Below are 57,671 nucleotides of genomic sequence, written 5' to 3' on the forward strand. Positions count from 1 at the left end.
AACACAAAAAGACTCTTAATTTCGTGAGTTGTTAATGTCGATGTTGGCTCATCTAAAATAAGAATCTCAGCTTCCCTTATTAATCCCCTCAATATTTCTACTAATTGTTGCTGGGCAATGGATAACGATAATCCTAAATCCTGAAGTTGAATGTTCCAGCCTAAGTCTTCTAGCAACTTATTAATTTTATTTCGAAGTTCTTTCTTTTTCGCTTTCATTCCGATACAAATATTCTCTTCAATTGTCATATGCGGAAAGATGAGTGGCTCTTGTGGTATTAAATATATGCCATGTTGATGTGCTTCTGCTGTGTTTGAAAACTGTTGTATTTCCCCTTTCACATACATCTTGCCAGCATCGTATGAATACAAACCCGTTAATATTTTCATTAATGTTGATTTCCCGGCACCATTTCCTCCGACTAAAGCGTATACATCTCCACGCTCTAATTGTAAATTGACTTCTTTTAATACGAGTTGACCTAAAAAAGATTTACTCATTTTTGTAACTTCTAATAAGGGCACGTTCTCCACATGTTGTCACCTGCCTTTATGCAGAACATTTTTTGAGAAAATGATTTTTTGTTCTACTTGTTTTGTAGCATTGTATATTTATTTTTTCATATCTAGAACACTTTTTTCACTGGACTATTTTATCGCTTCAACTGGAATAAACAAAATAACGAACACATATGTTTAAGCAGTGGTCAATTGTTGAAAGGGATGAAGAGTATGTCACAGCTCAACTTTGAAGACAATTTGTTAACAAAAGTAGCTTGGTACTATTATAAAGATCAATTAACCCAGCAAGAAATTGCTTCACTTCTTCACATTTCAAGAAATAAAGTCGTTCGGTTGTTAGATAAAGCACGGACGGAAGGTGTCGTCACATTTCACGTAAAAGGTACTGGTTTGCACTGTTTAAGCATCGAACGTGACCTTATGAAAAAATTCCATCTAAAAGATGCTTTCGTTATTCCAACGCCAACTGAGGATTATGCATTTTCACTCGGAAAAGCTGCCGCACAATATTTAGAAACTCATCTGCAACAAGGGGAGTTACTTGGGATTGGCTGGGGAAAGACGATAAGTAAAATGCTAGAAAACATTCATTTTGATAGCTCTATGAATCTTTCAATCGTTACTCTTACAGGAGGCGTAAATCACTATATTCCAAGAAACCAAAGCTATTTAAACTACATGCAAGGCGATCTTCATATTATTCCTACCCCTTTTCTTACATCTACAAACGAAATGACGCAAATTATTCTATCTGAACCGAGCGTGAAAGATATGCTTCACGTCGCTTCACTCGCTCATACAGCAGTAGTTGGCATTGGAAGCTTATCTCAAGACGCCACAATTGTGAAAGAAGAAAAATTAACACTACGTGAAATGACTTATATACGTAGTCAAAACGGGGCCGGAGATATTTTAGGGCAATTTTATAATACTAACGGAAAACAATTAGAACTTCCTCATCATAATCGTCTTATCGGCACACCACTCTCTGTTCTTCAAAATATGAAACATGTCGTTGGTGTAGCTGGCGGTACGGAAAAGATAGATGCAATTTACGGCGCCTTAAAAGGAAAGTTCATTCATACATTAATTACGGATGAAGAAACTGCCCTCTCCTTATTAAGAAAGGAAGGTGACTCTTAATGTCTACTCTATTAGCTTACGACGCTGGTACAGGGAGCATTCGAGCAGTTCTTTTTGATTTAAACGGTAATCAACTTGCTGTTAGTCAAAAAGAGTGGGTTCATAAATCAGATAGTCGCTACCCTGGTTCTATGAATTTTGATGTAACAGAAAACTGGCAGCTCGTTCAAGAATGCACGAAGGATGTTCTTCAAAAAAGTAATACGTCCCCCTCTTCTATTAAAGGTATTAGTGCAACGAGTATGCGTGAAGGCTTTGTTTTATACGATAAAAACGGGCAAGAAATATGGGCTTGTGCAAATGTTGATGGCCGCGCATCAGCGGAAGTTAGTGAGCTAAAACAAATTCGTTCCGAAATTGAAGAAGATTTATATAAAAAATCCGGTCAAACTTTTTCGTTAGGTGCTTTACCTCGCTTACTTTGGATTAAAAAACATGAACCAGACGTGTACAAAAACATTCATTCCTTTACGATGTTAAACGATTGGATTTTATATAAGTTGTGTGGCACGCTGCAAATTGATTCTTCAAATGGATGTACGTCCGGTATATTCGATTTACAAAATAGAGCTTGGGATAACTGGGTTGCTGAGCAATGCGGTCTTACTCTAGCCTTTTCTCCAAAAGTAAATGAAGCTGGGACAGTTATCGGGAATATCACAAAACGAAGTGCTGAATTAACAGGATTACATGAAGGAACACCAGTCGTTGCTGGCGGCGGAGATGCACAAATGGCATCTCTTGGAACTGGAGTTGTAAAGCCTGAACAAACATTTATATGCGGGGGCAGTTTTTGGCAACAAGAAGTAAATATAACAAAACCAGAAACTGATCCAACTGCGGCGATTCGTGTAAATTGCCACGTCATTCCTAACCTATGGCAATACGAAACAATCGCTTTCTTCCCTGGCCTTGTCATGAGATGGTTTCGAGATGCTTTTTGCCAAGAAGAAAAAAGGCTCGCTGAAAAACTTGGCGTAGATACTTATGAATTACTAGAAGAACAAGCAAAAGAAGTACCTGTAGGTTCACATGGCATAATCCCCACTTTTTCAAATGTAATGAATTATATTTCTTGGCGACATGCTGCACCATCCTTTTTAAATTTAAGTTTAGATGCTGAAAAATGCGGTAAGAAAGAAATGTTCCGCGCAATTGAAGAGAATGCCGCCTTCGTTACACTCGGCAACTTGAAATTAATAGAAGCCCTCACAGGTAATTTCCCTTCTGAAGTAACCTTTGCTGGCGGCGCTGCTAAAGGTAAACTTTGGCCACAAATACTAGCAGATGTCCTCGGAATCCCTGTTAAAGTACCCGTTGTAAAAGAAGCCGCTGCTTTAGGTACGGCAATTGCCGCTGGAGTTGGCGTAGGCATTTTTGAATCGATGGAAGAAACTGCCGAACAATTTGTACAGTGGGAAAACACATTTAAGCCAAACGCTGAAAATCATGAGCTTTATAAAGGATTCTATGAAACATGGAAAACAGTGTATGCTAGCCAACTTTCTTTAGCTGATAAAGGCCTCACATCACATATGTGGATTGCCCCAGGTGCGCTGTAACACATTACATAAAGGAGTGATTTCTATGCTTAAAGTGAATGAGGATGATTTCACCTATCGCTTCGGTGATAACGGGCCTAAATATTTAATACAAGGTCCAAATATCGATCTTGGCCTAGTCGTTATTCAGCCTGGGCAAGAGTTTCAAAATCACTATCATACAACTTGCGAAGAAGTCTTCTATGCGTTAGAAGGCGAAATAGATTTCTATGTGAATAACGAGAGAGTTCCGATCAAACAAGGTGATGTCTTGCAAGTTCGACCTCATGAATCTCATTATCTTATTAACCATTCCGATAAGCCTTTTAAAGCTGTTTTTATAAAGTCACCACATTTACCAAATAAAGATACTGTACAAACTGAAAATCCAACATTAACGAAGGAGTGATTCCTAATGACTTGGGGATTTAAAAATCGATTAAATACAATTTTACCTGACGGCAGAGCAGTTATGTTAGCGATAGATCACGGCTACTTTTTAGGACCGATTCACGGACTTGAACAACCGTTAGAAACAGTTAAAAACTTGCTTCTATATACAGACTCCCTCTTTTTAACACGAGGTGTACTCAGCTCCTGTATACCTGAAAACTGCAGCACGCCGATGGTTATGCGTGTATCAGGCGGAGCAACTGTAGTCGGTAAAGATTTAGCGAATGAAACAATTGTTACACCTGTGAAAGAAGCCGTAAAACAAAATGCAATTGGCGTCGGCGTTTCTGTTTTCGTTGGATCAGACTATGAAACACAAACCGTTTCAAATCTCGCAAACGTAGTCTCTGAAGCTCACGATTATGGCCTGCCAGTACTCGGTATTACCGCCGTCGCAAAAGAACTGCAAAAACGAGAAGCACGGTTCCTAGCACTCGCTTCCCGCGTATGTGTTGAAATGGGAGCTGACATTATTAAAACATATTACTGCGAAGGATTCGAAAAAATTACGAGCACATGCCCTGCCCCAGTCGTAATCGCGGGCGGCCCAAAACTAGATTCAATCGAAGACGCATTAAACATTACGTACAATGCGCTGCAAGAAGGCGCAATCGGAGTAGACATGGGCCGAAACATATGGCAGTCCGAACATCCAGCTGCGATGATTCAAGCGATACATGGTATTGTGAAGAATAGATTGAATGTGAAAGAAGCGCTCCAATTATATGAAGATGTAAAAAATTAAAATAAACAACAGACTTTTACACTTAAATATATACAAAATCAATATTTACTATAAGGAAAAGCCCATATGTTAGATTACTAAGTAACCTAACATATGGGCTTTCTTTTACATTTTTCATTGTTCCGAATTTAGTCAAGCCTCTACAGATCACGTACGTTCCAAACAATCTCACCGCGCTCACCCCACGTACTGTGATGCCGCTTAAATCCTATCTTTTCTAATACCCGGAAGGACGCAACATTCCAAGCGCCTACAGTCGACCAAAGTCTTTGGCGCCCCGTAGCAATCGCAGCCTCTAGCACAGCTGTTGCTGCCTCTGTCGCATAACCCTTGCGATGAGCACTGCGGAACAACTCGTATGCAATCTCCGGCTCTTCAAGCGTGGAACGACCGATAATTAAGCCACAGTATCCGATGAAATCTCCTTCGTCTCGCCTACGAATAGTGAGAAGAGAAATACCATTTTCAGCTGCTTTCTTGCGCATCTCAATAAGATAGCTACGAACAGAGTCAATGGTTGGCATGTCCACACCACGTTCGCCAATTAATTTTCTCAGCCATACTGCATCGGATTCCTCCCACATATTCAGGTCGAGTCGTTCCGTTTTCAGCTGGAATGCCATAGCTTTATATGAAATTGTCATAGTGAGAACCTCCTATTTATATCACTGTGCTACTCATAATAGTTTCGCACCTCATCACATCAGAAACACTGTTGATTCTCTAAATTTTCTAGCAACAGCACACAAGAAATTAGAGTTCTTTTATGCATAAGCACTTCCCCTAAAAAATAGACCTTTTTATACAACTTTATTTTAAACATACAATATTTGCTTTAAGATGAATACCCTCTAGTTTATTAACAGTTTGTTTTTCACTTATCATACAAATAAAATGATCAAGCCCCTTTCCAAACTGGATAGGGGCTATATTTACATCTTCAAACAACTACTCTTGATGAGCACCATTAAGCTTTGAAACTTTCTTACCATCTCTATAATCAAGGCAAGAAACTTCAATTAATAATCCATTAAATATTGTAAAATAAAAACCATAACTACTACCTCTCATTGTATAAGGTTCCTTGTCTATTTCAATGCCTCCAGCTACTAAACGATTATATGCTTGATCAACTTCACTTGAAGTTTCCACTAAAAAACCAATATGAAAAGCTTCAGGATATGTAACGTCCTTTTTCCCCTTGAACGCTTTTGGATCACTTAACACCAGTATAAATCCATTCTCATCACTCATCACTACAAGCGCCTTTCCCTTTTGCTCCAAAAATTGAAAATCAAAAAATGTTTCAAAGAAATGTCTAGCTTCTGATAAATCATCAACACATAGATTCAAATGATTCAACCTCATTCACCCATCTCCTTTTAAACAGGGGTTATACAGAAGTATATTGACCCATATTGATAACACTTGAATGTTTAAGGGAAGGTATTCAAGTGTTCATTTTTTAATATTCTAATACTTTCTTCTATCGTCTAGAACGTTTTTTTAATGCAACATTTGGAATACAGTAAATGAAATTATATGAACGATTCGACACGGAATCTCGATTTACCGATAAAGATTGACAATCGTAGTAATCTACTTATTCTACTTAATTCTTTGTGCAATTGGGTGATCACCTTTTAGTTGCAGCAGGTCCCATAAATTCCCGTATAAATCCTTAAACACTGCAACAATTCCATATGATTGCTCTTTCGGTTCTCTCACAAATTCTATTCCTCTTGAAATCATTTCATTATAATCTCTCCAAAAATCGTCAGTATTTAAGAAAAGAAAAACTCTACCGCCTGATTGGTTACCAATAAAAGGATCTTGTTCAGGTTTAGATGCCCTAGCTAGTAATATTGTGGTACCGACTGAACCTGGAGGGGATACCACTACCCAACGTTTGTTTTCTTCTGGCTGATAAATATCTTCAACTAATGTGAAATTTAGTTTCCTTGTATAAAACTCTATTGCCTCATCATAGTCTTTTACTACTAATGCAATATGAACTATCGATTGAACCATTACTGTCCCTCCTAATCTTACTCACTAATCGAGTTTATATTATAACATTTCTAATTTTAACCTGTCCGTTAATTCTTCTTACATCACATACGAATCATTCTCTTTATTCAATGTTAATAACCATCTATCAGTAAACAGATAGATGGTTATATATTTGAAAAATTATAATTAAACAAATGTATTATTACGACTGTTGATAAGCCGATTTCGATGATTTCACATAATAAACCCCATGTTCAACGTTAATGATATGATCTGGCTTCGGCTTACCACGGCCCGCTCTATGTCCAGCTAAGTGCTCTTCACTCGTTTCCCAGTTTTTCCATGCTTCTTCAGATTCCCAGCGAATCATAACTACAACTTCTTCATCTCCGCGTCTCACTTTTTTCACGAGAACACTTAAGTCGATGAAGCCTTCAAATTTTTCAATAATGCCTTCTCCTGTAAAACGCTCTACAACTATATTAGATGTACCTTCTTTTACTGTAAATGTTTTAGTTTCGATAAACATATAATCCCACTCCCTTTTTATAATACGAATACTAGTATTCTTCCATTATAATTGATTATGATAATTATTTTCAATTATAAAATTTTAAATTTTTAGAATTATGCAGAATTCTCCGCAATCGACTCATCCAAAAATTTAAAATATGGAAGCAATATCCCTATTAAAGAAGTAACACATATAATCGAACCTATGATAAAGTATAATATTCTCACTCCCCACATTTCACTCAGTATTCCCCCAAGAAACACACCTAATGGCATTGCCGATCGTATGAAAAATAATCGCACTGAAAATACTTTTCCTATCATATTATTTGGGACTGTTTGTTGGCATATCGTCGTGTTATGAACATTGAAAAATGCAATACATATACCGGCAATTACTTCGATTACAATCGCAATAATAATACTATTATTTAAACCTAGTGAAATGTAAGTAAGGCCCCCTACGAATAATCCTCCAAGCATTAGTAGGCGACGGCTTCTATACTTCACTTTCCCAACTAACATGGAACCAACTACATAGCCAAGCGGGAAACCTGCCATGAAGTAACCGTACTCAGCATATCCTGCTGAAAGTTCGTCTTTTATATAAGGAAGATTCGTAACCATCGTTACTCCTACTCCGAATTGAACGAAAGTAAGAAATACCCCGAGCCAAACGATAACTGGTTTTGTGAAAAAGTATGTAAACCCGTGAAGAAACTCTTCTAGCCACGTTTTTCGAAGTTCTTGCTTTATCCTCTTTTCTCTAACGAAAAGTAATAATCCTCCACTTATAAATAGACAAATACACAAAAAAAATAGTGTAAGCCTCATTCCAATTAAATGAATGACGATACCACCTAATACTGGCGCAAGAAACATCATAAGACGAGTCATCCCATCTATATACGCATTTGCATCTTGAAGCTGTTCTTTACTTACAATGCTCGGTGTAATCGCTTGACTGGCGGGTGTATAAAGCGGCGTAATGAGCCCTACTATAATTTGAACAACGTAAACATGCCATACTTCTACACTGTTAGTAACAAGCATTACTAAAGGCAGTAAGAAAACAGAGGCCCGCATCCACTGCGAAAAAATCATAATCCACTTTCGGCTCCATTTATCAATAAATGGACCACTTATTAGTTGTAGTATGAGTGACGGGATAAAATATAATAGCCACATGCTGCTTAATGCTGTTTTCGATCCGGTTAATTCATAAACGAGAATTGAATTACATAACGTCCCGAAAGCCCCGCCTAATTCTGAAATTGCACTGCCAATCCACATAAAAAAAATGAACGATTTTTCAACACATTTTCCAATATAACTCACCAACTTTTCTATTAAATTCCTCCCTTTATGTACATTCTCGTTGTATATTATCTATTCAAAAATGCATCTAATTCTTTCGCTAAAGACTGCACTGCTTTCTTTCTCAACACATATTTTCCGTCTTGAATATCAACTAACTTTGCTGAACGTAAAAGTTTCAAATGATGATGTACTGTCGATTTTCCTAGTTGTAATCTTTCCGTTATTTCTTGCAGCGTACGCTCTTTTTCAAATAATAGTTTTACAATACGGAGCCTTGCCTCGTCCCCTAGCGCCTTATGTTTATGAACTAAAAAATAACTCGGCTCATACGGATCTTCCGGATGTATACTTTCATTTGCGACCGGATAATGAAACACTTTCGTATCGTCAATATCAGCTTCTATGTTCCACGGTCTGTACGTAATTTGCGGAATAAGGAGTACGTGATGCACACTTGGCTCTGGCATATATATAACTCCACCTGTTGCCCACTCGACAAACTCTTCTGGTTTCATCTTTTTATTCATTTCATTTTTCGCTTCATAATCTCGCTTTAATATAGAGAGCAGTTGCTCCTCTTCTTTCTTAATAACACCCTCATACCATCCTGTCATAACGGCGATTAAATGGCCCTTTAGTTCTTGTACATCGACATCACATATAAAGCCAATATACGTAGAGAAAAACTGATGATCATGTGCCAGTTCCTTTAGTTCGTGTATTGCAGATGCTTCTCCGCTAGCTGCTAAACGTCTTTTTTCCTGATGGATGTCTCCTAAAAACGGTAAACATATATACTTTAAATCTTCTTCTGAAAGTGAATCGGTATTTGCAATAAACTGTGATAGATCCTGAAAATCTCCCTCATACAATAACTGAAGCAATGCTTTCCATGTATTATTTTCTTCTACAAACTGTAAATGCTCTCTCATCTCTACCGATAATGATTTTCTAATTTCTTCCCATTCGCTTTGAGATTTTTCAAGCGTGTCGATTAACCTCTTATGCGTAATTGCCGCAATGCCAAGTGCGCATTCGAAAAGTATCGAATACTTCATTTGAACGTTGTACGTTTCCCTCTTTCTACTCGTTACGTGAAAGACTTCCATTTTATCCCCTCCTTATTTGCCATGTATTGAATTCTATATACACCGAATTATACCTTCTAACTTTTTAGAATTATAAAACTTTCTGAAACTTTATATTGCTACAAGTTTTTAAATTTAAGCTGCAGTTAATTTTCTTGTTCAACTATGAGGCAGGTTTCTTGAAGAGAAAGGAGAATTTATTACATTTAAAAAAATGATTTAGAAAGCATAAGTTTATTTCTACAATTACTACAACGACGCCATATTGTTCTTTTAGAAACTTCCAAACATCAATCAGATGATAAGTAGGTCCGTTTCTACCTACTTTCTCTAACACTTATTGTTGGTCTATCTCATAGTTAAGGAGGCTATACGAATGGGTAAAAAAGAAATATTACAAAATGGAGTCAAGCAGGTTTTTTACGAAGAAGAATGGTACCCACCGATATCAGAAGCGTTAAAGAATCTTACCGCTGCCCAAGCATGTTGGCACCCAGAAGGAAAGGCCAGTAATACGATTTGGGAAAATGCAAACCATTTACTAATCTTTAAAGAGCGCTTACTTTCCCGCTTACATCAAGATGACACATTTGTTGCTCCACAAAATAATGATGACACGTTTGTCCAAGATGGACCTAATGATGATGAAGCGTGGCAACAAACAGTGAAGCGAACGCTTCAAGTACATGATGCCTTGCAATCTTCATTAACATCCCTTCAAGAAGCAGAACTGGATCAACCAAGTCCGTCTCTACCAGTTTGGCAACAATATCTGAATATCCTTTTGCACGATGCTTATCATACAGGACAAATTATACAACTTCGTAAACTCCAAGGTTCATGGCCATCGCATCGTTCATATTTATAAACAATGATTAAAGATGATAGACCAGCATATGATTCTATATTTAGCAGAATAAGTACAAAAAAAGGCAAATGAGATTCTAACTCTCATTTACCTTTTTTGCATGTTGGAGAAACGTCCTACATAGATAAAATAAAACTTTAATCAGTGGGATTTTGTCCATCCCCCACTGATTATCAACCAAAACCAATCGGACATTTCTGGGCCATTATCTCCGACCTCACTTCCTCGCATTCGCCGAGTTTTAAGGTAGGAGTCTTACCGCCCATTAATACGGGATAAAAAATTCATTCACACTTATTAATTCATCTGTGCATCGTTCAATAGCCCAATTATTTCACTCAACATTTCTTCTGTAAAAGCACCTGCGCTAAAGTTCACTAATGCTCGTAATGGCATATAGCTCAGCATAGCATCCATCATTTCAGAGGCATCACTATCCCATCTAGCAGAAATAGTCGCATTAAATCCTAGTTATCTATCTTCCCTTTTCAAAAAAGAAGTAGGAATTTCCTTAGGCGAATATATTCAGCGTGCTAAGATAGATGAGTCAAAAAGCTTAATGACCTATACAAAACATTCTATATCAGAAATCTCCACACTATTAAATTTCCATGACCAAAGTCATTTTACAAAGGTCTTTAAAAAACATACTGGTATTTCACCTAAACAATTTAAAAATGGATACAGTTATTAGTTTAGAAAATTTCATCATACTTCCAATAATTGTTGTCCTTCGTTCTACCAATAGATTTATTTTGTTGCTTTACATTATTAATACATATCCTTTATAAAGCGAAAAAACATTAATTTTTAGTACATAAATTGAAATAGATTAACCCCAAACATAATTTACATTCTTCATAACTTCTGATCATAATCCAAATTTGGAAGAATAGAGGCTTTTTTATATACAAATAATAAGCCTCAAGGAGCTGTTGACATGCATTTCATATTAAATATGTTAGGGATTTTCGTTGTAATATTAATCGTTTTCCTATGTTCGCCTAATAAAAGAAAAATAAAATGGAGACCAATCGTTATTCTAATAATATTGGAGCTTTTTATTACGTGGTTTATGTTAGGAACCAAATTGGGCAGTATTATCATTAATAAAATCGCATCATTTTTCAGTTGGCTACTATCATGTGCGAATGAAGGTATTCGATTTGCATTTCCTTCAGCTATGGAAAATCAAACAGTTGATTTCTTCTTTAGCGCATTACTTCCTATCATTTTTGTTATCACTTTTTTTGATATCCTTTCTTATTTTGGAGTCTTAACTTGGATTATTGATAAAGTAGGTGCAATTATTTCAAAGATTTCTCGTTTACCAAAGTTAGAAAGCTTCTTTTCCATTCAAATGATGTTTTTAGGAAATACGGAAGCACTTGCAGTTGTTCGTGATCAATTATCTGTGTTAAAAGAAAATCGTTTGTTGACTTTTGGAATTATGAGTATGAGTAGCGTCAGCGGATCCATTCTTGGTGCTTATCTATCAATGGTTCCAGCAACATATATTTTCAGCGCTATTCCTTTAAACTGTATTAACGCATTAATTTTAGCCAATGTTTTAAATCCTATTGAAGTTACTAAAGAAGAAGATGTTATTTATAAACCTTCAAAAAATGAAAAAAAAGATTTCTTTTCTACTATTTCTAACAGTATGTTAGTCGGAATGAATATGGTTATCGTTATTTTAGCTATGGTAATTGGATATGTAGCTTTAACAGCATGTTTAAATGGTATTTTGAGCTTTTTTGTAGCAGGTTTAACAATTCAAAAAATCTTCTCGATTATCTTTAGTCCCTTTGCTTTTTTACTCGGTTTAACAGGCAGTGATGCTATGTATGTAGCTGAATTAATGGGGATAAAAATAACAACGAATGAATTTGTTGCAATGATGGATTTAAAATCAAACCTAAAGTCTTTACAACCACATACAATTGCAGTTGCCACAACATTTCTAGCTTCTTTTGCAAACTTTAGTACAGTAGGTATGATTTATGGAACTTACAATTCATTATTTGGCGGGGAAAAATCATCCATAATCGGTAAGAATGTTTGGAAGCTTCTTGTTAGCGGAATGGCTGTTTCCTTATTAAGTGCTATGCTTGTGGGGCTTTTTGTGTGGTAAATGAATATTGACTTCTTTTTAATTACAAAAGACACCCGAATTAAACGGGGTGTCTTTTGTAATTATTTCACTTGTTTTTTTATAATTCTTATCTTCGAATCTGTCCATTTCCACGAATCACATATTTTGTGGAAGTCAGTGCAGGTAGCCCCATTGGTCCCCTTACGTGTAGCTTTTGTGTACTGATGCCAATTTCTGCGCCGAATCCGAATTCAGATCCATCTGTAAAACGAGTCGATGCATTATGGTAGAGTGCTGCGGCATCAACAGATGTGAAAAACTTACTGACGTTTTCCTCGTTCTCTGTAATAATCGCTTCGGAATGCATGGATCCATACGTATTTATGTGATGAATCGCTTCTTCCGCTGAGGAAACCACTTTAACCGCCAGTGTAAGAGATAAAAACTCTGTTTCCCAGTCTTCTTCTGAAGCTAATGCAATAGAAGAATCAATTGCCAATGCTTTATTATCACCACGTAGCTCCACGCCTCTTTCTTTCAAGGAAGAAAATAGCTCGCTACCAAATTGCTGCGCCCAATTCTCATGAAGTATAATCGTTTCAATTGCATTACATACAGATGGACGCTGCGTTTTTGCGTTTATAATAATATCAAATGCCATTTGTTTATCCGCTGTTTCATCAATGAAAATATGACAATTTCCCGCACCTGTTTCAAGTACTGGAACAGATGCTTCTCTCACTACAGTATCTATTAACTGCTTGCCGCCTCTTGGGATAAGAACATCCAAGTACTCATTCAATGTAAACAACTGCTTTGCACTATCGCGCGTTGTATCTTCTATGAGCTGTACGCTTTCTGGAGACAAGCTTGTTTGTTTGAGCGCCCGGTGAATAACGCTAACGATGGCTTTGTTAGAATGAATAGCAGAAGAACTACCACGTAGTATTACTGCGTTTCCTGTTTTTAAGCAAATTGTAGCAGCATCCACTGTCACATTCGGCCTTGCCTCGTAAATCATTCCGACAACACCAAGTGGTACACGCATCTCCTGAATAGATAATCCATTTGGTCGTTCCCATGCACTTACACATTCTCCAACAGGATCACGTAAATCAATTAGTTGCTTAATACCTTCAGTCATATCAATGATACGCTGTTCATTCAGCATAAGACGATCAAGAAGAGAATCAGAAAATCCTTTTGCCTTACCTTCTTCGATGTCCTGTTTGTTTTCCTCTAAAATATAAGCTGTTTCTACTATCAGCTGATCAGCAATCGCAGCAAGTGCTTCGTTTTTTTGATTTGTAGATTTAAGCACAAGTTCTCTAGCGATTTTTTTCGCTTTTTGTCCCTTTGCTAACACTTCATTCATTTTCATTTCCTCCTTTTATAAAGTTAATACGTAAAAATTCGAAACCCGTTTATCTCCACCAACTAAGTGTTTCCCGCCTATGGAATTAAAGAATTTGAGCAGTGGACTCTGCCCTCTCTATTCTTAAAATGAAACCCAATGATCTCTATGGATGACTTCATAGCTATGCCTTTCCCCTCTTGCTTGAATATCTTGGCTCTGCATACCTTTTAAATCCCTTAGTTCCTCTGCACTGTATCTGCATTGTCCTTTCCCTATTACGTGCCCTTGTTGCGTGATTACCTCCACAACTTCACCGACTTGGAAAAATCCTGATACATTAGTAACACCAGCAGGAAGAAGACTCTTTCCATGTTGAATGATGGCAGTGGCTGCCCCCGCATCTACTTCAATTTGTCCGCTAACGAGCGAATGTAGCGCGATCCATTGCTTGTTCATCTTAATTACTTTTTGAGGAGCATTCCCGATATATGTTCCATCACCTTTTCCCTTCATAACATCTAAAAACTTCTCCTGTCCACATCCCGTTCCGATAAATACACTCACTCCAAGAGATAGTGCCGTCTTTGCAGCATCGATTTTTGATTTCATACCGCCAGTCCCAAGTTTTGAGCCAGCATCTCCTGCAAGAGAAGCAATTTCTTCAGTTACCTCAGGAAGGAAATAATATTTTTTCGCATCCGCATTTTTCTGAGGATTTTGGTCATATAAACCGTTCACATCTGTAAAAATCATGAGCATATCTGCCGAAACAAGTCCGCTTACTAAAGCTGACAGCATATCATTATCACCGAACGTTAGCTCTTCTAAAGAAATGGAATCATTTTCATTGATTATAGGAAGAGCAGAACGGTTTAGTAGCTCTCCTAAAGTAGCGTAAGCGTTACTGTATTGTTCTTTTCTAGAAAAATCACTTCTCGTTAGTAAAAGTTGTGCAGTAACGATACCATATTTACGGAATTCCTCCGTGTATGCCTGCATTAATAAACTTTGCCCGACAGCGGCAGCAGCCTGTTTCCCTTTAATTGTCACAGGTCTGCTAGGATACCCTAGAGCAGAAAAACCTGCAGCGACTGCCCCAGATGTAATCAACAAAACTTCATGCCCTTCCTCTTTCAATCGTGCCAATGCAGCAACGTGATCTGAAAGTTGTTCTTTACAGATGCCTCCATGACTCGCTGCCAAGGAACTACTCCCAATCTTTACAACAATTCGTTGTTTTTTCACTTTTTTATCCCCCAAGTCTAAAATCAAAGTTTTTATAAATTATACTTTTATTTATACAGTTTGCAGCTATGTCTATCCTCATCAATGCTGCACCTATAGTATTAAAGGGCAAAATAAAAATGACCGCTTCGCCCTTAATAAAATAAAAAGGACGAAACGGTCATTGTTCCGCGGTACCACCTTAATTGATATACATAGATATCCACTTGGCGCCTATAACGCAGGCGTACGCCTAAACTTTCATTTAAGACTCAGGGATAGGTTCGATACATTCTATACGAGGAATCTTTCAGCCGGTGAATTCCACTCTCTTTCGCAAGAAGACATATGTACTATTTCCCTTCAACGATTTTCAATTTAATTTTTTATATTATGCTATATAGTTCCTTTTTGTGTCAAGAGGTATTTTGCAAAATGAATATGATGACAAGTTTCTTGTATGAGATTACGGACATACTGGATGATAGTGAAAATTGATATAACTATACTCATATTCATAAACATAAAATCTTTTAAAAAATCTCTCCTGTCATTCATGCGATTAATAACATATATTGTTCTCCATACCAAGGTATATAAAGTGAAACTTTAATCAGTGGGGGTTTTGTTCATCCCCCACTGATTATTAGCCCTCACCAATCGGGCGTTTACGGGCAGTTGATCTCCCACCTGAATTTTGAGGTGGTAGTTTTACTGCCCGTTAATGCGGGATAACATAAAATCTTTAAATATAATGCGTGTACTTACATAATGTCGAATATAATTTATTTTTATATTTTGTATTGCAAAAAGGCACACACTCTCTTAAAATGTTTCTTTATATTGCATGGAGATATAATCATTATTTTAGAATAACAATATCAGACCGATATAATTTATGATAAAAGGAGCCAGATTGAGTTATTATGGACAAACAAATTGGATTCATCGGATGCGGAAATATGGGGATGGCTATAATTGGCGGAATGCTAAACAAAAATATAGTGTCTTCAAATAAAATCATTTGTTCAGATTTAAACACTACGAATTTAAAAAATGCCAGTGAAAAATACGGGCTAACTACAACTACTGACAACAATGAAGTAGCTAAAAATGCTGATATTTTAATTTTATCAATTAAACCAGACCTATACGCATCAATAATTAACGAAATAAAAGAAGTGATAAAAAACGATGTTATCGTCGTAACGATCGCTGCAGGAAAAAGCATCAAAAGTACTGAGGATGCTTTTCATAAAAAGTTAAGGGTTGTAAGAGTAATGCCTAATACACCTGCTCTTGTTGGAGAAGGAATGTCTGCGTTATGTCCTAATGAAATGGTGACAGAAAGAGATCTAGAAGATGTACTAAACATTTTCAATAGTTTTGGTCAAACAGAGATAGTAAGTGAAAAATTAATGGATGTTGTAACTTCTGTAAGTGGTTCTTCGCCAGCATATGTATATATGATTATAGAAGCGATGGCAGATGCAGCTGTATTAGATGGTATGCCACGAAATCAAGCATATAAATTCGCAGCTCAAGCTGTGTTAGGCTCTGCAAAAATGGTACTAGAAACAGGAATGCATCCAGGTGCATTGAAAGATATGGTTTGTTCCCCAGGCGGAACAACAATAGAAGCTGTAGCAACATTAGAGGAAAAAGGCTTACGAACAGCCATCATTTCAGCTATGCAGCGTTGTACGCAAAAGTCTGTTGAACTATCTAGGCAAACTAAAGAGTAAAAACTGTAAAAGAGATCACTTTAGATGAATACACATATCTTTAACAGTTTTAGACTATATGCATATTTCATTTACATACTCCTCCTTTTTCACCAGTAACTGAACGGACAAATTCAAGGATAATTGAGTTTGTCCGTTTTGTATTTTGTTATTCTAAAATAATTCACCTATTCTTATTATCATTTATTTCATAGCGTAATACCCTTTTATTTATTAAGGTAACATCATTTTCATATGTATTTGCTGCAGATTTTATCAAGTTTTAAATCATACGTTTCTTGTAAGACATGATACACACCAGATGAAATATACTCAGAGACTAAGCATAATATCTATTGAAAAAAGTAATATCAATCGTCTCAAATTGTTAACATAATATTTTTATCGTCTTCTTATATTAATACCTACTATTTCCTAATCCACCTCCATTACAATTTAAATCATTTACGTTTTCTCTATATCGTACATCTACTATTTAAACAAAAACTCCCCTTAAATCAAAAATGATTAAGGGGAGTCAGTTATATGTGGTGAAGTTATAGTTCTGATTTTACTGGAATAGAAACATTGTTTTTCACTAAATTTTTAACGTCTTTAAAGCTAACAAAATTGTTGTTTTGCTCATCCCAAAGACGGAAACGGAGTGACCGCAAACTTGTAGCAAGAGTAATCGTTGGTACATTTTTTAAAGGAAGCGTATTATTGTGTGCCTCTTCTAATTGATAATTAGGTACTCTTGGACTTAAATGGTGAACATGGTGAAATCCAATATTACCAGTTAGAAATTGCAAGATTTTTGGAAGTTTATAAAAAGAACTTCCTTCCACTGCCGCTTTCACATATTCCCACTCTTTATCTTCTTCAAAATAAGAATCCTCGAATGTGTGCTGTACGTAAAACAGCCAAATACCTATTGAACCTGCTATTAAGAATATGGAACCATGTACTAAAAGAAACGATTGCCATCCGATTGCCCAGCAAAGTAACCCTACTAAAGCAACAATTAAAACATTCGTCAAATAGGTGTTCATGCGTTCCTTCTTTCTAGCACCTTTTCGGTTAAATCTATTTTTAAGTAGGAAAACATAAATCGGACCTAATCCAAACATAACGAATGGATTGCGATATAAACGATATGCTAAACGGAGTCTAAATGGCGCTGCCAAATATTCATTCACTGTAAGGGTCCAAATATCTCCTGTACCTCGCTTATCCAAATTACCACTTGTAGCGTGATGAACGGAATGCTCATGCCCCCATTGATCAAACGGGAATAAAGTTAAAACACCCATACATGTCCCTACTATTCTATTTACACGACGACTTTTAAAAAAAGAATGATGGGTACAATCATGAAAAATAATGAAAACCCGTGTCATAAATCCAGCGGCTAACAGAGATGGAACTAATGCTAACCAATAAGAAACGGACAGGCTTTTATAAGCAAGGTACCATAAGATAATAAATGGCACTACCGTATTGATGATTTGCCAAACACTTTTTTTTGCCGTTGATTTTTCAAAAGGAGCAACTTGTTTTTTTAAATTTTTAGTATTTTGTAATGTCATTTTTTCTAATTCCTTTCCTTTATGTTGCTAATTCGTATTATAACACATTATTAGTAGTAGGTGTTATACGCAGGTATAATAAATATTTTATACTATAAAAATCTCTTTTTTCTTACTCATTCCTTACAAATTGCTTACGTCCAAAATAGCTTCTATTATAGGATAGAAGGAGCATTTGTGCCGGAAATTCCGAAGTTTTTCCCAATAAATATATTAATTAAAAAGAAACACAGAGTTTTTTTCACTTCTGTACTGCCCCGTTTCCACAATAAGAAGTGAGCTGTCCCATAAGTCGGTGACACCGACTTTGATATGCTCCGCTTAGTTTCACCTTATTCTATCGATGAACGTAATGTTCACTTGTTGCAACTGATTTTACCGGAACTGGATCTATTTCATGAAACAAATCAAATTAAATTTAAAATAAAAAACTAGTCTATTTTGAAAACTTCCTTCACTTTTATTTAACTGTTATTCTTTATAAAATATAAAAATTTAATGTCCGTTTATTTAATTTTAAATCTATGATATATTCAAAATATTAATCATACAAAGTTAATATAATGAAAATAAGGGAAATTTATGAAAAAATACATTTTATATTCATACTAAAATCACATAGTTTTTAGTATAGAAAGGAGATTCAAAATTTGAATAAGAATTTAACCAAAATTACATTAATAAGCGGTATCGCTCTTATACTTTATCATTTTTTTAAATGGTATTTAGTTGAATTCCTTACCCCATTTGTTATGCCATTTCTTTCAATAATAGTTCATGGATTGTTTTTCTTAATATTAATTTTCACAATCATACATCTTATCAAATACAAAAATTGGAAACCGTTAATTGTTCAACTAATCATAGTAATTACTTGGATATGTATACCATTTAATGAGATTTATATAAATTTAGATTTTATTATCTATAAACAAGACCGTGAAAAAGTTATAGCACTTATAGAACATAAAGAGTTAACTCCTAATGTTCATTATGATAGTAGACAAATTCATTTACCTAAACAGTTTGCATCCACTTCCAAAAACGGTGGGGATGTAATTATTCAACAAAATAAAAATGGTATTTCTGTTTTCTTTTTTACTTATCGTGGTATATTAGATAATTTTTCAGGATTTATTTACACACCAAATGATACTAGACCAAACAAATACGACTTTAATAATGAATATAAAGAAATCACAAAAATAGAAAAAAACTGGTATTATGTCACATCATATTAAAGAACACAAAAATTTTCTTTTAATTATATTAAAAACATACCGTATTTATAGAAAGGGAATGCTTGTATACTATATACTGATCTGTACTGCATTCCCTAATTAGGCCCGAAACGGATTCTTGTCGTATTAGCTCATTCAAGGTGATGCAATTTTTTTACAAGCGATACATCTTTTTTATCATATACGTCGCTTTAACACCACTCAATATAGAGGTTGCCGTTTCAAATGAATCGAACCTTAACATAGGAGTAGCATCACACATCCATCAACTTAAGAATTTTCTCGTTTTGGATTATTTGTTTTTCTCAGCTTGATTGTGACAGGGCATTGCCAACAAAAAGCGATTTTCGTGCGCTAAGATTCTTTCAACATAAAGATTGTTGATAACTTGTACGTGTCAGTAATACCATCTAGCTGTAGAGTGCCGAAAAAAAGTGAAGCAAACAAAAAATAACTCCAAAATCAACTTGTATTGTATATTTTGGAGTTACTTGACGTTTACTTTGCAACGAAAGAGAACCGCAACACTGCCTAAAACCTGGGCGCTTATCACATCCACAAACACACAAAATTAAGAAGCCTTCTTCATTCGTTGTTGCTCTTTAATTTGTTCAGCAATAGCTGCAACATGAATACATTCCATATATAGGTCGTCAGCATCTGTATCTTTCACGCTAACTTTTATACTTGTATACTCAAAATCCCTTTGATTTGTTTTTGGATGGTAAAACATGCTTCTCTACTCTTTCATATAGAGTAAGCAATTGCTTGATAAAAGAAAATTCCGGTACTAACCAATACGAAAATAACGCTGAAACACATCCTATTAAAGCCCCTATTACAACATCAAAAGGATAATGAACCCCTACCCAAATACGAGAGATCGCTACACAAAATGCAAGTATAATCCATAACCATCCAGTCTTTTTACGAACAAGCAAAAACGAAAAACAAATCGAAAAAAAGAGAATCGTATGGTCACTAGGAAATGAATTATCTACAGCATGGTCGACAAGTTTATTAACATCAGGCAATACTGCAAACGGTTGATAATTCAAATGAAATTTCCCTGCTATTTTTCCAATCACCTCAGCAATCACAAAAGCAACCATCGCTTGAATAACCATCATCCTACTTTTTCTGGACCCGGTAAACCAATAAGCTATAATAATTAAACCAAAAATATATACCATATATTCTGCCAAAAATACCATGGCTGAGTTTAGGAATGAATATTGTTTACCTAAATCATTAATTGCTCGAAAAATATCAATATTGAATTGAGAAAAAGACATTTTCAAATCCCTCCTTTATAGTAAGGTGTTTAACTCATTGCCATATACCTTCATTACACGAATAGTTTTGATTATTGTACTCATCTAAAAATACCAACCTTCTTGTACGCTTATAATTTTATTATGGGAAAAAAGGTTTAAATGGGACTTAACTACTTCTTAACTATGTGAATGTACTGTTTCTTCCTCTAACATGACGTTTTCACTTAAAAAATAAGCGGCATACGTACGTATATTTCGACTAACGTTTTTAAACGCGAGCTGAGAAAACGTCATCTTCCTTCCCCTCCCACGCTTTTTTTACTTTCATAAAAATAGGCATCACCATGAGTATGACATCTCCTTCTTCTTTCTTCTTTTTCACTATAATAAAAAAAGAAAAAGGAAAACATCGAACTTTCTTACATACATTCGTGCATTCTTACAGTTTTGTCATTTTCTCGTCATTTTGTAAATGTGTTCATCGCCTTGCCTTTCGCTATTTTCAAAAACTCTTGTAACTCTGGGTTTATATTCGTCTTTCGGTATGCAACGGCTAGTTCCGCAACAATTTTAGAATCACATATTTCTTTGTAGACAACTTCTGATTGATATAATTTATTTGCAGACACCTATCCGCTGTTAATTAAATAAGAAAAATTATATGTTTCTAATACATGTTTTTGATCGAGCTTTAATTTAAACCTACAAAGAATTAAGGAAAGTACCCAAAACGACCGTTTATGGTACTTTCCTTATTTTTATCCAGATTGAGAAAAATACTATTCAAATTCAGTTTCAAAACTCATTACCAAAAATAAACGCTCCTAACATATTAGTCATATACAATATGTTAGGAGCGTGATATTTTAAGTGTTTTTTGGATTTAGGTCTTGATAATATACGCTAAGCAATCTTTTATATAAAAAAGCCGATTCCCTGTAATCTAAAGGATAATCGGCTTTTTGCTATTCATTTATTTGTAGTAGTTGAAGAAATTCTAAAGGTATAATCATATTAATTATTATCTATAAAACAATCCGTTTCTCAGTTTCTGAATCAAAGTAATGAACTTTGTCCATGTTTAAACCGAGCTCTATATTTGATTGACTTTGCACATCTAAAGATGTGTCCACACGTGCAACAAAAGATTGTCCATTAATGTTAGAATATAGATATGTTTCTGCTCCCATTAGTTCTGCTACATCAATACATACCGTTACTTTTGCGTTATATGGTAAATCCTCGATTTCTTTTCCATAATAAAAGTCTTCTGGACGTATTCCTATTATGATTTCTTTATTCGTATAGCCCTTATTTCGCAAGCCTTTCATCTTCTCTTCTGGCACTTCAATTTTCCACTTATCAATCATAACTGCATTATCTGTTAATACTCCTTTGAAAAAATTCATTCCAGGAGAGCCAATGAATCCGCCGACAAATACATTCTCTGGATTATCATACACTTCTTTCGGTGTACCGACTTGCTGTATAATCCCATCTTTTAGTACAACTAAGCGCGTCGCCATCGTCATAGCTTCAATTTGATCATGCGTGACATATACAGATGTCGTTTGCAGCTGTTGATGTAATTTTGTAATCTCAGCACGCATTTGAACGCGTAGCTTCGCATCTAAGTTTGATAAAGGCTCGTCCATTAAAAATACTTTTGCATTTCGAACAATCGCTCGGCCTAAGGCAACACGCTGACGCTGACCACCTGAAAGTGCTTTTGGCTTCCGGCTTAAATACTGCTCAAGCCCAAGAATTTTTGCTGCATGTTGCACACGTTGTTCAATTTCTTCTTTACTATACTTTCTTAGTTTTAATCCAAATGCCATGTTTTCATACACACTCATATGCGGATAAAGTGCATAGTTTTGAAATACCATTGCAATATCTCTATCTTTCGGTGTAATATCATTTACACGCTTTCCATCAATATAAAAGTCGCCCTCTGAAATCTCCTCAAGTCCTGCAATCATACGTAATGTTGTAGATTTCCCACACCCTGAAGGGCCAACCAAAACGATAAATTCTCCATCATTTACTTCTAGGTTAAAATCTTTTACGATTGTCACATCATGATCATATTTTTTGTAAATGTTTTTGAATGATAGTTGAGCCATAATATCCTCCTAGAATTCGAGCTATATTTATAGATATTGTTAAAAATTATGATGACATGAATGATAAAATCTTCGAAATATCCTTCATACTGTTTAAAATATAATCCGCTTTTCCTTCTAAATCTTCCTTCCTGCTCGCACCCGATAAGACGCCCACTACTTTAATGTTACTATTTCTTGCAAATGTAACGTCTGTTAATGTATCACCTACCATAAGCACATCTTCTTCAGTTAGTGAAAATTGTTCTTTAAACATATGATAAAAGTCACTTTCAGGTTTTGTTCTATTCACACCATCATCTGCACCTAAAAAATCTACATAATCATATAACTCAGTCATTTTCAGAGAATGAATAGCTGCATCAACATCGTCTGCCGTAACAACCCCAATAATATATTCATTGTCTTTTAAATATCGTAACGTTTCCTTTGCACCTTCCACTTCTGTAAATACAAGATCATCTGCAGTAGAGTACTTTTTGAATAGAAGACATACATTTTGAATAAAACCCTCTTTATTCACATGTTGATTTTCTAGCAACGAATACCATGCAGCCGCAATAAAGTAATTTGTGCGACAAGCTAGTAAACTCGTACTCTCAAAATCGTTATCATTCATACCAATAATCGTTAAGTAGTCATCTCGTTTACTTTTTTCATTTGGATACGTTTGAAATATATCATCTAACACACGATGCACAATTTTGTACCAAACTGAATCTAACTGTATTAATGTTCCATCTTTATCAAAAATAATCGCTTTATTCACCTTTTATTCCCCCTATAACTTCATTCCATGTTTTTATATTTTTATTCTGAACTTTATTATGAATAGGATTAATAAATGCTACTAATTCGTCCTCTTCCCATCCCTCAACTCTAGCGTACGCCCCTTCATTTAAAGAGAATGCAAAAGTTGCATCGCTGCCGTATTCTTTTTCAATCGTTCTTCCATTTATAAGTAGTCTCCACTCACACGGTTTATCTGTTTGAACGTTATAAACAATATTTCCTTTAGCCTCATCGCCGACAGCAATCGTTTCACCTTCGTTTTGAATATCTATCGTTAGTTTTCTAAATCGAGAGAAATAAATTCTTCCGTTTTTGATCGCAAATTTCAAGTTTTTAATTGATAAACCGTTACATAATACATATGTGCCTGGATCACCGTAAATGGATGGGTCTTTTGATCCTGGGAATGTTTTAGACGGATGTAAATGAGAGTCACTTCCTCCTATTCCCCAGATTTTAAGACCATTTGACCACATTTGATCGAAACAACGCAAAGCTTCTAAAGTAGATGATTTACTTTTTTTATACGTTGGATCACACATAATTTCCATCGTATGAACATTTTCTAAGTTAATATTAACTTGGTTCGCCCAAGGCTTCATAAATGGATGATTCACACTCAATAAATACCCTTTTTCTTTCATGAGTGAAAATAGTACATTCATTTTTTCAGCACTAAATGATTCATCTACATACTCTGTAAAATCAACAAATTCTCTTATGCCAAATATATTGTAATGACCATAAGGAGTTGTAAGTTCCATAGATGGTATAATTAATGTGTTTCCTTTTTCATAAGATGGCATAATAATATTGTGCTCCGTCGCATATAAAAAATCTAATTCTTGTTTTTCACATACTTTCATTCCAAGTTCATCATCTATCTCGCCATCTGTTAAATCTGTATGTTCATGAAAATCCCCTTTGTACCAGCGATGTTCTTCATTTACTACCTTATTAAAACGGTCTTCATCGATAAAAACATTGCCCTTACAAAAATGCTCTCTATTATACTTTCGCTCCAACTGATCATTCACTTCTATATTTACTGTATAGTCAACTTTTTCCCCAGTAAATTTCACTACTTTCTTTGCACAATGAGGGATATATACGACTTCTAATTCCCAATTACCTGACTGTATGTCTCCTCCAATACAACCAGCAGAACAAAACTTTGAATCTTTCGAAACGACTAGTTTTTCATTTACAATTGGAGTTTGATATTGTATACGTACATAACCGTTAGGATCTCTTAAGATTAGTAAAAGCGGAATTTTTCGGCTATCCCCTTGATCAATTGTTAATGTAAAGTTTGTAATATCAGTTTCATCCATTTGGAAACAGTGTTTATTTTTTACGAATGGATAGAGTGTTATCGTACTTGTTATTTCGATCATAGTTCTCACACCTTTTCAAGTGAATTTTAGAGGCACTTCCTTCGTTCAAAAGCACCTCACGTTCGTACTACAAACAGGTTTACTTCTTCTTTTTCAAAACTTTATCTAACTCTTCTTGCGCAACTTTAGCTGCTTCATCTAATGCTTTCTTTGCTGGAACCCCTTCAATCTCTACTTTATCTTTTGCTACATTTAAAGCGTCATTGATTTTTCCGCCCGTTGGATCTACAAATGGTCCCACTCCATTATTGTTGGCTTGTTCTAACGGAACTAATGCTTGTGGTTGTTTTTTAACAAATTCAGCATATGGACCGTACTCTGTTACATTGTTACGAACAGGAATATAGCCTGTTGCCATTGACCATTCAACCGTTTTCTCCGTACTTGTCGCAAACTTCATAAAGTCATATGCGCCTTTTGCTACTTCTGGATCAATATTTCTCGTTAATGTGAACAAATATGTTTCTAGTTTTGGCGCTGGTTTATTATTACCCCAAGCAGGCTGAGGTAATGCTTCAAATGTGTTAAGACGTTCTTCTTCCGTCATTCCTTTACCTAATGATTTGAAAACAAATCCTTGGTCACCAGATGATCCTGTAAACCCTAATGTTCTGCCTTCTACTAAATCAATTACTGTTTTATCCCAATATTCCCATCCAGTACCACCTGAATGTATTTTCATAATTTTATCTTCATGAAGCCATGTGCGGAATTCCTCCCATACCGTAACCCAAGTATCATCGTTAATTAATACTTTTTTACCATCTTCACTTAATACATTACCGCCAGCACTGCGAACTGCATCAATTAAGTTTGACGTCCCCCACATTGGCATCCAGCCAGCATATGAAACATTTCCGTTTTCACCACGTTTTGCGACTGTTTTTGCTACCTTTTCTACACCTTCCCACGTCTTTAAATCCTCTTTTGTAAAGCCATTTTCCGCTAATGCTTTTTTATTGTAATAAAAAATTTGTGTTGTACCGTAAAACGGAATTCCATATAACTTTCCGTCAATTGTTGCTTGCTCCATAAACCCTTTCCCATAATCTTCTTTTTTGAAATTAGTATCATTTTTAACATATTCATCTATAGGTACGATTAACTGTTTTTTAGCATATTCTTGAATGACATCTGAACCTAGTAATGCAATTGCTTCTTGGTTATTCGCTGCAAATCCACTTTGTAGCTTTTGATATGACTCATCGTAGCTACCCGCTTTTGTCGTTTTCACTACATATTTGTCCTGACTTTTATTGTATTCTTCCACAATCTTATCTACACGATCTGCAAGAGAGCCCCCTACTCCATTAATGAATGGAACAACAACCTTCTCCCCTTCTTTACTCGCTTTAACCGTACTTCCTTTTCCACCTGAACAACCCGCAAGTGCACTAACAAACAATGTTAAAACTGTTAGAAGCATGAATAGTTTTTTCATCCCACATATCTCCTTTACTATTTAATTACCCCTTTATTCCTGAATCAGTAACACCAGATAAGAACCATTTTTGTAGAATTAAAAATACGATTAAGAGCGGCACCGTTGCGATTGTACTTGCAACCATAATGTGTGACCAATCTCGTCCTAAAGAACTATTAATGAAATAATCAGCAATTCCATTCGTAATTAGTTTTTGTGTATTATCTTTCAAAATAAGAGCTGGCCAAATGTAATTATTATAGTTACCAATAAATGTGACCAATCCTAGAGTTACAAATGATGATCGTGTCATTGGAAAAATAATCTTCCAAAGAATTCGCCAATCACTCGCTCCGTCAATTTTGGCTGCTTCTACTATTTCAAAACCAACTTTATGGAACGTTTGTTTCAAATAGAAAATACCGAATACGCTAACAGCCATAGAAATCATGTATCCAAAATGTGAATCAAGCAAACCAAATTTCCCTAACATTACATATACAGGAACATACGATACAGCTCCAGGGATCATATAGGTTGCCATCACAACACTAAACGTAATATTCTTGCCTTTAAACTTATAAAATGCCAACATATAAGCAAAAAGCGCTGACGAAACAAGTACATATATAGTAATGATGAAAGAAGTATAGAAACTATTAAATAAATATGTGCTAAATGGAAGTATATCTAATACTTGCTGATAATTTTCCCAGTGAAATTCTTTAGGCCAAAAACCTCCTTGTAATACTTCACTAGATGTTTTAAACGAACCAAGCACCATCCATATAAATGGAAAAATAAATAGTATACTTGATAACGCTAGAAAGAGATGCTTTACGATTAATGGACCTTTTTTCATATTATTCACCTTAATAGTTCACCCACTTGTCACCTATTATTTTGTTTATAACAGATAGTAGTATTGTAATGATTAGTATGATAAATGCGATTGCTGTTGCAGATCCCATATCAAATTGTTCAAACCCTTGTTGGAAGAATAAATAAAGTAACGTACGCGTCGAACCACTAGGTCCACCTTGTGTTAAAATTTTTATTTGATCGTAAGCCTGCACTGAAGAAATTGTATTGACAACAACTAAGAAGAAAGTTGTTGATGAAACCATTGGCAGTGTTACATATCGAAATTTCTGCCATGAATTTGCTCCATCAATACTAGCTGCTTCATATAAACTATCTGGAACTTTTTCTAATGCGCCGATATAGAAGATCATCGTCCAACCAACTAATTTCCAAACTGTCACAATAATGACTGCTAACATCGCTGTTTGACTACTTTGAAGCCAGTCCAAACCTGGTATCCCAAAAAAGTTTAGAACTTTATTAATAACTCCAAATTGAGGTTCATATAAAAGTGACCACACAATGGATACAGCTATTGTTGGCGTTACCCAAGGTGAAAAAATCATTAATTGGTACAATGCAGAACCTTTGAATTTTTTTCGGAAGAATAATGCGAATCCTAAACCTAATGCAATCGTTGGAATCACTGTTCCAATTCCGAAATAAAACGTATTTAGCAATGCTTGCATAAAAGAATCTTGTGTAAATAAATTGAAATAGTTTTCTAAACCAACAAAGTTAAAATCATTCGTCATAAAATCCCAATCAGTAAAACTAATACCTAAGCTAATGAAATTCGGAATAATCCAAAACAATATTAGAGGTATTCCAACTGGTATTAAAAAGAACACAGCTTTTGATAGTTTTATTTGCATTCTTGCCACCTCCTAATTCATATTGTACGAGTATATTATTAACACAATGTTGTTAATTTGTTAACTAATTGTAAAAACAACAAATAAACAAAATAAAACAACATATAAACAAAAAGAAGACTATTTCTCAACTTACTAAGAAATAGTCTTCTTTTTGTTTTCTATACTGTTATTACTTCTACCCCATTACTTGTTAACACATTTTGCCACGCCTCATCGAGCTTAGCGTTTGTATATAATGCATCTATATCACTAAAATTCCCGCTTTTATAAAACTTTGTTAAATTAAACTTTGACTCATCTACCATCATGACAACTTGTTTTGCATTATTCTTTAACTGCTTATATATTTGTGCATCTTCAATATACGAACATGTTAGTTCTTTTTCTAAAGAAATTCCATCACAAGAAGCAAATAACTTATTAACAGTGAAATGGTCAAGATAGTTTAACGTCATTTCTCCAGACAATGCTAATGAATTTGTATTCAATATTCCTCCAATGACTATTAACCTGCAATCAAAGGAATCATATTGTTCTTTAAGCTCAATAATTTTATTAACAGCTGGTATCGAGTTTGTTAAAATCGTCAAATTCTTTTTATCGTGTATGTAATCTAAAATTTGCATTGTGGTTGTCCCAATTTCAATTGCGATAATATCATTATCTTCTACGAGTTTACTTGCTTCCATTGCAATTTTTCGTTTTTCTTCAATATTCTCAGCTCGGCGCCTATCAAAATGAAATTCTAGTGTTTGATCTTTTTTCTTAATTGCACCACCATGTATTTTCGTAAGCTGCCCTTCCTTGTGCAACATATCTAAATCTCTTCGTATCGTTTCTGTTGTAACATTTAGTACCTTCGCTAAATCATTTACCATAACTCGGTTGTACTTTTCTAACTCATCTAGTATGTGTTTTCTACGTTCAAATTGCGTGTACGATTTCATTTCATTAACACCTCTTCAAATTACGAAAAATATTGATTTTCTAAAAACTCTTATTATACGTTACTTTTAACATAACATCATTTACAGAAAGAAGGAACGATTATCTGTACTATATTTCGTCAAAGGAACAATGGTATATATCACCATACTTTTTTATTACAAGAAGTCTATTTGTTTGGCACCCTTTTTTATAAAGAGCAGTACTTTTTATTTTCATCTAAAATTCAAATTTACTTAACAATAAAAACACGATTATAATAAATAAAAATTTATTGTTAAACGATAAATTTCATGTTAGATTAAATAGATAATTAATAAATGAGGTGCTTTATATGAAACAAAGATCAACACTCTTTTTAAAGACAGCTATTATTCTGATTGGAATCCCTGTTCTTGCTTTGTGTATATTTTTAGTTCCTAACATAGGGAATTATGCAGCGGAATTGTATCCCGATATTGCATATATAAAATATCTTATTTTAATCAATCTGTATGCAACGGTGGTACCTTTTTATTTCGCTCTGTATCAAGCTTTTAAACTTGTAAGCTTCATTGACAAGGGTAACGCTTTCTCGAAATTATCTGTTAGAGCTTTAAAGAAGATAAAACAATGTGCAGTAACAATCAGTATTTTATATGTGGTAGGTATGCCACTCTTCTATCTTGTGGCGGAAAGAGATGATGCACCAGGTATTATTATACTTGGCATGCTCCTAATCTTCGCTTCAATGGTTATCGCAGTCTTTGCTGCCGTTCTCCAAAGACTTTTAAAAGATGCGATAGATATAAAATCAGAAAATGATTTAACGGTCTGAGGTGAATAACATGGCAATAATAATTAATATTGATGTAATGCTAGCGAAAAGAAAAATGAGCGTAACTGAACTTTCAGAGAAGGTTGGAATTACAATGGCTAACCTTTCTATATTAAAAAATGGAAAAGCAAAAGCAATTAGAATTTCAACTTTAGATGCTATTTGTAAAGCATTAGAATGCCAACCTGGAGATCTTTTAGAATATCAACCTGAAGATACCGAATAAAAAGAGTCCTTCTTATATGTGATATTATCCCCTTTAAGTAGACAGTGTAAAAAGACCATGCACATACATGGATGTTACACTATTACTTGGAGGGGATTTTTCATGACTAAAAAAGGTTCAATATTTATTACATATTCAGAAGAATTAAAGTTAGCGGCTGTTCAAAGTTATTTAAACGGAGAAGGAAGTTACAATATGATAAAGGAAAAATATCAGATTAGAAGCTCTACACAACTAAAAAATTGGGTGAAAAAATATAAAGAATTTGGTGAAATTACAGATACTCGTGGAAAAAATGGTGGAATGAAAGGTATATCAAATCCTCTAAAAGGCAAACGCGTTCATTTTAAGACGATTGAAGAGGAACGTGACTACTATAAGGCACAGGTTGAATATTTAAAAAAGCAGTATCCGAATCTGTAAATGGAGGTGCACTAAAATATACGGTGAGGTATCATATCATTGAATCATTAAAGGGGAAATATCCAGTTATATGGCTTACGAAATTTGCGGGTGTACATCGTTCAAGTTACTATAAGTGGATTCATACAAAAAGTATGAAAAACATGCGACTAGAATCCGAGAAACGATTAAAAAAAGTAATACAATCTATTCACGTAAGGCACAAGGAATATGGTTATCCACGTATGAAAATCGCTTTACAGGAAGAGGGATATTTTATAAATCACAAAAAAGTATATCGCTTAATGAGCGAGCTCAACATTCAATCTATTATTCGAAAGAAGCGTCGCTTCTTTAAAGGGAACTATTCCAATGTTTTTCCGAATGTTTTAAACCGTGAATTCAAAGATCGCCAACAAAATGAAGCGCTTGTTACAGATATTACTTACCTACGATTCCAAGAGGGATTTCGGTATCTTTCTGTTGTACAAGATATTTATAATAACGAAGTTGTTTCTTGGAAAATATCCAAGCGCAACGATAATGAACTTGTATTAGATACAATTGAAATGTTGGCACAAAAAAGAGATGTGCGTGGAACCATTCTCCATTCAGATCAGGGATTCCAGTACACATCTCACGCCTACAACAAACGACTTTTAGGTTTAGGTATCATTGGCAGCCACTCTCGCAAAGGAAACTGCCATGATAATGCCTGTATTGAGTCATTTTTCTCCCATTTTAAATCGGAAATGTTGTATTTGAATCATTTTAAAACAGAAGCAGATTTAATACAAGCAATTGAAGAGTATATTTATTTTTATAACTATAAACGGTTCCAAAAACGACTCAACCACCGAGCTCCGATAGAATATCGAATCTCGATGGCTGCTTAGTCTTTTTAATATTGTCTACTTGACAGGGATAAGACCATATGAAGGACTCTTTTTATTGCTCATTACGGCGCAAAATTTATTTGGCCAGTAAACAATAAGATAATCGCGATAATCCAAAAAATAAAGAACGATGAGGAAAGTATTAATGAGATAATTGCAATTGCCTTCTTCTCTGTTTGTTTCGTGATTCCAATTGTTGAAAGTATAATACCTACGCCTGTCAGAGCAATTGTAATATAATCTCCCACTATATTACCCGCATTCGCTATTCTCGTCGGAGTTATAAAAACGAATAAAAAACACATAATTCCGATGAGTAAAGATACATAGCTTATTATGCTGTACTTCTTTTTGGAAACTATTTCTGTTTTCATAATTACCCACCCCTTCTATATAGCTATGAGTTCATATTAGCATGAATAACCATAATTTGGTTAAAATAATAAAAAACAGATAAAGCGGACACTTCCACTTTATCTGTTTTTTATTTAATATATAAACCTGCTATTTCTTCTTTATCATTATAAGTTACGATAAAGGTACGTTGTTCTTTACTATATTTCGCTACAAGAACAACTGTATATAAACCATCTTTTTCTTCAATCGACTTTTTTTCAATCTTTTCGAATGTACCAGCTTTTTCAATTACAGGCGTAAGATCTTTCATTTTCTCCTCTGATAATGCAGTTTTCATCTTGCTATCAAATTTTTCATGCACTTCTTTATACTTAGATTCATTTAGTAACGTTACAATTTCTTCCGCTTTCGGAATAAACTTTTTTGAAGTACTTTCATCTACTTTATTACCGGTACATGCTGCAAGTGCGAACGCCGCGATAGCACTTATAATAACAAGTAACATTCTTCTCATTTTAATACACCCTTTCTTTTTAAAATGAAACTATAACTAAATACAAGTAAAGCACAAATTGCTATTGTAACTTCTACAGTAAATATAGCCCTATCTGCTGGTACGTATAGCGGTATGATACCTGCTAGTGCATTTACAGTCCCATGGATGAAAATTGCATATACAACATAACGAAATTTCTTTTGGACAACAGCTTGCAATACAATGAATGACAGACCGACATGGATTAACATCGCAAAGATACGTTCCACTCCACCGACAAAATAACTATCCGTATTTCCGCTAACTGTTTGCGATAATAATAGAGATACTACTGGAATACCGACTATCAACACAGCTTCAATACCACCGTGCCCTACTCCGAATAAAAATCCTGACTGCCAATCTCGTTGTTTCATAAAATAGCGCATTGCAATAAAACGAGCTATCTCTTCAAAAATACCAGCTGACAAACTAAGCATAATCGCAAATAATATAGGCTGCATGACACTAAACATTGAAAAAGCTGTGCTATTTCCATTTAAATAATTCAGTATTGGTATACGGATTAAAATTTGTGATACAACAAATGCCAATACGCCTAGCATATACGGGATATAGCGTTTCTTCCAAAAAGCATATAAAAGTGCAACAAGCGGTAACCCTATACTTATAAACGCTGTAAAAATAAGACCATTCATCTCGTTTCACCTCTTACTTGAAGTGTATAAAAACGATTGAAGAAAGTATGTAGTTATTTCTTATTCGGTTTGATTTCCATCATAAATGGTTATCTATTTTTTTAGTATGAAAGTTTGCGTGAAATGAGGACTCATATAAGTCGTTTCTAGCGTTGCATTATTCGTTTTATTTATAATACGTTTTAATGAGAATAACCCATATCCTCTGCCCTCTTCTTTACTCGAATAGTTCTTCTCATAAATTTTTTGCAGATCAATCTCTTTATAATTGGAGCTATTACGAACAACAAAATATTGCTCTGCATCCATTTCAAAAAAGGCAATTTGCAGTACCTTTTCCTCACTATGTACCGCTTCTTCAGTTGCATTATCTAATAAGACTGAAATGATACGAATAAAAGGAACTATAGGCATCGAAACCGTCGCTATTTTTTCCGGAATATCAAGCATTACTTTTATTTGTTGTTGCTGGGCAGTACCCACTTTTGCTCTTAATACACTTTTCACTTCAGGTATATGTATACGAGATAATTTCGCAATATCGAGTTCATGATCATTGATTAATTTTAAAGTAGGAGTAATAACCTCATAATAAACTTGCTCGATTTCATTCACATTTTTTGTACGTATTCCCGCTTCTAACGCAAGTAACACATTAATATAATCGTGGCGGAAACTGGCCAATTCATCATGCATCGATTCTAATTTCTCAACATAATCGAGTAATTCTTTATCTAACCTTGTTTCATGTTCTTCTACCAACTTCTCTTTCGCCAAATGCGAACTCAGTAATACAATAAGTAGTAATACTAAGAACAATATAATTGCTGAAATAAAACTCAATTCACCATATTGCTGATTTAACTTTGCTAAAAAATCAGTGGATGGACTCGTTAAAATTAATTCAATAATAAACCCAATAATTAACAAAATATAAGTAACATAATATAGTGGACTTCCTACTATGTACTGAGCGATACTTTGAATTCGTTTACGAGCTAATACAATACCTATAAAAGTTATGAGCGACACGATAAGATGAATTATACTCGCTGTCCATAAATAGAAATCAAATGGTGTTAACATAAATAGTTTCATACCCACTTCGAGAAATAGCATTTTCACAAGCGTAATAATAACCATGCTAACAAGCGCAAAATATAAATTCCGCATAAAGTTCAATTCATTTTGCATCAATCCTAAACTTATTAGAAATAACACAATTGTACTATTAAGCTCTGGATATCTCGTTACTGTTACGACAATTACAAGTAAAATAATAAATACAACACTTAAAGACGCTAACATTCTATATGACAATCTATTGTACCGGATTAATTGAATGTATAAGAAGGTATGACTCATACTAGTGAGCAAAAGTGCAAACACATCATAAATATACATTACATCTCACCCTTTAACATTGTACGTACTTTACTAACTAAACGCCGCGATACTGGAATTCGTTTCCCACTTTTTAATATCATCATCTTCTGCGTTGTATCATAAGAAGACATTTGTGTAATATTCACGACATATGATTGATGACAACGAAATAACCGTTCATCTACTATTTCAATCTCTTTTAATGTTCCATAAAAATAAACGATACGATCTAACGTCACTAAAGCTAAACGATGTGGATCATCGGTCATAATATATTCGACTGCATGAAATGGCAGTCGCACAGTAGCGTTACTATTTTCAACAATAAAATCATCCTTAGGAATAGTAGTCTTATTGCGTGCCTCATATTGAAGCAAACATTGCTCAAATACTTGATATCGTTCTTCATAAGGCAAACCTTTATCAATAAATGTTAAAGCTGATACCATGTATTGATACGAGATCGGTGCAAATTCTGAATGCGTCGTTACAAACACAATAATCCCTTGCGTATCATATTTACGAATTTCTTGCGCTACTTGCAACCCTTTACGTTCTTCTCTTTTTATCTCAATATCTAAAAAATAAATTGGTACATAAGTCGCCCGTGGAATGTTTTTAATAATGTTTTCACTTTTACTAGTTACTTCGATAAAATCGTACGGCAACATATATTTCTCACAAATCTCTTCAACTAACCGCTTCATTTGCTGCGCTTGTATGACATCATCTTCTAAAATGAAAATACTCATATTATCACTCTCTTTGTAAAAATCTTTCACTTACTTGAAAAAGCTCAACCTTTCATCTGTAAATTTATCTATGACTATATAATTCAAATTGTTATAGCAATCTCCTTCTATATAATTGAAAGAATTAAACCGCTATATTTCTTTATAAAACATAGAAAATAACCTCTACTTCTCGAAAAAAGGTAGAGGGTTATTCAAACTATTTATAAAGAAAGCTCCCTATCTCTATCAATAACTACCTAAAAAAATTCGTTTTATCCACCTTCTATTTTGTAATTACTAAATCCGCTCTCTCCCTTGGCAATTCCGCTTCCAAATAATGCTCCTCAGCTTTCCAATACCTACTTTGAAATTTGGAAAGGTTCTTCTGCGTTTCTGGACTTTCACGTAGAAACCTTGTCTCTCTTGAACAATCCAAATACACCATATAATGAAAGAAATCTCTCCATTCTTTTCGCTGCAGAAAAACACCTTCAACAATTATTACACCTACTAAAGGAAGCTGTATTTCTTTCATTTCACATATGTCTGTTTCATCATGATAGAAAGGCAATTGTATTTGTATATCGCTTTGTAACTTCCCAAAAAAGTTTCGCTGCAACCACTCTATATCCCATTGAAGGTTGTAGTACTCATACCATTCTGCAAATCCAGTACTATATCGCTTGTTACGCTCGGTAATGTGATCGTCAATATGAAAAATATGAAACGGGATTCCACTTTGCTTCATATCTGCTTCCAACTCTTTAACCAAAGTTGTTTTACCCGAACGACTTAGACCATCTATACCTAATATAAATCGCTCATCTTTATGCTCCTTAATAACTTTCATTATTTCACTTGTGCTCATTACTTTTGCCAATCTTCTTTTAATAATGAATAAACGACCGTGTCATGAGCAACATCATTTTGAATCATATATTTTCGAAGTAATCCTTCTTCTTGAAATCCGGCTTTTTTTAATAAATTACGGGAAGCTTCATTTTCTATATATACGACAGCTGCAATTCTTATAAAGTGCAACGTTTCAAATCCGTAAGCTAGCATTGCTTGCAGTGCTTCGGTTGCGTATCCTTGTCCCCAATATGTATCATCTAGCTCATAACCAATTTCAGCTCGTTTATGATGATTGTTAATTAAATGAAATCCACACGTACCAATTAATTGATCTGTGCCTTTCTTCTCTATTCCCCAGCGAAATACACTTCCCTCTTCATTACGCTTTCTAAACGTTTGAATAGTCGTTTTCGCTTGCTCAACATTTTCGAAAGAGTCCATTCCAAAATAACGAATAACGGATTCTTTTGAAAAATAATGGAACATCGCTTCTGCATCTAATAGTGTAAGTTCTCTTAATAGTAAACGTTCTGTTTCTAATTTTGGAAACCCCATCCTCTTTTTCTCCTTCTATTCTAATGAACTACAAATTTCAATATAATTACCGTCTGGATCAGCAATGTAAGCAATTGTTTGTCCCCACGGTTTTACGATTGGCTCAACTAGAACTTTAACCCCTTGTTCTTTTAATTTCTCAATCGTTTCCTTAACATCATCTACAACAAACCCTAACTCAAAATGGGAAGATTGTAGTACACCTTCTGTAAGAGGTAGTCCCGTTAACTCCTTAACATCCTCTCGTGTATTCATCGCTAAAATTGTTGCCCCTGTTTCAAATTCGATATATGTACCGTGTTCAGCTTTTATAGGTAACTGTAAAATATCTTTATAGAACCTTAAACATTCCTCAAACTTTTCTACATATAAAATAATGTATTTCATTTTTAAGTTCATAACTATTCCCCCTTTACCTTCACCTCTAAAAATTCGACAAATGTTTTTAAAAACCTTGTACCTTATAGAGACGAGCGCAAAAAAATGAGGCCGATTTCTCGGCCCCCAGCTTATTGGCATAAAACAGGAGATTTGGTTTGGACATAACCAGTTCTTACATTCATTATATTTTATTTTTTCTGAATTTTAAATACATTAAACACCTATTTATATTGAGAAAGTTTTTTTACTTGCATAAAATCATAGCGCTTAAGAAATGCTACAAATGGAGGTGTATACATATGGAACCAATGCTATGTCCAAGTTGTAAAACGAACCGAACTCGCTTTAATATTCTTGAGCAACAAGTAAAACCAGTAAAATTAAATCCACAAACTGGTCAAGTAGAAGAAGAATACACAAATGAAACGATGAACGCTTTTCATATGGCTTATCAAGGACCTACTTATCGCGTCCAATGTGCTGTATGCGGGCTTGTTGAAAATCCAGAACAATTTATAAAACCTGCGCAAAATCAGTCTTTCTCTTAAACATTTTCCCTACCCCCTATCAGTTTTCTATAGGGGGGTTTTTCCGTTTTACGTAAGTAAGGTGGAAAATTGCTGTTTAATCAAAGGTTCCTAATTCATCTACATGTCTACTATTCATACACCGTCATATATTTTTCAATTTCACACGATTATAGTGGACCCAATAGAGTTAAAGAACAGCTAAGCCTTGCGATCCAAAGTAAGGAAAATTGGATGAAGCAACAACCTGCAACCTTACTAGACTACCATCACTTTGAATATTAAATGCTGACACTGTCCCCTGATTTCCGTTAAGGGTGTAAAAATTTCGTCCATCTTTACTCACTCCAACATCCATCGGAAGACCTGGTGCTGTCCCCGGCGGTGTACTAGTAATATGCCTTACTACTGACAGTGCTCCATTCGGGGCGATTTGGTAGGTGGATATGGTGCCACTTAAAGTGTTCGTAGTATAGGCAAAACGTTCATCCTTCGTTGTTATAACCCAACAAGCAGTTTTATATCCGTTTTGTACAGAGCCGCTGATTACATGAAGAGTACCGTCATTGCTCAATGAATAAGATGACAACGCATTTGAAACTGCTTCTGTAACTAAGAGAATTCCGGACGATAGAAAGTAAGCACCCAATGGGCCTTTACCGTAAGAATCATTAACAATTGGTCCTGTAACCGTACCATCTGTATTTATATGGAAGACACTGAGATGGTTTGATGTAAGCTCGGAGACAACGATTTTACTACCATCCGGGGTGAAGAGAACTTGTGCAGGCTGAGCATTAAAGGTACTGAGAGCATGAGTGGATCCTGGAATATGTGTAAGGTTTCCCTTATCATCTATGTGAAATCCGGTAATATTTGATGCAAAATTGTTTGCAGCATTACCTACATTGGACACGTAGAGAAGATTATCATACACACCAATGCTATTGGGCTGAGCACCTCCTGATGGCTTTACATCCACGAAAATCGGCACCCCGTTATCTGCTATGATAAAACTACTGATACTATGACTGCCTGCGTTAACTGCAAATAGGAAACGACCATCACGGGACAATGTCAGAGAACCTTGTGATGCTAGAGGATCTATACCATCGTTTGCCGTTTCTGTAGAAACTTCCTTTATACCAGTACCTCTTCCGTAAGTTCGGTAAGAACCTAAAAAGGTGAGCATTCCATTCGTATCCATATGAAAAGCAACAATGTGATTCATTACTTCATTATTAGTCATCATGTATACCATACTCGCACGAGCACGAAAATAATTGTTCATTCTCTGCATTTTATGACTTTCCCCCCCTTCATAATTTTATATGGTTCTTTTTCCATTTAAATTCCCATGCAAATGGAAATTGATTTAGGAACAAATGCTACTCACCTTGTAATTTCTTTAAGTGAAAACCTTATTCACTTCCATATTATATTTTCAACTCCACACTCTTTTGGTAATATTTACACAAGAGAGGTGAAATAAATGATTTTAAATAAAAAGTTAATGATTCCATCTACATTTCTACTATTAACTTGTCACATAGGCATTTTTTACTTTTGGATCTTCGATTGGAAGAAGATCTCGACTCCTTACGGTCTAGTTATATGGATTATTTCTACTGTTTGCGGCTTTTTACTTTATTACCACTTTAAACATCAAAACTCTAATAAATAATACTAGTAATAATACCTAAAAAAATCATGAATGATGAAGAAGCGATTAATAATAATGAACTACCGATTAATACTTATCTTTGTAACTGTTAGTTCTATGCCTTAAATATATAGTCTTTTATTGTGTAAAAAAGAGTGAACAAAATAGAATCACATAAAAATTAAAGAAGATGATTCCGGTAATCATCTTCTTTTAAAATCCAATCTTTATTATAATATTTCGCTTTTCAATTTCTTAATTTTCCATAAGAGCCTCATAAAGAAATAAACATACATACAACCTACAAGCCCTGTCATAACTTTCGCCCAAATTGGCACTCTTGATTCTGTTGAATTTAAAAATACGCTATACATTGAGGGTAATATAGTTATTGAAATCAATGCGAAAAATTGTAATAACTCCTTCATTTTTTGCACCTTCGTGTCCTTCTCTGAATATATGTCAGGTAACTCAATTCCCTCCTCTACTTCCTTACAAAAATAATTCCATCTTGTAAAACTTGTGACACGTTTCCAACCAGACATTTCATATATTTCAAAGTACTCTTGTTGTTTTTCTTTTGAATCCCTGTAAACCAATCTAAAATCCGCTTTATATATTACATCTTTTGGTTCTGTTTTCTTAAACGTATACATCAAATTATACCTTTGTAACGCCCAGCCTTTTTGATGCATTTTCCGTAAAAAAACTTCTTCTTTTTCTAAACTCCATGCCATGAAAAATTTGAATACCTTTTTTGTCTTCATCTTTCATTCACTCCCCTAATATACTGTTTCCATTCCTTACAGATCTCTGCAACCTGTTATACTCTAGCTCTAACACTTCTCTACCAAACGGCGTTAACTCATAGCACTTCTTTCTGTCTGTTGAGGCAACTTCAACAATTAACTTCTCTTTTAATAACTTCGTCGTATTCCCGTATAAAGTACCAGGACCGAGCTTTACTTCCCCATTTGTCATCTCTTCTACCATTTGCATAATTCCATAACCATGCATTGGCTTAACTAGTGACAATAATATGTAATATGTCGCCTCAGTTAATGGAATGTATTTTTGCGCTTTCGCATTCATTATAACTACCTCCGATACATCGCTTCATGATATATCGACTAACGATACATCGTATACCGATATTATATAATCACATTCCAAAATATGCAAATAGAATTTAAAATTAAATATCCATTTCTTCGGATTAAAAAATCATACCAATTTTCTGAATAATTTGTTAAAATATAGAAATACTAACTCTTTTATTATGGAAGGAATGTTACATATGATAAATAAATTAAAAGAAAATATAGGGTCTGTTTTTGTCGGTAAGGAAAATGTAATTGATTTACTCCTCGTTTCATTACTTGCTGATGGACATGTACTGCTTGAAGACGTTCCTGGCACCGGGAAAACATTACTAGCAAAAACAATTTCTAAAAGCATTGGTGGTAATTTTTCTCGTGTTCAATTTACCCCTGATGTACTTCCGAGTGATGTAACAGGTATTGAATACTTCAATCCAAAAACGAGTGAATTCGAGTTAAGACTTGGACCAGTCATGACAAATATACTACTTGCAGATGAAATTAACCGCGCGATGCCGAGAACACAATCTAGTTTGTTAGAAGCGATGGAAGAACGACAAGTAACTCTTGAAAAGCAGTCTACTCCTCTTCCGAAACCATTCTTTGTTATTGCGACGCAAAACCCGATTGAATCACAAGGAACTTTCCCGCTTCCAGATGCACAACTTGATCGTTTTTTAATGACGATTTCAATTGGTTATCCGTCTCCTGAAGATGAGCTAAAAATGATGCGCCGTTTTCGTAACAATGCACCTTTAGAAAGCGTCACATCTGTCATCTCTTTAGAAGAAATTTTAGAAGCGCAGCAACAAGTGAAAGAAATTTTCGTATCAGAACCGTTAGAACACTATATTATTAAACTTGCTCACGCTACAAGAAATCATGATTACATTGCCAATGGTGTAAGCCCACGTGCCACATTAGCTTTAGTACGTGCTGTTCAAGCATTAGCCTTTTTACGCGGCAGAGAATATTGTACACCTGAAGATATACAATTTTTAGTTCCTTCTGTTTGGAATCACCGTATCGTCTTATCAATGGAAGGTGCATTACGTACGACAAAAAACGAATTAATGCAAAGGATTTTAAAAGAAGTTGACGTACCCGTGGAGATTGAGCAAGCATGAATGGACAGCGCGTTGTAACTGTACCTTTATTTTTTCAAATCCACATTATTCAATTAACTGTGCCCATCGCTTTACTATTTACGTTTTTTCTACCGCAACGAATTATTATGTTTCTCTTTTTCTTCTACTATTTATTTGCGATTTTCATTTATAAATATGTCGCTTACATAGAGAAAAGATTTCAAGTTATAAATGAAAAACAAACAACTCGGCTTTTCCCTGATGAATCCGGACAGTTTTTTATTCATTTAAAAAATGGGGCAAATATACCACTCGTTAACGGTGTTTGTTACTTTCATTTAAATTCGTCCCTTATACCGCATAAAGATCAAGGGATTGAACAAATATCAAAAACGTTATTTTCTTTCCCATTTTCACAACCTGCTCATTCAGCACAAAAATGGGATTTAACATTAACCGCAACGAAGCGTGGTGTCTTTCAAATTGAACAATTTGAATGTGTTTTAAAAGACCCTTTTCATTTATTAACTGTCCATTTACCTGTTTTCGATAAATTAAAGACTGAAATTATTGTATACCCTACTCCTAAAGAAGTAGCCCGTTTACAAGAACTCCAGCAACTATTAACAGGTTCGTATCGAACGAATTTCTCTTTTTACAATGATGAAACATCCATTATCGGTGTTAAACGATATGAACGTGAATCTTTCCGCTCTATTCATTGGAAAGCATCTGCTAAAATGCAGGCGTTACAAGCGAAGCAATATGAACCTGTAAAAAATTATAGTTGGACGATTTGTCTTTCTTTAGCTGCTGATCGTGGGTTTGGTTGGAAAGAGAATGTAGAAGACCTTATTTCATTTACAACATACATTTGCCAATACGCAACGAAGCATCAAATTCCGTTTGAGTTATTTATTAGTATATTAGCAGAAGGTGGCCCTTTGCATTTACCATTAAACGAAGGACAAGCGCATTACGGGAAGGCATTAGAGGAATTGGCACGTATTTCAGATGATAGTACGCTTCTTCCGAAACAAGGATTTCTTCACTATGTAACGAGAAAAAGAGAACGCTCGTCTACAATGATATACATTGGTTTGCAGAAGAATGAGCTTCCTCTTCTATCTCAGCCTACGTTTCTCATTAATAATGAAGGGATGGTGGAACCAGTTGAAAACTTGGCTCTATCACGTTAATGACTTTATTCTGCTCCTCCTTCTTTCATTATTAACGGAAAGAGATGAACTCATTGGTATTGCTATATTTTTAGCGACCGGTTATGTAGGAGTATTTCTTATTCATAAACTAATGAAGAAAAAAACAACAGGATTCGTAATACTTTTAGTTATTCAAATAGTCGGTTTTTCTTTATTTCTACCGTTTTCTCTTTTTGGCACAATTATATTACCACTATTTTTCTTTATCGTACACGCGGTCGGACCTGGATATCCGGTTCAAAAATCGTTAGGCGGTATTGTATGGTTTGTCGTTACAGCTATATTTTATGCACCATTTCCACCATTATGGAAATTATTAATGTTAGCCTTACACTTAATGATTACATTTTGGCTAACCGGGGCAAATCGTAAACAACAACTATTACGTTTTGCTTCTATTATTACGATTGGTGTAATGAGTCTATTAATTGTTCAAGTGTTCCCTTTTATTCGACTTATGTTTGGTTTTATGACAGAATTTATCGCATTAGGAGTCGGCTATGCTTTAATGCCATTAATTAAAGCAGCTGAAATGAAAGATACAGAAGGAGTTTGGGCAAATAAAGGGCATCTCTTAAACCCTCGAATTGAAGACGGTAAAAAACTTCCTGATTTTGACCCAATACTCATAAATAGCGTTACAATAATAGTCTGTACAGTCATTGCTATTTACGTCGTAAGGAAAATAGTAAAAAAACGAAAATATTTAAGCTTAGGAAACATGCCAGTCTTCGAATCTACTATCATTACTGATAAAGAAGGAATCGATCAAAAAAGGTTCAAACGAAATAAACCACCAAATAACGAAATTCGAAAAGAAATTTTCAAACTCGAGAGTAAGCTATCCCCTCCTTTAAACCGAGAACGAGGAGAAACTGTTGAAGCTTGGCTAGAGAGAATTAATGATGAAGAAAATGTAAATATTCAGAGTCATATTATTATAGACGCGTATAATGCAGTGCGTTATTCAAATGGTGAAAACACTGTACTTCTGCATGAATTTAAGGAAGAGGTTCATAAGCTTTATGCTTATCAGAAGAGTTTGAAGAAGAAGAGAAAATAATGTATACAAAAAGACTCCTATTAAACTAGGAGTCTTTTTGTATAAAAGTCCACGTTGCTTTTCACAAATTATGCTTTTTTTCCTGCTTCAATTTCTAAAGATTCTTCATGCCACCAAAGTGTTTCTTCAGGATCCTCTTTAGCGATTTGATGTGCTTCTTTCTTCGATTCTACGGTAGGATAAGATCCTTTTAATGCACGTCCTGATGTTGTAACAAACAGTACACTAAATACAACTAATCCAATTACACTTACACCTGTTAAATAAAATGCTGGTGCCAGTGGATTACCAGTCGCATGAACTAAGTATGAACATACAAGCGGCGTTGTACCACCGAATATAGATACAGAAATATTAAAGGAGATAGAAAGTGCACGATAACGTACATCAGTGAAAAAGAGTGCTGGTAATAACGAAGGCAATGTTCCTTCATAAACACTAAGGAAGAAACCTAAGACGAAAATACCCGCAAACATGGCTACAATATGTCCGTTACCAATTAATAAAAATGCTGGAATTGAACATAATGCTAAACCAAGTAAACCAATTTGTACTACGCGTTTATTACCTACTTTATCACTTAATTTACCGAAATAAAGTGCCAGTGGAATCATAAGTGCCATCGTAATTGAAATAATTAATAAGCCAGTTGTTTCTTTGACTTTTAGTACTTGTGTTAGATAAGAAGGAATATACGAAAGGATCATATAGTTTGTAATGTTAAAGAAGGCAACAATTACTGTGCTTAATAAGAAGTCTTTTTTGTGATATTTTAATATATCCATAAATGAAAATTGTTCGTTGTCTTCAGATTCCTCTTGTGCTTTTTCCATCTCTTGAAAGATTGGAGATTCATCTAAATGACGTCGTAAATATAAACCGACCAAACCAATTGGTGCAGCAATTAAGAAGGGAATACGCCATCCCCAGCTGAGCATTTGCTCATCTGTTAATAATAACGTTAAAATGGTAACAATTACCGAGGCAGCAATGTAACCTGAGAGTGTTCCAATTTCAAGACCACTACCGAGTATACCACGCTTTTTATCTGGAGAAGATTCTGCGATATAAACCATTGCTCCTGAATATTCGCCGCCTGTAGAGAAGCCTTGAATCATTCGAGCAACTAAAAGTAGTATTGGTGCCCATACACCAATTTGTTCATAGGTTGGTAGTAATGCGATGAATAATGTAGAAAGTGCCATTAAAATAATAGTTGTACTTAAAACAATCTTTCGGCCATACTTGTCTCCTATTCTACCAAAGAAAATACCTCCGATTGGTCGAACTAGAAAGGCCGCTGCAAATGTACCAAATGTTAGTACAAGTTGCAAACCACTATTATCCACACCTGAGAAGAATAATTGACTTAATATTACCGCTAAATACGCGTATAATCCAAAGTCAAACCACTCCATTGCATTCCCAATGCCAGTAGCAATAACTGCTTTCCTCGCTTGTTTAGGATTGACAATATTAACGTCTTGAGGTTCAAAATTTAAATCATTATTTTGTTGCATATAGTAAAACAGCCCCTTATTTAATTTAACTTCTTTCAGCACACCTTCTCTTACTAGAATAAATTCAATACGAAGCACTTAAGGAAAAGCAACGTCTCCTTATCTGTTATTATTGTTTCACATAATTAAGTATTTGTCCAATGAGATGCTTTCTAGATTAAGTAATTAAGTATTTTAAAAAGCTGAAAAAGCGCTGTATGAGTGCCTTTTTCAGCTTTTTATTTTAATATATAAATTTATTTTTTGTCCCTATTTTCTTCCTGTACGAATTATAAATAAGGTACTTTTTATATTTGTATTTTCATCAAAATTCTTAAACACTTGCTATAGCTGCCACACTATGAATAGCGAATATAAATTCATTAATAAATGCATCAATTTCCTCTTTCGTAATTATATACGGGGGAAGTAAACGGATGATATTACCTTGAGTTACATCGACTAACATCCCTTTATCCATTAATTCTACCTGTAATTTCTTCACATTTTCAGTCGTATCATTCATACTAATTCCAAACATCATACCAGCATGACGTACTTCCTGAATATAATAAGAATTTTCTTTCTGAATTTCTTGCAGTTTTTCATTGAAATAGTGTGACGTTTCATAAGCTTCTTGCATTAAACCATCATCAATTAATGTTTGTAATACCGTTAAACCTAAAGCCGTTCCGATTGATGAATGAGCAAATGTTGTTCCGTGATCTCCTGGTGAAAATACATCACATAACCTTTCACCTACAATGATTCCTCCAAGCGGTATTCCGCCTCCTGCGCCTTTACCAATTTGAATAATATCCGGTGTAATATTGGAATTTTGATAAGCAAATAGTTTTCCAGTTCTGCCCATACCACTTTGTACTTCATCGACTATGAGGAGTACATTATACTTTTCACACAGGAGCTGAATCCCTTCTAAATATTCACTTGATAAAGGATAGATCCCACCGCTTCCTAAAACAGGCTCTAGCATAATTGCAATGGGATGTTCATTAACAATTGTATCTTCTAATTCCTTTATATTTTCACGCTCCACTTCATATACAGGAATAGATGTTTTAGGGAAATTTTGATAAACATTTTCTTGTCTCGTAAAATGAAGAGCCCCTAATGTTCGCCCGTGGAAACTATCTTTCAGTACAACGACTCCTTCACGTTCTTCATTCGTAATAGATCTATATTTATCAATTAATTTTAATGTCGTTTCTGTCGCTTCTGTACCAGAGTTTGTAAAAAAAACTTTTCCATTTTTTAAAGAGCAATCAACTAATCTCTTTGCATACTCAATCGCAACTGGATTTAAAAAATGAAAAGGAAGATGCAACGACTTCGTAACTTGCTCCATTGTCGTTTGCACAATTTTAGGATGATTGTATCCTAATACGTTTACCCCTACACCAGAAAACATATCTAAATACTCTTTACCCTCCACATCATACAGTTTACAACCTTCCCCTCTTTCTATTGCAACCTCCGTGCGACAATACGTAGGCATCATATATTCTTTATCTAATTGAAACCAATCCGACATGTTCAATTCCTCCTATTTATTTTTACTATTTTTTAATGTTCATTATCTATAAAGTTATTTATCAATTAATTTTTAAGATTGAAATTTTAATAGTGGGTTTTCCACCTTTTTACCAAAACGTGTTATTTCTCTTTCCGATATTCATTTTTCCATAATTTCTTCTATTTCAACAGGTCCACTACATATACGTTTTTTTCATCTAGCGGTATGTTACTAATTTGAACTTCGTATGTAATACATAATCAAGGCTAAAGAATCATATTTAGTAACAATCAACGAAAAAATTTTGGAGGCTATGTCGATGAATGAAAAACATGATAAACAGAGGCAATCTTTATTAGGAGAAGACTTAAATAGCAATCGAGAACTTAATGAACCAGCTAAACTTCACTCTCAAACAGTTGGTTCACGTGGACCTATTTTAAAGCAAGATAATGTACTGCACGAGGCGTTACAAGAATTTATCCATGAAAAAATTTTAGAAAGACCTGTTCATGCAAAAGGATTTGGTGCATTCGGTTATTTTCAAACGATATATCCGATGTCTGAACATACAAAACTTAGCTTTTTACAAAATTCAAATGAGAAAATTCCTGTTATGGTGCGATTTTCATTAGCTGTTAGTACGAAAGGAACACCTGATACTTCTAGAAATGTACGCGGTTTTGCTACAAAATTTTATACAAAAGAAGGCATTTTTGATCTTTTATGTAATCACCTTCCTGTCTTTTCTGTTCGTGATCCGATGCGTTTCCCTGAAACTATTAACGCGTTATTGCCTTCACCTAAAAATAACTTACTAGATCCTGATAGATTTTGGAGTTTTGTCGCTAGAGCACCCGAATCCATTCATTTTGTTGTCCGTTTATACTCTGATGCTGGTACGGCAAAAAGTCTTCGCCACATCCCAGGACATAGTGTAAATACATATGTTTGGAGAAATGCTCAAGGTAATCGAAAGTATGTAAAGTATCATTGGTATCCATTTGAAGGTGTACAATCCATTACTAGTGAGGAAGCAAATAAACTAGCTGCCGAAAATCCTGATTATAGTGGAAAAGATTTATACGATGCAATTGAGGCTGGTAAACCAGTGGAATATGGTTTATATGTCCAGCTCATGGATCCAAAAGATGAAGCACATCTTTCTTATGACCCTTTAGATGATACAAAAGTATGGGATGAAAAGGAGTATCCTCTTATGCCCGTAGGCAAAATGGTATTAAATAAAAATCCTGAAAATTATATGGAACAAGTAGAAAAAGTCTCCTTCTCCCCTTCTAATTTACTAGACGGTGCAGAACTATCAGATGATAAAATGCTGCAAGGTCGCGCTAATATTTATAGTGATTCTCAAAGAAGAAGAATTGGACCCGAATTTCGTAAATTAGCGATCAACCAACAGCAAGATTGGACACCCGCTAATCAAATTACAAGCGGTGACGGAAGATACGTTGAAGGAAAACTCGAAAGAACTTCTATAACTAAGCAAGACGATTTTGGGCAGGCTGGTGAATTTTATGCGAAGTTATCACACATTGAAAAAGAACATCTTGCTGAAAATTTAGCTAATGATTTGAAAGTTATATCCAATGATATTAGGAAGATAGTTTTGGGGTATTTCGATCAAGTATCAACTGATTTGAAAACAAGCATTGAGACAAAAATGAAAGAGCATTAAGAAGATTAAAACATGCTTTACGAATGAGAATTCAAATCTATATTAATTATTTTCTTGTCAAAATCCAATGAGGTTATTTAATTTAAAAATATAAAGCCAATATACCCCTGTTCTACAATTAGAACAGGGGTATATTGAAGTAGTTTAACGTTTAACATTAACTACTTTACTTAGCTAAAAAATGCAATAAGTAGCCTTTCAAAACAAACTATAGTAAATTATTTTACTTGCACTGTATAATTCCCTGTTCCACCGCCATACTTATATACACTTAAGTAATATTTCCCTGGCTTCGCATTATAATTTCCAAGCAATTTGTTTCCATCACGTTTTGTTGCATAAGCTACATAACTATTTAGATCTGATTCAGAATATAATACCCAGTTCAGTCCAAGGTTTTGTTCGTTCGTAACAGAAATCTGTAAATCTTTTTGATCCTTTACATCAATAACAAATTTATCCCCCTGATCTTGATCGCTTAAGTTTCCTCTTAACAAAATGTTCAAAGATAGTGGATTCGCTGTATCAAATGAATTATTCGGTTCTTTTTCTACAGCCGTACCTTCTTCCGTATTCAGCCCGCTAAATACAACATCATATTCAAATTGTCCAGCATTATTTACACGGTAATTTACAAAATAAGCAGTCAATGTTTTATATCCAGTCCACGCTTTTCCTGAAAGACGTTTCAACATATCATTTGTTGCTTGATTCATTACTTTCCAATCCTCAATCTCTCCTTTTGTCGCACTTCCAGTATATGTCCCCTGTAGTGTAAATGTATTAAAGAATTGTGATTTATTCTTTGTTACTTTCACATCTTTTAACTTTGATTCATTAGTGATATCTGAAGTAACGTCCGAAAGCGATTTTGGATCATGCTGCGCTAAGTACTCATCTGATACTTGTGGAATTGTATATTTATCACGATTATCAATAAGCATTTGCATATAAGATTGATATTCTTCATTTAATTTATTATCTTTGCTTAATGTAGAACGGTATGCATCGTAACTTGAAACATCATTAGCACGAATTAAATCATGCACTTTATCGAACATTTCAGGACGGTTATTATACATATATGATTGCAATGCAAACGAATAGTTATAAAAATCAAACGTTCCATATTTCGCATTTAATGTTTGTGCTGCTGTGTATCGTTTTGCAGGATCATTAGATAATCCACCAATTATACTTTTTCGCGGTACTACACTATCTAATCGCGTTGCACCTGCAAAGAACTCTGCATTCCCTTCTTCAAACCATGTTAAACGTTCATTTTGATACATTTCCCCTTGGCCCCATAATCCCTGAACCTCGTACCTTCCCTGTAAGTAGTGCGTAAATTCATGGCGGAATAATTCTTCCAAACTATAAATACTTTGCTGTGGTGTACGTTCATATGTAAAGAAAGTTCCCGTTCCTTCAATGTACATTCCACCATTATTCGTTTCATATCCATACAATTGACGGTTAAATTGATATTCATCTGGACTATTATAAATAACCATTGTTAACACGTCATCAACATGTCCACTTTCAAGCGGTTTATCACTACCAACTGTACGATAAAATTGAGAGCGTACTTCTTTTGCCGCCCAGTATAGACGTTTAATTTTCTCTTCGCTAACTTTATCCCCAGCTTTAAAGACAATTGCTCCATCATCAAACGTATACGTTTTCGGTAAATATTTCTTTTTACCCTCTTCTCGAATTTGATCTAAATTCACAGTTTTTCCGTTCGCATCTAATCCGCCATAATTTGTAGTAATTTGTTCTGCTGCAACAAAGTATTGCTCTCCTAAAAATGGATAAATTCGCATTGCATCTGTAACAACTTGTTGTCCTTTTGTTGGCGTACTATGAAGCTTTCCTAATCGACCAGCATAGTAAATTCCGTTATTAATTAACCATCCATTTTTATCTGATACAGTACCAATTAGTGCGAAACGACTTACTTCATTAATAAAGTTATCGATATTTCGATACCACATCGTATCTTTCGGCTCTTTTCCAGTCGTGTACATATCCGTCTGAATATCAAAGTCAATTCCCTTCATCAACTCATATATAGCGTCTCCTTTTGTTCGGTCTTCAATGAAAGTTGCAATGTTATCGTTGTATTGTTTAAAAATTTCGCCTGCATATAAAACCGTTTCAACATCAGCCGATGCATTTCCAATTAATTTTCCATATGATGAAATAACTTTATTTTGTTCTGATGTACCAAGTTTGAAATTCGGATTTTTTGCAATTGTTTTTAAAGCCGGTAAACATTTATCATGGTAGCTACGCTCATTTAATTTGCTTAATTCATCATGGTAAAAACCTAAATAAAATGCTGCACGTAGAGCTTCTACTAATGTTTCAATCCCTTTTGAATCATCTTTCGTATAAGCTTGTCCTTGTTCTGCTAGTTTGTTAATAATCGCTTGCATTCGGCTATCATCTTGATAGAATTTGAGACTATCACTATTAAACTGAAATAATTCCGGAATTTGATACCAATTAATTGTCACAAGAAGATCAGTTAATTGTTTGTTACTTAATTGATTTAACTCAGCCATCGAATACTTTTTTTCTTCAGCTAACGGTTTAACATCCTCGTTTGGTGCTAGCGGACGCTGCGATAAATCCGATAACTTTAACCGTTTTGTAAAAGATGCATTTTCTTGTACTTTTGAAGAGTGTGCCAACTCATCAACGGATTTCTGTATGCCTACCGGCTCCATTTGTAATACGTTCTTCACATTTTTTTCTTTTGTCTCTGCTTGAATTTGTAAACCATTGCATGATATTGTCACTAGTCCAACACCAAGAATCAACTTAGAAATTTTCGAATATTTAACCATACCATTGCCCCCTTAATAATTTTAAAGAAAATTCTGAATTTTAAAATCAGAACATACTTATTTGTATGTATTTACAGTTCCGCTATAAATACAAGTATGATCAATGATGCAATAGTAGCTTGTTTTATACTATTACGAATACAGATTCCTTAAATACAATTCCCCTTCCTTAAATTTAATACAAGCAAAAACTGTGCCAATGCTATTTCTTATGAATAGCCAACATTCTTTTATTAATACTGTAGAATAAAATATACATAGATGTTTCAGCAATGTATAAATATTTTGACACAAACTCCTCTTTTTACGATGAAGGATTCGTTGGAAATTATTTTTGCATTAGCCAGCAAATAATTTTCAACTAAACCCATTCAAAAAGGTAAATAAACATATTACAAAAGGATAATATGTTTACTTACCTTTTCCTATTTTATATAGATAACAAGCTATCTGTTGATAAAAACAACGTTAATTAGCATTTTGTTACATCAGTTCATACTATGATACTCATTTCTCTTTTTCAGATAATCCTTTTCACATTGTAACGGTTTGTATTCCACCATTTTCCCTTGCTTCTTTTTCGTTTCGGTAACAACCCATTCCCCTTTTTCAAGTTCAAGATGTTTTATTACATTTGTATCGTCTATTTCTTTATAAAGTAAAAATGCTTCAAGCGGCTTTACAAACAGCCTAGGCTCTCCTCTATATCCACCACTTTCAAAAACTTTAGTTAACGAATTATAATAAGTATCATCAACCCGGCCACCATACATGAAGTGTGCAGCTTCTAAATCTCTTTTATCAACTTCCCAAAAGCTATTTTCATCAAAATTCAAATTAAACGTGCATCTAATATCCCTCATTATATTTTTCACATACTTTTCATCTCGAGTTTTTCTTTCTTCGAGACAATCCGAAGATAAGCTTGGTGCATCTGATTGGGAATGTACAACATGTTGAATAGATACACATAAAACAAATACGCTTAAAATATACAATAGTTTTTTCATATTTACGTATCACCTCAAATAATGTAGATACTATATTATTTGAGGCTTAAGATATTCTTATGCTAGCAATGTGAAAGGTCCTATAAAATAGACTTTTTATAGGACCTTTCCTTTTAATATTGATTTATCAGTTTCATCGGCGAAGCGAGTACCCTACTACTTTTCACATCATATAATCCTATAGGCGTTACCCGTATAAAAGGCAAGTGCGTCGCAGAAAAGAATAAAATCGTAAATGCTGGATCGTTATAGGCATATCCTCGTTCTTGTAGTAATTTCACCATTTTTTTCTCTTTATATATTAATTCGCTCATTTTTAAATCGGACATAATCCCGAGCAACGGTAATGCAATTTCGTGTAACACTGCATTTCTTTCCGCTATTACCATACCGCCACCTAGCTCTTTTACTCTATGAAAAGCTGTAAGCATATCTTCTTTACTTTTTCCAATAAGAATGATGTCACCTGTACCAGAATAAGAACTTGCAAGACCTCCTAATTCTTTCGCAAAACCTTTCACAACTGTATTCACTCGCCAAGTGCCATCACGAGCAATCATCATAAGGAAACATTCATCATGATCAATAGAAAGTTCCTCACAGTTTAAGTCGATTTCACTAACATATGGCTTTGTTATGACGTCGTTTAATAATTTTATACCCTTTGCATCATTGAAAATCATATCTTCTTTCTGCAAACACCAGTCTAATTGTAAAGGTGCTACTTGGAATTTATCCCATTCTATACGTAATGATTGATTTTTGTTTACTCCGTTACGCTTCACCCATCGTCCCTTTGCAATTACACTAATCGGCACCGGGTTTTCTTTACTTTCCAAAATATTAATATTGGCGATTCTACCTGTGGCAATCGCGCCGTGTAAGTGCTCCATATTATAATAACGAGCAATGTTATAGCTTGCCATATTATAAGCATCGATTACTGGAACACCTTGTTTTATCGCTATTTCTACCATCCTATTCGTCATTCCGTTTTCATAAAATGATGGGTGTGAACCATCTGTTGTGAAAATGAATCTATCAAATTGTTTAACACCTAGTTCTAGCAATTCTTTTACTAAAATTTCTAAATCTGGACGGATAGAAGAATTTCTAAGAGAAACGGTGTAACCTTGCATAAGGCGTGTTAATGCTTCCTGCCCTGTCATCGCTTCATGATCACAATCCGTACCTAACAATTTTAACTTTGTTAAAGTTGTTTCAGACGCTCCGGGAAAATGACCTTCTACTTTCTTCTGTAATCGTTTTGTTTCCTGTACCCAATTTAACATGTCCTCATCGCCGTGTAATAGTTTTGGCCATGCAGTTAACTCGCCGCCCTGAAGAACATCTTCATGCTTCAGCCACTCCATTATTTCTTCACTATTAAATAAAGATTCCCCATTTTGCAGTTCAGTCTGTCCATCAAAACGACACCACCAATACATACTTGCAGGAATCTTTTTAAATTCATCTAATAAACGAAACGCTACTTCACGCTGTAATGTGAAAAATAAAGTTAGATTATCATTAATGAAAGTTGTTGTCCCAAATTGCATCGCATGATTTGCTAACGTTTCTGGATTATACAACTGATATGGATGCGCATGCGGTTCTATGTAACTTGGAACTATATACTTCCCCTCGCAATCAACGACTTCACATTCATGTAATTGCTCTGGAAATTTTTCTCCCACATATACAATTCGGTCATCATAGATCCAAATATTTGCTACAGTCCATTCACGTATGTACGGATTTAAATATGTCGCATTCTTTAATAGAATGTGCGGACTTCTAGTACCATCTACTACTTCAACATGCTCTCGTAATTGTTCATTGCTCCATCTAAACTGATTTTGTCCCAATGTACTCAACTCCAAATCAATATACTAGTATTTTCATTTAAATCGACTTGATAGAAACTAATAGTTTGAATAAACCAAGATGTCCTTAACTAAAGTATTCTATATAACCTTAAAGCTTATTTGAATTTTTCTAAACACGATACCTATAGTTTCAATTATACAGAACAGGATAAATAATGACAATTTTCAGTATAATTAACCGAGTAGTTTTGTTTTCAAAAAAGAGCATATAAAAAATAAAGGTGAATATCTATTCCTCCACCTTCTCATCCTGATTTATCCACCTCATTGTTTTCTCTACATCTAATTCCGAACAGATCTTTTCACCATAACGAACAGACTCATATATCGGAATAATATCTCTCGTTCGACATATTCGTTTTAACCATTGTTGTATCGTTTCATAAGACCTTCTCTGTTCATGAAATGGTAAAGTCCTTTCCCATTCAACTAACGCTTTCCTTATCGTATCTGTAGGTAATGGTCGCTTTAACCGATGCTTCACTTTCTCGTTTTTTTCGGTTCTTACCGTATATTCTTTCGTTACCGATTGTTTCTCCTGTTCTATTTCTGATTTCATTAACTTTTTCCTAACTGATTTATAAAGAAAATATGTAATTACCGCTGCAATAACTACATAAAAAACTACAGTAATCCATGAATTTGAAAGAAAAGAAAATACGTCTCCCCATGAATTTTCCTTTTTAAAACCTTTAAATTTTTTACCCGTTGGCGTCCTATCCCTATTTTCTCCTACTTTTGTATTTTCCAAGGGTCTGCCAGTGCCATAATCTTCATTATTTTCATTGTTTATTGTTTCCTTATAAATTTTTTCAGATTTCTTCTCACTAAAAAAACGCTCTTTTACTATGTCTTGTACATGCACCACACCTTGTGATAACGATATTGCACAAATCGCAAAGAAAAGTATGATTAAAGCTCTTACACTCCAAAACTTCACTTTCATATACCGCTTTTTATTAACCATGACATAAGCCCTTTCTTATTCTTTAATTACAATCCATTTATTCGTTCTACTATATTTCTTTGGAGAAGTACCAAGAATTAAAGGAACCGCACCCAATTCCTTTCGACGAAATCCAGCTGTGTAAAAATAAGAAGATGATACAGGCGTATCTTGATCCGATATTGAGGCAAGTACCTTTAATACATTTTGCAAATGTTTCCGATTATCCCCGTTTTTCACATGCAACAATCCGTTATCTTTCACGCTATTAATCCATAATTCAAATGAACAATCTTGCATGAGCAATTGTTTGCATATGCCTGCGGTTAATTCAATAAGCTCTTCAATATCATTTCGTAAAGAAACGCCACTTTTATTTTGTAAATTAAGATAAATCGCATATTTATCAGATTGTGTCCGTTCATATTTTTTCGCAGTTATCGTCCCTGTTTTTGCTGTTGCACCCCAATGGATAGAACGAAAATCTTCATTTTCATAAGATTTCACTCCCATTACTTTCGTTTCATCATATAGCGGAGAAGACATTGCTTTTCGAAATCCACGTGACCATTCTTGTAATTCAGGTACTTGTATTTTCGGAACAGCTGGCAAAACTAAATAGGACGGTGTATCAACATGACTATACGTTATATGATTCGTTATAAATCCCAAAAGATCCGTAATAACAATTTCAACTTCTTCCCATTTCGCGATACCTCTTTTTAGTGCTATAGCTTGCATATCAAATGAAACTGTCTCTCCACCTTTTATATTAAAATTCATATAATAATTTGAACCTGTACTATGATTTTTGTTTAGCTCCTCATGATCCCAAGTTAGCTTATTTTCACATTTAAATCGAAATACAACATGAAAAATAGGGAATATCGATTTATTTGAAATTATTATTTTACACGTGTTCGTTTCACCGATAAAAACATTCGAATTCCCTTGATTGTATTCCCATTGAACATGAGATACTTTACGTATGTATCCATGCGTAGCTCCTATTAAAATTAAATATAAAAATACGAGGTATAAAATTAGCAGATTACTTGAGAATATACATAAAATAACGGCTACAACTGATACAACTCCTATTACAAAGGGTTCCGCTAATGGTGTATACACGAGCTGTTGTTTCATCGTACATTCTCCACTGGCACACTAATCGCACCAAGAATTTCTTTAATGATTTGTTCCTTCGTCGTTTTCATCTCCCCTTCAATCGTTAACGTTAACCGGTGAGAACAAACGGCTGCAGCAAGCGTCTTAATATCATCTGGCGTACAGTAATCTCTTTCATTTAATATTGCCCGTGCTTGAATCGCTCTCATAAATGCCAATGTACCTCGCGGGCTTACACCAATTTCAATCAGTTCATGCTTACGCGTTGCCTCAATGATTTCAAGAAGATAATCTTGCACATCATTCCCTACTAACACTTCCCTTGCACGTTTTTGCACCGTAATAATTTCTTCACTTGAAATAATAGAATGTAATGCTTCTAGAGGATCATTCGTTTGAAATCGTCTCATCATTTCCTTTTCTGCTTCTCTCGTAGGGTAACCTTGGCGTATAGTAAGTAAAAATCGGTCTAATTGAGCGTCTGGTAAAGGAAATGTACCCGCTGACTCGAGAGGGTTTTGCGTTGCAATAACTAAAAAAGGTTCTGGTAATGAATGTGTCTGTTTCGCAATCGTAACGGTACGTTCTTCCATAACTTCAAGTAACGAAGATTGCGTTCTCGGCACAGCTCGATTAATTTCATCAACTAATACTATATTTGCAAAAATAGGCCCTAATCTCGTTTTAAATTCCGATTCCTTCACATCAAAATATTCGAGACCAATAACATCGCCTGGCAAAGTATCAGCTGTGAATTGAATTCTTTGAAACTTCGCATCCACACTTTTCGCCAAACTTTTCGCTAATGTTGTTTTTCCCGTGCCGGGTACATCTTCTAATAAAATATGCCCTCTTGCTATAAGAGCTATAGCTGCCAGTTCAATCGATTCATCTTTTCCTATAATGACCTTTGAAATATTGTTAGTGATATTCTTTAATGTACTCATATAGTAATCTACCACCTTTAAATTATCTAAAAATTAAGAAAATATACCTTCCAAATTATAACATGTAATTCAAAGATGAAATAGAGTAAAAGAAAACTTATATTTTTTCTTCACTGCACGTAAAAAAGCACCTATTGTCGTACGTTGACAATGAGGTGCTTAACTCCGGAAATTTTCGTTTTAGCTGTTTGACACCTTATATAAATACATTATCTTTCTATTTCACTCCAAATTTCAACATCATTTTCATTTAAGATTGCTTTAATTTTGTCTTTCTCAAAAACTACTAAATAATTATACGGTAAGGCTAGTACTTGAATAATTGCAGGTTTCATTTTTAATAATTCGTAGGCGTATATGGTTTCCAATTCACCTGATTCTTCTTCATTGATAGGTCCTATATACCAACCCGAATCACCTTCACCACACCCGCTAGATCTTTGTAAATAGAACTCTTCTTGTTGCAACACATTTTTCGCTATCACAATCTTATCGTTAAATTTTATCAATTCTCCCTCTATATTTAATCGACGTAAGCAATGCGATTGCTCTAGTTGTACCCA

56 protein-coding genes, 3 pseudogenes and 1 other annotated feature (2 of these 60 running past the window's edge) are annotated in these 57,671 nt (G+C 34.6%); of the genes and pseudogenes, 19 read left to right on the top strand and 40 right to left on the bottom strand.

What is annotated here, in order from left to right:
* On the bottom strand, positions 1 to 533 hold the start of the coding sequence (locus MHB76_RS14175) for a sugar ABC transporter ATP-binding protein (protein WP_078174287.1). 961 nt of this gene lie to the left of the window's left edge; 533 of the gene's 1,494 nt are visible here — the first part of the coding sequence; its start codon is at positions 531 to 533; the stop codon falls past the left edge of the window.
* Between the two features lie 198 nt (positions 534 to 731).
* Between MHB76_RS14175 and MHB76_RS14180 the strand changes: the two genes are divergently transcribed.
* Genes MHB76_RS14180 through lsrF form a run of 4 tightly spaced genes read left to right on the top strand, consistent with a single transcriptional unit; the run spans position 732 to position 4,403 of the window.
* Complete coding sequence (locus tag MHB76_RS14180) at positions 732 to 1,664, top strand: sugar-binding transcriptional regulator (protein WP_078174286.1); 933 nt, start codon at positions 732 to 734, stop codon at positions 1,662 to 1,664.
* Positions 1,664 to 3,226 (top strand): autoinducer-2 kinase, encoded by a 1,563-nt coding sequence (gene lsrK, locus MHB76_RS14185; protein WP_078174285.1) that lies wholly within the window; start codon positions 1,664 to 1,666, stop codon positions 3,224 to 3,226. The genes MHB76_RS14180 and lsrK overlap by 1 nt, the downstream gene beginning before the upstream one ends.
* A gap of 25 nt (positions 3,227 to 3,251) precedes the next feature.
* Entirely contained in the window at positions 3,252 to 3,614 is a 363-nt protein-coding gene (locus tag MHB76_RS14190; protein ID WP_000921867.1) for a cupin domain-containing protein, read from the top strand.
* Between the two features lie 6 nt (positions 3,615 to 3,620).
* Entirely contained in the window at positions 3,621 to 4,403 is a 783-nt protein-coding gene (gene lsrF / locus MHB76_RS14195) for a 3-hydroxy-5-phosphonooxypentane-2,4-dione thiolase (RefSeq protein ID WP_078174284.1), read from the top strand.
* A 140-nt stretch (positions 4,404 to 4,543) separates the two neighbouring features.
* On the opposite strand, the gene MHB76_RS14200 is transcribed toward lsrF, so the two are convergent.
* The 6 genes and pseudogenes from MHB76_RS14200 to MHB76_RS14225 all read right to left on the bottom strand — a co-directional run bounded on the left by MHB76_RS14200 (position 4,544) and on the right by MHB76_RS14225 (position 9,358).
* Positions 4,544 to 5,047 (bottom strand): GNAT family N-acetyltransferase, encoded by a 504-nt coding sequence (locus MHB76_RS14200; protein ID WP_078174283.1) that lies wholly within the window; start codon positions 5,045 to 5,047, stop codon positions 4,544 to 4,546.
* Positions 5,048 to 5,351: 304 nt separating this feature from the next.
* Entirely contained in the window at positions 5,352 to 5,771 is a 420-nt protein-coding gene (locus tag MHB76_RS14205) for a VOC family protein (protein ID WP_078174282.1), read from the bottom strand.
* 240 nt (positions 5,772 to 6,011) lie between these two features.
* Positions 6,012 to 6,434, bottom strand: coding sequence for a VOC family protein (locus MHB76_RS14210; protein WP_078174281.1), 423 nt, complete (start codon positions 6,432 to 6,434; stop codon positions 6,012 to 6,014).
* Positions 6,435 to 6,618: 184 nt separating this feature from the next.
* On the bottom strand, positions 6,619 to 6,945 hold the full coding sequence (gene hmoA, locus MHB76_RS14215) for a heme-degrading monooxygenase HmoA (protein WP_002013488.1): 327 nt from the start codon (positions 6,943 to 6,945) through the stop codon (positions 6,619 to 6,621).
* Between the two features lie 98 nt (positions 6,946 to 7,043).
* Positions 7,044 to 8,257: pseudogene (locus MHB76_RS14220) on the bottom strand (MFS transporter).
* 57 nt (positions 8,258 to 8,314) lie between these two features.
* Positions 8,315 to 9,358, bottom strand: coding sequence for an ArsR/SmtB family transcription factor (locus tag MHB76_RS14225; protein WP_078174280.1), 1,044 nt, complete (start codon positions 9,356 to 9,358; stop codon positions 8,315 to 8,317).
* A gap of 355 nt (positions 9,359 to 9,713) precedes the next feature.
* On the opposite strand from MHB76_RS14225, the gene MHB76_RS14230 reads away from it, so the two are divergent.
* The 3 genes and pseudogenes from MHB76_RS14230 (at position 9,714) to MHB76_RS14240 (ending at position 12,339) form a co-directional block, all read left to right on the top strand.
* Entirely contained in the window at positions 9,714 to 10,205 is a 492-nt protein-coding gene (locus MHB76_RS14230) for a DinB family protein (protein ID WP_078174279.1), read from the top strand.
* Positions 10,206 to 10,635: 430 nt separating this feature from the next.
* Positions 10,636 to 10,899 (top strand): annotated as a pseudogene (locus MHB76_RS14235) (helix-turn-helix domain-containing protein); the annotation flags it as partial.
* A gap of 246 nt (positions 10,900 to 11,145) precedes the next feature.
* Positions 11,146 to 12,339, top strand: coding sequence for a nucleoside transporter C-terminal domain-containing protein (locus MHB76_RS14240; protein WP_078174278.1), 1,194 nt, complete (start codon positions 11,146 to 11,148; stop codon positions 12,337 to 12,339).
* A gap of 88 nt (positions 12,340 to 12,427) precedes the next feature.
* Here MHB76_RS14240 and MHB76_RS14245 read toward each other — a convergent pair whose 3' ends face one another.
* Both MHB76_RS14245 and proB read right to left on the bottom strand, forming a co-directional pair.
* The gene (locus MHB76_RS14245; RefSeq protein WP_078174277.1) at positions 12,428 to 13,675 is read right to left on the bottom strand and encodes a glutamate-5-semialdehyde dehydrogenase; all 1,248 of its coding nucleotides are present in this window, start codon (positions 13,673 to 13,675) and stop codon (positions 12,428 to 12,430) included.
* A 123-nt stretch (positions 13,676 to 13,798) separates the two neighbouring features.
* A complete protein-coding gene (gene proB / locus MHB76_RS14250; RefSeq protein WP_078174276.1) occupies positions 13,799 to 14,902 on the bottom strand; it encodes a glutamate 5-kinase in 1,104 nt (367 codons plus the stop codon).
* A 144-nt stretch (positions 14,903 to 15,046) separates the two neighbouring features.
* Positions 15,047 to 15,257, bottom strand: a binding site (T-box leader).
* A gap of 550 nt (positions 15,258 to 15,807) precedes the next feature.
* Here proB and proC point away from each other — a divergent pair.
* On the top strand, positions 15,808 to 16,626 hold the full coding sequence (gene proC, locus MHB76_RS14255) for a pyrroline-5-carboxylate reductase (RefSeq protein ID WP_002161364.1): 819 nt from the start codon (positions 15,808 to 15,810) through the stop codon (positions 16,624 to 16,626).
* A 536-nt stretch (positions 16,627 to 17,162) separates the two neighbouring features.
* On the opposite strand, the gene MHB76_RS14260 is transcribed toward proC, so the two are convergent.
* A complete protein-coding gene (locus MHB76_RS14260; RefSeq protein WP_078174275.1) occupies positions 17,163 to 18,194 on the bottom strand; it encodes a fatty acid desaturase in 1,032 nt (343 codons plus the stop codon).
* Positions 18,195 to 18,844: 650 nt separating this feature from the next.
* Here MHB76_RS14260 and MHB76_RS14265 point away from each other — a divergent pair.
* The gene (locus tag MHB76_RS14265; RefSeq protein WP_078174273.1) at positions 18,845 to 19,435 is read left to right on the top strand and encodes a hypothetical protein; all 591 of its coding nucleotides are present in this window, start codon (positions 18,845 to 18,847) and stop codon (positions 19,433 to 19,435) included.
* Positions 19,436 to 20,006: 571 nt separating this feature from the next.
* Here MHB76_RS14265 and MHB76_RS14270 read toward each other — a convergent pair.
* The 10 genes from MHB76_RS14270 to MHB76_RS14315 all read right to left on the bottom strand — a co-directional run bounded on the left by MHB76_RS14270 (position 20,007) and on the right by MHB76_RS14315 (position 29,139).
* Positions 20,007 to 20,168 (bottom strand): hypothetical protein, encoded by a 162-nt coding sequence (locus MHB76_RS14270; RefSeq protein ID WP_165497469.1) that lies wholly within the window; start codon positions 20,166 to 20,168, stop codon positions 20,007 to 20,009.
* Positions 20,131 to 20,730, bottom strand: a complete 600-nt coding sequence (locus MHB76_RS14275; RefSeq protein WP_002127913.1) for an undecaprenyl-diphosphatase — start codon at positions 20,728 to 20,730, stop codon at positions 20,131 to 20,133. The genes MHB76_RS14270 and MHB76_RS14275 overlap by 38 nt, the downstream gene beginning before the upstream one ends.
* A 443-nt stretch (positions 20,731 to 21,173) precedes the next feature.
* Positions 21,174 to 21,341, bottom strand: coding sequence for a hypothetical protein (locus MHB76_RS14280; RefSeq protein ID WP_033708081.1), 168 nt, complete (start codon positions 21,339 to 21,341; stop codon positions 21,174 to 21,176).
* A 396-nt stretch (positions 21,342 to 21,737) separates the two neighbouring features.
* A complete protein-coding gene (locus tag MHB76_RS14285; protein WP_078174272.1) occupies positions 21,738 to 22,838 on the bottom strand; it encodes an ABC transporter ATP-binding protein in 1,101 nt (366 codons plus the stop codon).
* A gap of 46 nt (positions 22,839 to 22,884) precedes the next feature.
* Positions 22,885 to 23,607: an HAD family hydrolase gene (locus MHB76_RS14290; RefSeq protein WP_078174271.1), complete on the bottom strand. Its 723-nt coding sequence runs from the start codon at positions 23,605 to 23,607 to the stop codon at positions 22,885 to 22,887.
* A complete protein-coding gene (locus MHB76_RS14295) occupies positions 23,600 to 25,027 on the bottom strand; it encodes a CehA/McbA family metallohydrolase (protein ID WP_340986905.1) in 1,428 nt (475 codons plus the stop codon). The genes MHB76_RS14290 and MHB76_RS14295 overlap by 8 nt, the downstream gene beginning before the upstream one ends.
* Positions 25,028 to 25,106: 79 nt before the next feature.
* Positions 25,107 to 26,468, bottom strand: a complete 1,362-nt coding sequence (locus tag MHB76_RS14300; protein WP_078174269.1) for an extracellular solute-binding protein — start codon at positions 26,466 to 26,468, stop codon at positions 25,107 to 25,109.
* 25 nt (positions 26,469 to 26,493) lie between these two features.
* Positions 26,494 to 27,312, bottom strand: coding sequence for a carbohydrate ABC transporter permease (locus MHB76_RS14305; RefSeq protein ID WP_002110514.1), 819 nt, complete (start codon positions 27,310 to 27,312; stop codon positions 26,494 to 26,496).
* Between the two features lie 10 nt (positions 27,313 to 27,322).
* The gene (locus tag MHB76_RS14310) at positions 27,323 to 28,189 is read right to left on the bottom strand and encodes a carbohydrate ABC transporter permease (RefSeq protein WP_002200097.1); all 867 of its coding nucleotides are present in this window, start codon (positions 28,187 to 28,189) and stop codon (positions 27,323 to 27,325) included.
* Between the two features lie 161 nt (positions 28,190 to 28,350).
* On the bottom strand, positions 28,351 to 29,139 hold the full coding sequence (locus MHB76_RS14315; protein ID WP_002110517.1) for a DeoR/GlpR family DNA-binding transcription regulator: 789 nt from the start codon (positions 29,137 to 29,139) through the stop codon (positions 28,351 to 28,353).
* A gap of 332 nt (positions 29,140 to 29,471) precedes the next feature.
* On the opposite strand from MHB76_RS14315, the gene MHB76_RS14320 reads away from it, so the two are divergent.
* The 4 genes from MHB76_RS14320 to MHB76_RS14330 all read left to right on the top strand — a co-directional run bounded on the left by MHB76_RS14320 (position 29,472) and on the right by MHB76_RS14330 (position 31,478).
* A complete protein-coding gene (locus MHB76_RS14320) occupies positions 29,472 to 29,954 on the top strand; it encodes a DUF2975 domain-containing protein (protein ID WP_002127922.1) in 483 nt (160 codons plus the stop codon).
* Between the two features lie 10 nt (positions 29,955 to 29,964).
* Positions 29,965 to 30,180 carry a helix-turn-helix domain-containing protein gene (locus MHB76_RS14325; RefSeq protein WP_002110519.1) on the top strand — a complete coding sequence of 72 codons (216 nt, stop codon included), beginning with the start codon at positions 29,965 to 29,967 and terminating at the stop codon, positions 30,178 to 30,180.
* 102 nt (positions 30,181 to 30,282) lie between these two features.
* Complete coding sequence (locus tag MHB76_RS26325; protein ID WP_016103355.1) at positions 30,283 to 30,603, top strand: transposase; 321 nt, start codon at positions 30,283 to 30,285, stop codon at positions 30,601 to 30,603.
* A gap of 23 nt (positions 30,604 to 30,626) precedes the next feature.
* Entirely contained in the window at positions 30,627 to 31,478 is an 852-nt protein-coding gene (locus MHB76_RS14330) for an IS3 family transposase (protein ID WP_016103639.1), read from the top strand.
* A 62-nt stretch (positions 31,479 to 31,540) separates the two neighbouring features.
* Here MHB76_RS14330 and MHB76_RS14335 read toward each other — a convergent pair whose 3' ends face one another.
* From MHB76_RS14335 to MHB76_RS14370, 8 genes are all read right to left on the bottom strand, one after another.
* Positions 31,541 to 31,852 carry a hypothetical protein gene (locus MHB76_RS14335; RefSeq protein ID WP_002110521.1) on the bottom strand — a complete coding sequence of 104 codons (312 nt, stop codon included), beginning with the start codon at positions 31,850 to 31,852 and terminating at the stop codon, positions 31,541 to 31,543.
* A 110-nt stretch (positions 31,853 to 31,962) separates the two neighbouring features.
* Positions 31,963 to 32,349 (bottom strand): DUF3887 domain-containing protein, encoded by a 387-nt coding sequence (locus tag MHB76_RS14340; RefSeq protein WP_078174268.1) that lies wholly within the window; start codon positions 32,347 to 32,349, stop codon positions 31,963 to 31,965.
* On the bottom strand, positions 32,346 to 33,029 hold the full coding sequence (locus tag MHB76_RS14345) for a YhfC family glutamic-type intramembrane protease (RefSeq protein WP_078174267.1): 684 nt from the start codon (positions 33,027 to 33,029) through the stop codon (positions 32,346 to 32,348). The genes MHB76_RS14340 and MHB76_RS14345 overlap by 4 nt, the downstream gene beginning before the upstream one ends.
* 93 nt (positions 33,030 to 33,122) lie before the next feature.
* Entirely contained in the window at positions 33,123 to 34,433 is a 1,311-nt protein-coding gene (locus MHB76_RS14350; RefSeq protein ID WP_002168130.1) for a GHKL domain-containing protein, read from the bottom strand.
* The gene (locus MHB76_RS14355) at positions 34,433 to 35,167 is read right to left on the bottom strand and encodes a response regulator transcription factor (protein ID WP_078174266.1); all 735 of its coding nucleotides are present in this window, start codon (positions 35,165 to 35,167) and stop codon (positions 34,433 to 34,435) included. The genes MHB76_RS14350 and MHB76_RS14355 overlap by 1 nt, the downstream gene beginning before the upstream one ends.
* Before the next feature lie 265 nt (positions 35,168 to 35,432).
* Complete coding sequence (locus MHB76_RS14360) at positions 35,433 to 36,017, bottom strand: kinase (RefSeq protein WP_078174265.1); 585 nt, start codon at positions 36,015 to 36,017, stop codon at positions 35,433 to 35,435.
* A complete protein-coding gene (locus tag MHB76_RS14365) occupies positions 36,017 to 36,559 on the bottom strand; it encodes a GNAT family N-acetyltransferase (RefSeq protein ID WP_078174264.1) in 543 nt (180 codons plus the stop codon). Before MHB76_RS14365 ends, MHB76_RS14360 begins: the two co-directional genes overlap by 1 nt.
* 15 nt (positions 36,560 to 36,574) lie before the next feature.
* Positions 36,575 to 36,958, bottom strand: a complete 384-nt coding sequence (locus MHB76_RS14370; RefSeq protein WP_016105212.1) for a VOC family protein — start codon at positions 36,956 to 36,958, stop codon at positions 36,575 to 36,577.
* A gap of 281 nt (positions 36,959 to 37,239) precedes the next feature.
* Between MHB76_RS14370 and MHB76_RS14375 the strand changes: the two genes are divergently transcribed.
* Positions 37,240 to 37,488, top strand: coding sequence for a hypothetical protein (locus MHB76_RS14375; RefSeq protein WP_000433610.1), 249 nt, complete (start codon positions 37,240 to 37,242; stop codon positions 37,486 to 37,488).
* A gap of 169 nt (positions 37,489 to 37,657) precedes the next feature.
* Here the strand turns inward: MHB76_RS14375 and MHB76_RS14380 are convergent, their stop codons facing one another.
* Positions 37,658 to 38,767: a lactonase family protein gene (locus MHB76_RS14380; protein WP_078174263.1), complete on the bottom strand. Its 1,110-nt coding sequence runs from the start codon at positions 38,765 to 38,767 to the stop codon at positions 37,658 to 37,660.
* Positions 38,768 to 38,959: 192 nt separating this feature from the next.
* Here MHB76_RS14380 and MHB76_RS14385 point away from each other — a divergent pair.
* Positions 38,960 to 39,148 (top strand): annotated as a pseudogene (locus tag MHB76_RS14385) (hypothetical protein); the annotation flags it as partial.
* 212 nt (positions 39,149 to 39,360) lie between these two features.
* Here the strand turns inward: MHB76_RS14385 and MHB76_RS14390 are convergent.
* Together MHB76_RS14390 and MHB76_RS14395 are read right to left on the bottom strand one after the other, a co-directional pair.
* Complete coding sequence (locus MHB76_RS14390; protein ID WP_078174262.1) at positions 39,361 to 39,897, bottom strand: DUF2812 domain-containing protein; 537 nt, start codon at positions 39,895 to 39,897, stop codon at positions 39,361 to 39,363.
* A gap of 7 nt (positions 39,898 to 39,904) precedes the next feature.
* Positions 39,905 to 40,222 (bottom strand): PadR family transcriptional regulator, encoded by a 318-nt coding sequence (locus tag MHB76_RS14395; protein WP_000991891.1) that lies wholly within the window; start codon positions 40,220 to 40,222, stop codon positions 39,905 to 39,907.
* Between the two features lie 205 nt (positions 40,223 to 40,427).
* Between MHB76_RS14395 and MHB76_RS14400 the strand changes: the two genes are divergently transcribed.
* The 3 genes from MHB76_RS14400 to MHB76_RS14410 are packed head-to-tail and all read left to right on the top strand — an operon-like array spanning position 40,428 to position 43,601.
* Complete coding sequence (locus MHB76_RS14400; RefSeq protein WP_002200083.1) at positions 40,428 to 41,357, top strand: AAA family ATPase; 930 nt, start codon at positions 40,428 to 40,430, stop codon at positions 41,355 to 41,357.
* The gene (locus MHB76_RS14405; protein ID WP_340986914.1) at positions 41,354 to 42,517 is read left to right on the top strand and encodes a DUF58 domain-containing protein; all 1,164 of its coding nucleotides are present in this window, start codon (positions 41,354 to 41,356) and stop codon (positions 42,515 to 42,517) included. The genes MHB76_RS14400 and MHB76_RS14405 overlap by 4 nt, the downstream gene beginning before the upstream one ends.
* Positions 42,492 to 43,601: a DUF4018 domain-containing protein gene (locus tag MHB76_RS14410; RefSeq protein WP_199710249.1), complete on the top strand. Its 1,110-nt coding sequence runs from the start codon at positions 42,492 to 42,494 to the stop codon at positions 43,599 to 43,601. The genes MHB76_RS14405 and MHB76_RS14410 overlap by 26 nt, the downstream gene beginning before the upstream one ends.
* Positions 43,602 to 43,669: 68 nt before the next feature.
* On the opposite strand, the gene MHB76_RS14415 is transcribed toward MHB76_RS14410, so the two are convergent.
* Positions 43,670 to 45,121: an MFS transporter gene (locus tag MHB76_RS14415; protein WP_078174328.1), complete on the bottom strand. Its 1,452-nt coding sequence runs from the start codon at positions 45,119 to 45,121 to the stop codon at positions 43,670 to 43,672.
* A gap of 313 nt (positions 45,122 to 45,434) precedes the next feature.
* A complete protein-coding gene (locus MHB76_RS14420) occupies positions 45,435 to 46,652 on the bottom strand; it encodes an aspartate aminotransferase family protein (RefSeq protein ID WP_078174259.1) in 1,218 nt (405 codons plus the stop codon).
* Positions 46,653 to 46,953: 301 nt separating this feature from the next.
* On the opposite strand from MHB76_RS14420, the gene MHB76_RS14425 reads away from it, so the two are divergent.
* The gene (locus MHB76_RS14425; protein ID WP_078174258.1) at positions 46,954 to 48,333 is read left to right on the top strand and encodes a catalase; all 1,380 of its coding nucleotides are present in this window, start codon (positions 46,954 to 46,956) and stop codon (positions 48,331 to 48,333) included.
* Positions 48,334 to 48,551: 218 nt separating this feature from the next.
* On the opposite strand, the gene colA is transcribed toward MHB76_RS14425, so the two are convergent.
* From colA to MHB76_RS14460, 7 genes are all read right to left on the bottom strand, one after another.
* A complete protein-coding gene (gene colA / locus MHB76_RS14430) occupies positions 48,552 to 51,188 on the bottom strand; it encodes a collagenase ColA (protein WP_078174257.1) in 2,637 nt (878 codons plus the stop codon).
* Between the two features lie 488 nt (positions 51,189 to 51,676).
* Positions 51,677 to 52,198 carry a hypothetical protein gene (locus tag MHB76_RS14435; protein WP_078174256.1) on the bottom strand — a complete coding sequence of 174 codons (522 nt, stop codon included), beginning with the start codon at positions 52,196 to 52,198 and terminating at the stop codon, positions 51,677 to 51,679.
* Positions 52,199 to 52,311: 113 nt separating this feature from the next.
* Complete coding sequence (locus MHB76_RS14440; protein WP_078174255.1) at positions 52,312 to 54,066, bottom strand: adenine deaminase; 1,755 nt, start codon at positions 54,064 to 54,066, stop codon at positions 52,312 to 52,314.
* Positions 54,067 to 54,316: 250 nt separating this feature from the next.
* Positions 54,317 to 55,054: a hypothetical protein gene (locus MHB76_RS14445; protein WP_070170311.1), complete on the bottom strand. Its 738-nt coding sequence runs from the start codon at positions 55,052 to 55,054 to the stop codon at positions 54,317 to 54,319.
* A 15-nt stretch (positions 55,055 to 55,069) separates the two neighbouring features.
* A complete protein-coding gene (locus MHB76_RS14450) occupies positions 55,070 to 56,179 on the bottom strand; it encodes a DUF58 domain-containing protein (RefSeq protein WP_340986920.1) in 1,110 nt (369 codons plus the stop codon).
* Positions 56,176 to 57,108, bottom strand: a complete 933-nt coding sequence (locus MHB76_RS14455; RefSeq protein WP_078174253.1) for an AAA family ATPase — start codon at positions 57,106 to 57,108, stop codon at positions 56,176 to 56,178. Before MHB76_RS14455 ends, MHB76_RS14450 begins: the two co-directional genes overlap by 4 nt.
* Before the next feature lie 209 nt (positions 57,109 to 57,317).
* On the bottom strand, positions 57,318 to 57,671 hold the 3' portion of the coding sequence (locus MHB76_RS14460) for an immunity protein Imm33 domain-containing protein (RefSeq protein WP_078174252.1). Its footprint extends 252 nt past the window's final position; only the last 354 of its 606 coding nucleotides appear in the window; its start codon lies off the right edge, out of view — the gene reads right to left on this strand; it ends in the stop codon at positions 57,318 to 57,320.

Origin of the sequence: Bacillus sp. FSL M7-1345 (assembly GCF_038006985.1) — a bacterium.
Lineage (GTDB): Bacteria > Bacillota > Bacilli > Bacillales > Bacillaceae_G > Bacillus_A > Bacillus_A cereus_U.

What these genes read in the sequence shown, in the direction of transcription:
- hmoA (WP_002013488.1), bottom strand. Translation starts at nt 6,945, where the DNA reads ATGTTTATCGAAACTAAAACATTTACAGTAAAAGAAGGTACATCTAAT.
- MHB76_RS14450 (WP_340986920.1), bottom strand. Translation starts at nt 56,179, where the DNA reads ATGAAACAACAGCTCGTGTATACACCATTAGCGGAACCCTTTGTAATA.
- MHB76_RS14400 (WP_002200083.1), top strand. Translation starts at nt 40,428, where the DNA reads ATGATAAATAAATTAAAAGAAAATATAGGGTCTGTTTTTGTCGGTAAG.
- MHB76_RS14405 (WP_340986914.1), top strand. Translation starts at nt 41,354, where the DNA reads ATGAATGGACAGCGCGTTGTAACTGTACCTTTATTTTTTCAAATCCAC.
- MHB76_RS14455 (WP_078174253.1), bottom strand. Translation starts at nt 57,108, where the DNA reads ATGAGTACATTAAAGAATATCACTAACAATATTTCAAAGGTCATTATA.
- MHB76_RS14420 (WP_078174259.1), bottom strand. Translation starts at nt 46,652, where the DNA reads ATGTCGGATTGGTTTCAATTAGATAAAGAATATATGATGCCTACGTAT.
- MHB76_RS14345 (WP_078174267.1), bottom strand. Translation starts at nt 33,029, where the DNA reads ATGAATGGTCTTATTTTTACAGCGTTTATAAGTATAGGGTTACCGCTT.
- MHB76_RS26325 (WP_016103355.1), top strand. Translation starts at nt 30,283, where the DNA reads ATGACTAAAAAAGGTTCAATATTTATTACATATTCAGAAGAATTAAAG.
- MHB76_RS14340 (WP_078174268.1), bottom strand. Translation starts at nt 32,349, where the DNA reads ATGAGAAGAATGTTACTTGTTATTATAAGTGCTATCGCGGCGTTCGCA.
- MHB76_RS14190 (WP_000921867.1), top strand. Translation starts at nt 3,252, where the DNA reads ATGCTTAAAGTGAATGAGGATGATTTCACCTATCGCTTCGGTGATAAC.
- MHB76_RS14205 (WP_078174282.1), bottom strand. Translation starts at nt 5,771, where the DNA reads ATGAGGTTGAATCATTTGAATCTATGTGTTGATGATTTATCAGAAGCT.
- MHB76_RS14325 (WP_002110519.1), top strand. Translation starts at nt 29,965, where the DNA reads ATGGCAATAATAATTAATATTGATGTAATGCTAGCGAAAAGAAAAATG.
- MHB76_RS14260 (WP_078174275.1), bottom strand. Translation starts at nt 18,194, where the DNA reads ATGACATTACAAAATACTAAAAATTTAAAAAAACAAGTTGCTCCTTTT.
- MHB76_RS14200 (WP_078174283.1), bottom strand. Translation starts at nt 5,047, where the DNA reads ATGACAATTTCATATAAAGCTATGGCATTCCAGCTGAAAACGGAACGA.
- MHB76_RS14240 (WP_078174278.1), top strand. Translation starts at nt 11,146, where the DNA reads ATGCATTTCATATTAAATATGTTAGGGATTTTCGTTGTAATATTAATC.
- MHB76_RS14360 (WP_078174265.1), bottom strand. Translation starts at nt 36,017, where the DNA reads ATGAGCACAAGTGAAATAATGAAAGTTATTAAGGAGCATAAAGATGAG.
- MHB76_RS14230 (WP_078174279.1), top strand. Translation starts at nt 9,714, where the DNA reads ATGGGTAAAAAAGAAATATTACAAAATGGAGTCAAGCAGGTTTTTTAC.
- MHB76_RS14315 (WP_002110517.1), bottom strand. Translation starts at nt 29,139, where the DNA reads ATGAAATCGTACACGCAATTTGAACGTAGAAAACACATACTAGATGAG.
- MHB76_RS14370 (WP_016105212.1), bottom strand. Translation starts at nt 36,958, where the DNA reads ATGAACTTAAAAATGAAATACATTATTTTATATGTAGAAAAGTTTGAG.
- MHB76_RS14320 (WP_002127922.1), top strand. Translation starts at nt 29,472, where the DNA reads ATGAAACAAAGATCAACACTCTTTTTAAAGACAGCTATTATTCTGATT.
- MHB76_RS14275 (WP_002127913.1), bottom strand. Translation starts at nt 20,730, where the DNA reads ATGTCTTTTTCTCAATTCAATATTGATATTTTTCGAGCAATTAATGAT.
- MHB76_RS14180 (WP_078174286.1), top strand. Translation starts at nt 732, where the DNA reads ATGTCACAGCTCAACTTTGAAGACAATTTGTTAACAAAAGTAGCTTGG.
- MHB76_RS14380 (WP_078174263.1), bottom strand. Translation starts at nt 38,767, where the DNA reads ATGCAGAGAATGAACAATTATTTTCGTGCTCGTGCGAGTATGGTATAC.
- MHB76_RS14210 (WP_078174281.1), bottom strand. Translation starts at nt 6,434, where the DNA reads ATGGTTCAATCGATAGTTCATATTGCATTAGTAGTAAAAGACTATGAT.
- MHB76_RS14395 (WP_000991891.1), bottom strand. Translation starts at nt 40,222, where the DNA reads ATGAATGCGAAAGCGCAAAAATACATTCCATTAACTGAGGCGACATAT.
- proC (WP_002161364.1), top strand. Translation starts at nt 15,808, where the DNA reads ATGGACAAACAAATTGGATTCATCGGATGCGGAAATATGGGGATGGCT.
- MHB76_RS14335 (WP_002110521.1), bottom strand. Translation starts at nt 31,852, where the DNA reads ATGAAAACAGAAATAGTTTCCAAAAAGAAGTACAGCATAATAAGCTAT.
- MHB76_RS14225 (WP_078174280.1), bottom strand. Translation starts at nt 9,358, where the DNA reads ATGGAAGTCTTTCACGTAACGAGTAGAAAGAGGGAAACGTACAACGTT.
- MHB76_RS14310 (WP_002200097.1), bottom strand. Translation starts at nt 28,189, where the DNA reads ATGCAAATAAAACTATCAAAAGCTGTGTTCTTTTTAATACCAGTTGGA.
- MHB76_RS14415 (WP_078174328.1), bottom strand. Translation starts at nt 45,121, where the DNA reads ATGCAACAAAATAATGATTTAAATTTTGAACCTCAAGACGTTAATATT.
- lsrF (WP_078174284.1), top strand. Translation starts at nt 3,621, where the DNA reads ATGACTTGGGGATTTAAAAATCGATTAAATACAATTTTACCTGACGGC.
- MHB76_RS14295 (WP_340986905.1), bottom strand. Translation starts at nt 25,027, where the DNA reads ATGATCGAAATAACAAGTACGATAACACTCTATCCATTCGTAAAAAAT.
- MHB76_RS14300 (WP_078174269.1), bottom strand. Translation starts at nt 26,468, where the DNA reads ATGAAAAAACTATTCATGCTTCTAACAGTTTTAACATTGTTTGTTAGT.
- MHB76_RS14245 (WP_078174277.1), bottom strand. Translation starts at nt 13,675, where the DNA reads ATGAATGAAGTGTTAGCAAAGGGACAAAAAGCGAAAAAAATCGCTAGA.
- MHB76_RS14375 (WP_000433610.1), top strand. Translation starts at nt 37,240, where the DNA reads ATGGAACCAATGCTATGTCCAAGTTGTAAAACGAACCGAACTCGCTTT.
- lsrK (WP_078174285.1), top strand. Translation starts at nt 1,664, where the DNA reads ATGTCTACTCTATTAGCTTACGACGCTGGTACAGGGAGCATTCGAGCA.
- MHB76_RS14390 (WP_078174262.1), bottom strand. Translation starts at nt 39,897, where the DNA reads ATGAAGACAAAAAAGGTATTCAAATTTTTCATGGCATGGAGTTTAGAA.
- MHB76_RS14350 (WP_002168130.1), bottom strand. Translation starts at nt 34,433, where the DNA reads ATGTATATTTATGATGTGTTTGCACTTTTGCTCACTAGTATGAGTCAT.
- MHB76_RS14285 (WP_078174272.1), bottom strand. Translation starts at nt 22,838, where the DNA reads ATGGCTCAACTATCATTCAAAAACATTTACAAAAAATATGATCATGAT.
- colA (WP_078174257.1), bottom strand. Translation starts at nt 51,188, where the DNA reads ATGGTTAAATATTCGAAAATTTCTAAGTTGATTCTTGGTGTTGGACTA.
- MHB76_RS14435 (WP_078174256.1), bottom strand. Translation starts at nt 52,198, where the DNA reads ATGAAAAAACTATTGTATATTTTAAGCGTATTTGTTTTATGTGTATCT.
- MHB76_RS14305 (WP_002110514.1), bottom strand. Translation starts at nt 27,312, where the DNA reads ATGAAAAAAGGTCCATTAATCGTAAAGCATCTCTTTCTAGCGTTATCA.
- MHB76_RS14425 (WP_078174258.1), top strand. Translation starts at nt 46,954, where the DNA reads ATGAATGAAAAACATGATAAACAGAGGCAATCTTTATTAGGAGAAGAC.
- MHB76_RS14355 (WP_078174266.1), bottom strand. Translation starts at nt 35,167, where the DNA reads ATGAGTATTTTCATTTTAGAAGATGATGTCATACAAGCGCAGCAAATG.
- MHB76_RS14445 (WP_070170311.1), bottom strand. Translation starts at nt 55,054, where the DNA reads ATGGTTAATAAAAAGCGGTATATGAAAGTGAAGTTTTGGAGTGTAAGA.
- MHB76_RS14270 (WP_165497469.1), bottom strand. Translation starts at nt 20,168, where the DNA reads ATGTTTTACCATCCAAAAACAAATCAAAGGGATTTTGAGTATACAAGT.
- MHB76_RS14365 (WP_078174264.1), bottom strand. Translation starts at nt 36,559, where the DNA reads ATGGGGTTTCCAAAATTAGAAACAGAACGTTTACTATTAAGAGAACTT.